This is a genomic window from Promicromonospora sp. NPDC050262, from assembly GCF_040655935.1.
Classification (GTDB): Bacteria; Actinomycetota; Actinomycetes; order Actinomycetales; family Cellulomonadaceae; genus Promicromonospora.
The window spans coordinates 229416-286499 of the sequence record NZ_JBFAKX010000007.1; the positions used below are offsets into that span (position 1 = coordinate 229416).

The 57084-nt window shown below is 73.4% G+C and carries 46 protein-coding genes (2 of these 46 running past the window's edge); 21 read left to right on the forward strand and 25 right to left on the reverse strand.

Going from position 1 to position 57084, the window contains the following annotated elements; all coding sequences use genetic code 11:
• The 3 genes from AB0I29_RS13495 to AB0I29_RS13505 form a co-directional block, all read right to left on the reverse strand.
• On the reverse strand, positions 1–66 hold the 5' end (the start) of the coding sequence (locus AB0I29_RS13495; RefSeq protein WP_357482096.1) for a ThuA domain-containing protein. Its footprint begins 603 nt before the window's first position; 66 of the gene's 669 nt are visible here — the first part of the coding sequence; it begins with the start codon at positions 64–66; its stop codon lies beyond the left edge, outside the window.
• A gap of 104 nt (positions 67–170) precedes the next feature.
• On the reverse strand, positions 171–1142 hold the full coding sequence (locus AB0I29_RS13500) for an NAD(P)-dependent alcohol dehydrogenase (RefSeq protein ID WP_357482098.1): 972 nt from the start codon (positions 1140–1142) through the stop codon (positions 171–173).
• Entirely contained in the window at positions 1139–1696 is a 558-nt protein-coding gene (locus tag AB0I29_RS13505) for a nitroreductase family deazaflavin-dependent oxidoreductase (RefSeq protein WP_357482100.1), read from the reverse strand. Before AB0I29_RS13505 ends, AB0I29_RS13500 begins: the two co-directional genes overlap by 4 nt.
• Before the next feature lie 104 nt (positions 1697–1800).
• Between AB0I29_RS13505 and AB0I29_RS13510 the strand changes: the two genes are divergently transcribed.
• Positions 1801–2553, forward strand: a complete 753-nt coding sequence (locus AB0I29_RS13510; RefSeq protein WP_357482102.1) for a TetR/AcrR family transcriptional regulator C-terminal domain-containing protein — start codon at positions 1801–1803, stop codon at positions 2551–2553.
• A gap of 16 nt (positions 2554–2569) precedes the next feature.
• On the opposite strand, the gene AB0I29_RS13515 is transcribed toward AB0I29_RS13510, so the two are convergent.
• Positions 2570–3808, reverse strand: coding sequence for an FAD-dependent oxidoreductase (locus tag AB0I29_RS13515; protein ID WP_357482104.1), 1239 nt, complete (start codon positions 3806–3808; stop codon positions 2570–2572).
• 202 nt (positions 3809–4010) lie between these two features.
• Positions 4011–5066, reverse strand: coding sequence for an aldo/keto reductase (locus tag AB0I29_RS13520; protein ID WP_357482106.1), 1056 nt, complete (start codon positions 5064–5066; stop codon positions 4011–4013).
• 63 nt (positions 5067–5129) lie between these two features.
• On the opposite strand from AB0I29_RS13520, the gene AB0I29_RS13525 reads away from it, so the two are divergent.
• Entirely contained in the window at positions 5130–7313 is a 2184-nt protein-coding gene (locus tag AB0I29_RS13525) for a hypothetical protein (protein WP_357482108.1), read from the forward strand.
• Positions 7314–7498: 185 nt separating this feature from the next.
• Here AB0I29_RS13525 and AB0I29_RS13530 read toward each other — a convergent pair whose 3' ends face one another.
• Positions 7499–8437 carry a glycoside hydrolase family 19 protein gene (locus AB0I29_RS13530; RefSeq protein ID WP_285100774.1) on the reverse strand — a complete coding sequence of 313 codons (939 nt, stop codon included), beginning with the start codon at positions 8435–8437 and terminating at the stop codon, positions 7499–7501.
• A 132-nt stretch (positions 8438–8569) separates the two neighbouring features.
• Complete coding sequence (locus AB0I29_RS13535; protein WP_357482111.1) at positions 8570–9616, reverse strand: LacI family DNA-binding transcriptional regulator; 1047 nt, start codon at positions 9614–9616, stop codon at positions 8570–8572.
• Positions 9617–9928: 312 nt separating this feature from the next.
• On the opposite strand from AB0I29_RS13535, the gene AB0I29_RS13540 reads away from it, so the two are divergent.
• The 3 genes from AB0I29_RS13540 to AB0I29_RS13550 are packed head-to-tail and all read left to right on the forward strand — an operon-like array spanning position 9929 to position 15895.
• Positions 9929–12175 (forward strand): discoidin domain-containing protein, encoded by a 2247-nt coding sequence (locus AB0I29_RS13540; RefSeq protein WP_357482113.1) that lies wholly within the window; start codon positions 9929–9931, stop codon positions 12173–12175.
• 49 nt (positions 12176–12224) lie between these two features.
• A complete protein-coding gene (locus AB0I29_RS13545) occupies positions 12225–13679 on the forward strand; it encodes a DUF1996 domain-containing protein (protein WP_285100771.1) in 1455 nt (484 codons plus the stop codon).
• Entirely contained in the window at positions 13676–15895 is a 2220-nt protein-coding gene (locus tag AB0I29_RS13550) for a discoidin domain-containing protein (RefSeq protein WP_357482115.1), read from the forward strand. Before AB0I29_RS13545 ends, AB0I29_RS13550 begins: the two co-directional genes overlap by 4 nt.
• Positions 15896–15963: 68 nt before the next feature.
• On the opposite strand, the gene AB0I29_RS13555 is transcribed toward AB0I29_RS13550, so the two are convergent.
• The 4 genes from AB0I29_RS13555 to AB0I29_RS13570 all read right to left on the reverse strand — a co-directional run bounded on the left by AB0I29_RS13555 (position 15964) and on the right by AB0I29_RS13570 (position 20943).
• Positions 15964–17562: an altronate dehydratase family protein gene (locus AB0I29_RS13555; protein WP_357482117.1), complete on the reverse strand. Its 1599-nt coding sequence runs from the start codon at positions 17560–17562 to the stop codon at positions 15964–15966.
• A 100-nt stretch (positions 17563–17662) separates the two neighbouring features.
• Positions 17663–19012: an extracellular solute-binding protein gene (locus AB0I29_RS13560; protein ID WP_357482119.1), complete on the reverse strand. Its 1350-nt coding sequence runs from the start codon at positions 19010–19012 to the stop codon at positions 17663–17665.
• Positions 19013–19061: 49 nt separating this feature from the next.
• Positions 19062–20027, reverse strand: a complete 966-nt coding sequence (locus tag AB0I29_RS13565; RefSeq protein WP_357482121.1) for a carbohydrate ABC transporter permease — start codon at positions 20025–20027, stop codon at positions 19062–19064.
• Entirely contained in the window at positions 20020–20943 is a 924-nt protein-coding gene (locus AB0I29_RS13570) for a sugar ABC transporter permease (protein WP_357482123.1), read from the reverse strand. Before AB0I29_RS13570 ends, AB0I29_RS13565 begins: the two co-directional genes overlap by 8 nt.
• A gap of 282 nt (positions 20944–21225) precedes the next feature.
• On the opposite strand from AB0I29_RS13570, the gene AB0I29_RS13575 reads away from it, so the two are divergent.
• From AB0I29_RS13575 to AB0I29_RS13585, 3 genes are read left to right on the forward strand one after another with little or no spacing between them, the layout of a single operon-like run.
• A complete protein-coding gene (locus AB0I29_RS13575; RefSeq protein WP_357482125.1) occupies positions 21226–23271 on the forward strand; it encodes a DUF6807 family protein in 2046 nt (681 codons plus the stop codon).
• Positions 23268–24500, forward strand: a complete 1233-nt coding sequence (locus tag AB0I29_RS13580) for a Gfo/Idh/MocA family oxidoreductase (RefSeq protein ID WP_357482127.1) — start codon at positions 23268–23270, stop codon at positions 24498–24500. Before AB0I29_RS13575 ends, AB0I29_RS13580 begins: the two co-directional genes overlap by 4 nt.
• Positions 24501–24527: 27 nt before the next feature.
• Entirely contained in the window at positions 24528–25571 is a 1044-nt protein-coding gene (locus tag AB0I29_RS13585) for an AEC family transporter (protein WP_357482129.1), read from the forward strand.
• Between the two features lie 143 nt (positions 25572–25714).
• On the opposite strand, the gene AB0I29_RS13590 is transcribed toward AB0I29_RS13585, so the two are convergent.
• The 4 genes from AB0I29_RS13590 to AB0I29_RS13605 form a co-directional block, all read right to left on the reverse strand.
• A complete protein-coding gene (locus AB0I29_RS13590) occupies positions 25715–27124 on the reverse strand; it encodes a Gfo/Idh/MocA family oxidoreductase (RefSeq protein WP_357482131.1) in 1410 nt (469 codons plus the stop codon).
• Between the two features lie 139 nt (positions 27125–27263).
• Positions 27264–28298 (reverse strand): 3-oxoacyl-[acyl-carrier-protein] synthase III C-terminal domain-containing protein, encoded by a 1035-nt coding sequence (locus tag AB0I29_RS13595; RefSeq protein ID WP_285107513.1) that lies wholly within the window; start codon positions 28296–28298, stop codon positions 27264–27266.
• Between the two features lie 4 nt (positions 28299–28302).
• Positions 28303–28917, reverse strand: a complete 615-nt coding sequence (locus tag AB0I29_RS13600) for a SprT-like domain-containing protein (protein ID WP_285107511.1) — start codon at positions 28915–28917, stop codon at positions 28303–28305.
• A gap of 124 nt (positions 28918–29041) precedes the next feature.
• Positions 29042–31351: an LLM class flavin-dependent oxidoreductase gene (locus AB0I29_RS13605; RefSeq protein ID WP_285107509.1), complete on the reverse strand. Its 2310-nt coding sequence runs from the start codon at positions 31349–31351 to the stop codon at positions 29042–29044.
• 119 nt (positions 31352–31470) lie between these two features.
• On the opposite strand from AB0I29_RS13605, the gene AB0I29_RS13610 reads away from it, so the two are divergent.
• Positions 31471–31986, forward strand: coding sequence for a MarR family winged helix-turn-helix transcriptional regulator (locus tag AB0I29_RS13610; RefSeq protein WP_357482134.1), 516 nt, complete (start codon positions 31471–31473; stop codon positions 31984–31986).
• A 49-nt stretch (positions 31987–32035) separates the two neighbouring features.
• Here the strand turns inward: AB0I29_RS13610 and AB0I29_RS13615 are convergent, their stop codons facing one another.
• Positions 32036–32734: an FCD domain-containing protein gene (locus AB0I29_RS13615; RefSeq protein ID WP_357482136.1), complete on the reverse strand. Its 699-nt coding sequence runs from the start codon at positions 32732–32734 to the stop codon at positions 32036–32038.
• Between the two features lie 71 nt (positions 32735–32805).
• Here AB0I29_RS13615 and AB0I29_RS13620 point away from each other — a divergent pair, with 71 nt between their 5' ends.
• From AB0I29_RS13620 to AB0I29_RS13630, 3 genes are read left to right on the forward strand one after another with little or no spacing between them, the layout of a single operon-like run.
• Positions 32806–33591, forward strand: coding sequence for a (Fe-S)-binding protein (locus AB0I29_RS13620; protein ID WP_357482138.1), 786 nt, complete (start codon positions 32806–32808; stop codon positions 33589–33591).
• Positions 33588–35105, forward strand: coding sequence for a LutB/LldF family L-lactate oxidation iron-sulfur protein (locus AB0I29_RS13625; protein ID WP_357482140.1), 1518 nt, complete (start codon positions 33588–33590; stop codon positions 35103–35105). Before AB0I29_RS13620 ends, AB0I29_RS13625 begins: the two co-directional genes overlap by 4 nt.
• The gene (locus AB0I29_RS13630; protein ID WP_357482142.1) at positions 35102–35761 is read left to right on the forward strand and encodes an LUD domain-containing protein; all 660 of its coding nucleotides are present in this window, start codon (positions 35102–35104) and stop codon (positions 35759–35761) included. The genes AB0I29_RS13625 and AB0I29_RS13630 overlap by 4 nt, the downstream gene beginning before the upstream one ends.
• 41 nt (positions 35762–35802) lie before the next feature.
• Here the strand turns inward: AB0I29_RS13630 and AB0I29_RS13635 are convergent, their stop codons facing one another.
• On the reverse strand, positions 35803–36216 hold the full coding sequence (locus tag AB0I29_RS13635) for a DUF2000 domain-containing protein (protein WP_357482144.1): 414 nt from the start codon (positions 36214–36216) through the stop codon (positions 35803–35805).
• A gap of 50 nt (positions 36217–36266) precedes the next feature.
• Here AB0I29_RS13635 and AB0I29_RS13640 point away from each other — a divergent pair, with 50 nt between their 5' ends.
• The 3 genes from AB0I29_RS13640 (at position 36267) to AB0I29_RS13650 (ending at position 39181) form a co-directional block, all read left to right on the forward strand.
• Positions 36267–37079 carry an AraC family transcriptional regulator gene (locus AB0I29_RS13640; protein WP_357482146.1) on the forward strand — a complete coding sequence of 271 codons (813 nt, stop codon included), beginning with the start codon at positions 36267–36269 and terminating at the stop codon, positions 37077–37079.
• A 169-nt stretch (positions 37080–37248) separates the two neighbouring features.
• The gene (locus AB0I29_RS13645) at positions 37249–37905 is read left to right on the forward strand and encodes an ATP-binding protein (RefSeq protein ID WP_285107496.1); all 657 of its coding nucleotides are present in this window, start codon (positions 37249–37251) and stop codon (positions 37903–37905) included.
• A gap of 70 nt (positions 37906–37975) precedes the next feature.
• The gene (locus AB0I29_RS13650) at positions 37976–39181 is read left to right on the forward strand and encodes a glycosyltransferase (protein ID WP_357482148.1); all 1206 of its coding nucleotides are present in this window, start codon (positions 37976–37978) and stop codon (positions 39179–39181) included.
• 109 nt (positions 39182–39290) lie between these two features.
• Here the strand turns inward: AB0I29_RS13650 and AB0I29_RS13655 are convergent, their stop codons facing one another.
• Positions 39291–40538: an amidohydrolase gene (locus AB0I29_RS13655; RefSeq protein WP_357482150.1), complete on the reverse strand. Its 1248-nt coding sequence runs from the start codon at positions 40536–40538 to the stop codon at positions 39291–39293.
• A gap of 146 nt (positions 40539–40684) precedes the next feature.
• Here AB0I29_RS13655 and AB0I29_RS13660 point away from each other — a divergent pair, with 146 nt between their 5' ends.
• The 4 genes from AB0I29_RS13660 to AB0I29_RS13675 all read left to right on the forward strand — a co-directional run bounded on the left by AB0I29_RS13660 (position 40685) and on the right by AB0I29_RS13675 (position 45458).
• Positions 40685–41902 carry a LacI family DNA-binding transcriptional regulator gene (locus tag AB0I29_RS13660; protein WP_357482152.1) on the forward strand — a complete coding sequence of 406 codons (1218 nt, stop codon included), beginning with the start codon at positions 40685–40687 and terminating at the stop codon, positions 41900–41902.
• Between the two features lie 342 nt (positions 41903–42244).
• Entirely contained in the window at positions 42245–43375 is a 1131-nt protein-coding gene (locus AB0I29_RS13665; protein WP_285107538.1) for a Gfo/Idh/MocA family oxidoreductase, read from the forward strand.
• Between the two features lie 44 nt (positions 43376–43419).
• Positions 43420–44601, forward strand: a complete 1182-nt coding sequence (locus AB0I29_RS13670) for a dihydrodipicolinate synthase family protein (RefSeq protein ID WP_357482176.1) — start codon at positions 43420–43422, stop codon at positions 44599–44601.
• The gene (locus AB0I29_RS13675; protein WP_357482154.1) at positions 44598–45458 is read left to right on the forward strand and encodes a sugar phosphate isomerase/epimerase family protein; all 861 of its coding nucleotides are present in this window, start codon (positions 44598–44600) and stop codon (positions 45456–45458) included. The genes AB0I29_RS13670 and AB0I29_RS13675 overlap by 4 nt, the downstream gene beginning before the upstream one ends.
• A gap of 91 nt (positions 45459–45549) precedes the next feature.
• Here AB0I29_RS13675 and AB0I29_RS13680 read toward each other — a convergent pair whose 3' ends face one another.
• From AB0I29_RS13680 to AB0I29_RS13705, 6 genes are all read right to left on the reverse strand, one after another.
• Entirely contained in the window at positions 45550–46308 is a 759-nt protein-coding gene (locus AB0I29_RS13680; RefSeq protein WP_357482156.1) for a ferredoxin-NADPH reductase, read from the reverse strand.
• Positions 46305–47144 carry a carbohydrate ABC transporter permease gene (locus AB0I29_RS13685; protein WP_285107486.1) on the reverse strand — a complete coding sequence of 280 codons (840 nt, stop codon included), beginning with the start codon at positions 47142–47144 and terminating at the stop codon, positions 46305–46307. Before AB0I29_RS13685 ends, AB0I29_RS13680 begins: the two co-directional genes overlap by 4 nt.
• A complete protein-coding gene (locus AB0I29_RS13690; RefSeq protein WP_285107484.1) occupies positions 47144–48094 on the reverse strand; it encodes a sugar ABC transporter permease in 951 nt (316 codons plus the stop codon). The genes AB0I29_RS13685 and AB0I29_RS13690 overlap by 1 nt, the downstream gene beginning before the upstream one ends.
• Entirely contained in the window at positions 48094–49389 is a 1296-nt protein-coding gene (locus tag AB0I29_RS13695; RefSeq protein ID WP_357482158.1) for a sugar ABC transporter substrate-binding protein, read from the reverse strand. Before AB0I29_RS13695 ends, AB0I29_RS13690 begins: the two co-directional genes overlap by 1 nt.
• 65 nt (positions 49390–49454) lie before the next feature.
• Complete coding sequence (locus tag AB0I29_RS13700) at positions 49455–51377, reverse strand: DUF2264 domain-containing protein (protein WP_357482160.1); 1923 nt, start codon at positions 51375–51377, stop codon at positions 49455–49457.
• On the reverse strand, positions 51374–52396 hold the full coding sequence (locus tag AB0I29_RS13705; RefSeq protein WP_357482162.1) for a hydroxyacid dehydrogenase: 1023 nt from the start codon (positions 52394–52396) through the stop codon (positions 51374–51376). The genes AB0I29_RS13700 and AB0I29_RS13705 overlap by 4 nt, the downstream gene beginning before the upstream one ends.
• 173 nt (positions 52397–52569) lie before the next feature.
• On the opposite strand from AB0I29_RS13705, the gene AB0I29_RS13710 reads away from it, so the two are divergent.
• The gene (locus AB0I29_RS13710) at positions 52570–54507 is read left to right on the forward strand and encodes a heparinase II/III family protein (RefSeq protein ID WP_357482164.1); all 1938 of its coding nucleotides are present in this window, start codon (positions 52570–52572) and stop codon (positions 54505–54507) included.
• A complete protein-coding gene (locus tag AB0I29_RS13715; RefSeq protein WP_357482166.1) occupies positions 54504–55598 on the forward strand; it encodes a substrate-binding domain-containing protein in 1095 nt (364 codons plus the stop codon). The genes AB0I29_RS13710 and AB0I29_RS13715 overlap by 4 nt, the downstream gene beginning before the upstream one ends.
• On the opposite strand, the gene AB0I29_RS13720 is transcribed toward AB0I29_RS13715, so the two are convergent.
• Positions 55587–57084, reverse strand: the 3' portion of a protein-coding gene (locus AB0I29_RS13720) for a rhamnulokinase family protein (protein ID WP_357482168.1). 74 nt of this gene lie beyond the right edge of the window; 1498 of the gene's 1572 nt are visible here — the last part of the coding sequence; the start codon falls outside the window, past its right edge; it ends in the stop codon at positions 55587–55589. The genes AB0I29_RS13715 and AB0I29_RS13720 overlap by 12 nt on opposite strands.

Below are 57084 nucleotides of genomic sequence, written 5' to 3' on the forward strand. Positions count from 1 at the left end.
ATGGTCGTGCCAGGGGTCCTCGTAACGTCCACGGCCGGAGAGGATGAGGATGCGGCGTTGCGTCATGCGCCCGATCCTGCCACCGTCCTGAGCCACGGACGCCGGACGTAGGCTCCGTCGGTCGAACAGGGCTCATGGAGCGATCAGCCCTACGTTCGACGGCGGCCCGCCTATGGGACCACCAGGACCTTGCCGCTCGCCTCACCCGACGCGAGCCGGCGGAGGGCCTCGACCGCGTCGTCGAGGCTGTAGCGGCGGTCGATCCTGGGCCGCACGGCGCCGGAGGCGAGCAGCCCTGCCAGCTCGGCCAGGTCGGCGCGGCGGTTCGGGTGCCAGGCGAAGGTGCCGATCCGCGTGCCGGTCAGCGCGCCGACCACCGGGCCGAGCAGCGCCTTCTCCGCGAAGGAGCCCATCCGCCGGGCGATCAGCACGTACCGGCCGCCCGGGGCCAGGCACCGGCGAACCGCCACGACGGACCGGGTGTCGGCGATGTCCAGCACCACGTCGAACCGCCGGCCGGAACGCGTGACGTCCTCGTGGCGATGGTCGATCACCTCGTCCGCGCCCAGCTCCCGGAGGAACGCCAGCTTGTCACCGTGGTCGACAGCGGTGACCTCCGCACCCCGAGCCTTCGCGATCTGCACCGCGAACGGTCCCACGCAGCCACCCGCGCCGTTGACCAGCACGCGCTCGCCCGGCCGGACCGGCCCGGCGGCGCGCAGGCCCTGGAGCGCGAGCGAACCCGAGTGCGGCGCGGTGGCGGCGTCCTCGAACGAGATGTGCTCCGGGAGCGGCGAGAGGGCCGACGCCGGGACGCACACCCGGTCGGCCAGCGCGCCGTGCCCGCTGTCGAAGAGGTCGGCCCAGACGCGGTCGCCCGCCCGCACGCTCGTCACATCGGGCCCGACCCGCTCGACCGTCCCGGCGACATCGAGGCCGACACGCCGGTTCGTCGGCCGCACCAGGCCCGTGGCCACGCGGGCGACCCGCGGGCGGCCGAGCAGGTGGTCGAGGTCCGCCGTGTTCAGCGAGGCGGCCGCGATCCGGACGACCGCCTCGCCCGGGCCCGGCTCGGGCTGCTCGACGGCGGCGAGCCGCAGGGCGTCCACCGGACCGTACCGGTCGCGGACCACGGCCCTCACGGCGTGCCGCCCGCTCCGTCGCGAGCGGCGGCCGATCCGTCCTGGTCCGCGGCGGCAGCCCTGGACGCCGCGTCGCCCGGCCCCACCCGTCGCAGCGCGAGGAAGTCGGTGACCCCGAACAGCCGCGCGACCCGCCGGTCCGCCCCCGACAGGTAGGGCAGCGCCCGGCCCGGCTCGACGAGCTGCGGCGTCACCGTGTGCTCGTGCCCGTCGACCCGCAGCTCCGCCGTGCCCGCGGCCTGGATGTTGCGCAGCCAGTCCACGGCCCGGCCGTACGGGAGGTACACGAGAAAGTCGCCGTCCATCGGGTACACCCCGATCGGCGTCGAGTACGACGCCCCGGACCGGCGGCCGACGTGCCGGACGAGCGCGGCCGACGCACCGGGCTCCCCCGCGTCCCGCAGCGCGCCACGGTTGGTGACCCGCCGGTTGAACCGCCGGACGACACCGAGCCCGCGCCGGTTCTTGCTCCGCATGACCAGCACCAACGCCGCGAACGCGGCGAGCCCCAGCACGAGGAGAGTCCCCACCACCCACAGGATCCAGGTCCACATGACGCTCCGCCTTCCGGACGAGACTTACGGCGTAAGCCTTACGACGTAAGGTAGGACCGTCACGAGGCCCCGTCAAGGGTCGGCGGACGTAGGATCGCGAGACCATGACTTCCCCGCAGACGACCGGCACGCCACCACGCACCACCCTGACCCGTGCCCGGGTCCTGGAGTCGGCGGTGGCCCTGGCCGACCGGGACGGCCTCGGGGCCCTCACCATGCGCAGCCTGGCCCGCGAGCTCGGCATCGAGGCGATGTCGCTCTACCACCACGTCGCCAACAAGGAGGACCTGCTCGACGGCGTGGTGGACGTCGTGGCGGCGGAGATCCAGGACGCGGTGGCCCTGCTCGACCCCCTGCCGGACGACGCGCCGCCGTCCGCCTGGAAGCCCGCGATGCGCCGGCAGATCCTCACGGCGCGCGCGGTGCTGCTGCGCCACCCCTGGGCGTCGACCGTCCTGGAGACGCGGACGTCGTTCAGCCTGCACATCGTCCGGTACTGCGACTCGCTCCTGGGGCTGATGCGCCACGGCGGCTTCTCGTGGGACCTGGTGCACCACGCGATGCACGCCCTGGGCAGCCGGGCGTTCGGGTTCTCCCAGGAGCTCTTCGAGCCCGACGGGGCGACCGCGGGCTCGGCCGCCGGCGGTGGTGCGCGGGAGGGTGCGGACGACGAGGCCACCGCGCTGCTCCAGCAGATGGCCGACCAGGTGCCGCACATGGTCGAGATGCTCGCCGAGGTCGCCCACGACGAGCCGGGCGCCACGCTGGGCTGGTGCGACGATCAGACCGAGTTCGAGTTCGGTCTCGACCTGATCCTCGACGGGCTCGACCGGCTGGCCGGACGCGCGGGTCACTGACCCGCGCGCCCCGGGGTCAGCGCAGCGGGTCGAACGGCCGGATCTCCTCCGGCGTGGCACCCGTCGTGATCAGCGTCGCCAGCGCCCGGCCGGTCGCGGGGCCCAGCACCATGCCCCACATGCCGTGGCCGCCGGCCGCGAAGACGCCGGGGGCCGCCGTCCGGCCCACGAGCGGCAGGCCGTCCGGCGTCACCGGCCGGGAACCCACCCACTCGTCCTCGCGGGAGTCGAGGTCGACGCCCTCGAAGAGGCCGCGGACCGAGTTCACGATGGCCTCGATGCGCCGGGGCTGGAAGGGCTCGTCGGGCCCGCGGAACTCCATGGTCCCCGCGATCCGCAGCCGCCCCTGGTACGGGGTGCAGGCCACGCGGCGCGCCGGGAAGTAGACCGGGTGGTCGATCGGCGGGCCGGTCACGGGCGCACTGAACGAGTAACCCCGCCCCGCCTGCACCCGGGTGCGCACGCCGAGCTGCCGGGTCAGGTCCGAGAGCCACGCGCCCGTGGCGACCACGACGGCGTCCGCCCGGAGTGCGTCGCGGCCGGCCACCTCGACCTCGGCGCCGCCGCCCGGCACCGGCCGGACGGCCGTGACCCGGGCGTCCGTGAGCACCTTCGCGCCCCGCGCGCTGACCGACGTCGCCAGCGCCTCCACGTACGGTCCCGGCTCGATGTACCGCTGACCCTCCAGGGTCCAGAGCGACTGGAGGGCACTGGTGAGGTGCGGCACGCGGACGCCGTCGGGCACCCGGGACAGCGCGATCTTCTGGCCCGCCTTCGCCACGGCCCGCAGCTCGTGCACGAACGGCCGCGACTCCCGCTCCCGCTCGAACCCGACCACCCAGGGGCTGGCGTGCGAGGTGGCGTGCACGCCCCCGGCCTCCAGCTCGTCGTAGGCCTCGAGCGCCATGCGATCGATCGGGGTGAGGGCCGCCATCGTGCGCTGCCACGCGCCGGGCGTCGCGTGGGCCATGAACCGGGCGAGGAAGCCCCAGAGCGCCCGGTCGAACCGGAAGGGGACGCTGAGGGCGGCGTCGGGGTCGAGCATCGCCTTCGGGCCGTAGGCCCAGAGCGACGGGTCGGCCAGCGGCATCGCCATGCCCGGGGTGAGCCAGCCGGCGTTGCCCCAGGAGGAGCCGGAGGCGACGCCGTGCCGGTCGAGGACCGTCACCTCCACGCCGCGTTCCTGCAGGTGCCAGGCGGTGGACAGGCCGACCATGCCGGCCCCGACGACGATCGCGGACTTGGTTTCGGTCACGCTGGTGCTCCTTCTCGCGAGTGCAGTACCCCCAGTACCCCTCCCCGTCGAGCGGCGGACTCCCCCATCGTCCGCCGCGCCGGTCGATTCGGCGCGACGGCCCCGTGAAGTGCGGCGGAACACGGAGTGTGGAGCTGCCGACGCCGCCCGCCCCGGGCGTGGTGCCCGGGGCGGGCGGGTTCGAGCGACCGCGCCGGGCCGGTCAGCCCAGCGGGCGCGCCAGGGGCTCGATCGCCGCGACCTCGTCCGCCGTGAGGGGCCCCGCCGCGAGCGCCGCGACGTTGTCCTCGAGCTGCGCCACGGACGACGCGCCGATGAGGGCCGACGTCACGCGCTCGTCCCGCAGCACCCAGGCGAGCGCGAGCTGCGCGAGCGTCTGCCCGCGGCCCGCGGCGATCTCGTTGAGCGCCTTGGCGCGGCCCAGGTAGTCCTCGGTGAGGGCCCGGTCCGAGAGGAACGGCGAGTCGGAGCGGGCCGCACGGGACCCGGCCGGGACCTCGCCGGCGAGGTACTTGCTGGTCAGCAGGCCCTGCTGCAGCGGGGAGAACACGATGGTCCCGACGCCCAGCTCGCCCACGACGTCGAGCAGCGACTCGCTCTGCGTGCCGTCGTACCCGTCCTCGTGGGCGGGGTTCTCGATGTGCCGGTTGAACATCGAGTAGGACGGCTGGTGGATGAGGAGCGGGACGCCCAGCTCACCGAGGATCCGCGCGGCGTCACGCGTGCGCGCCGGCGAGTAGTTGGAGACGCCCACGTACAGGGCCTTGCCCTGCTGGACCGCGGACGCGAGCGCGCCCATGGTCTCCTCGAGCGGCGTCGAGGGGTCGGGCCGGTGGTGGTAGAAGACGTCGACGTAGTCCACGCCCATGCGGGTCAGCGACTGGTCGAGGCTGGCCAGCAGGTACTTGCGCGAGCCGTGGTCGCCGTAGGGGCCGGGCCACATGTCGTAGCCGGCCTTCGTGGAGAGGATCAGCTCGTCGCGGTAGGGCCTGAGATCGGCGGCGAGGTGCCGGCCGAAGTTCGCCTCGGCCGCGCCGTAGGACGGGCCGTAGTTGTTCGCCAGGTCGAAGTGCGTGACGCCCAGGTCGAGCGCGCGGCGCAGGATGGCGCGCTGTGTGCCGAACGGGCTGGTGTCGCCGAAGTTGTGCCAGAGCCCCAGGGACAGCGCGGGCAGGTCCAGACCCGAGCGGCCGGTGCGGCGGTACTGCATGGTGTCGTAACGGTCCTCTGCTGCGAGGTACCGGGATGCGAGAGGCATACGGCCATCGTGGCACGGGAAACCTGTCCGCCCCGACCACGGTTCCGTGCCACGATGCGCGTCATGTCTGCGCAGATCTTCGACCTGGTCGTCCGCCGGACGTGGCGCGTCCCCCTCACCGCGGTCTCGACCGGGGACGGCGCCTCGGTCGCCCGGCGGTTCGACGCCGTGCTCCTGACCTCGGGCTACAAGGCGTCGGGTCGGCTGCTGAGCTACCTGGGCACCCTGTCGCCTCAGGACGCGCGGCTGGTGGCGGTGCAGACCCTCGCCGTCGTGCACGAGGCTCTCGGCGCCCACGTGCAGCACAACACGTACTTCCAGGACTTCCCGCACAACGTGCCCGACACGCTGAAATTCTGGGTCTCCTGCCTCCGGGACGCCCTGCAGGAGGTCCCGGACGCCGACGCGCTCTTCGCGCGTCAGGGGAAGGTCGACCTGCTCGCACTCCCCCGCTACGGCCGGTACCAGCACACCTACGAGGAGATGGTCGCGGCGCACGACGCGTTCGTGCCCGCCCTCGGCGACCGGCGCACGGTGCTCGACGTCGGCGGCACGCTCGACGAGGAGGCCCACCGCCTCTACCTCCGCCTCGCGGGGAGCACCACCCCGCTGTCCGACGCCGACCTCACCGCGCTCGCGCTGCTGGCCCAGCACTGCGGTGGCATGGAACAGCCCGCGACGGTGCCGGTGCGGTCGGCGCGCGCGATCGTGAACGCCACGCACGTGCTGTACGGGCGCGAGCCCCAGGCCGACACGGTCACCGACGTCCTGCGGCTGGCCTGCGCGCTGTCCGGCGGGGACGTGACGCTGGAGACCGCCACCCGGTTCCGGTCGCTGCCGCGCCCCGTCCGGCGCGTGCTGCTCGGAGCGCTCGACGCGGTCGTGGAGGCGTCGCCCGCGAAGCTCGGCGACGTCGCGGCGCACCGGGAGGCGTGGAAGCGGCTCGGCGAGCGGCTGCACCCGCACGAGCACCGGGGCCTGTCGTCGGCCGCCCGGGTGTTCGCCGTCGCCCGTGGCGACGAGGACGCACCGTCCCTGGCCGCCCGGGTCGAGCAGTCGCTCGCCTCAGGTGCCCGGGCGGAGGCGCTGCGACTGCTCGCCGCGGCGCCCGGCATGCTCGTGCGGCGTGCGGACCACCTGCTGCGTTCGGCGGCGGACGACGTCGAGGCGACCGCCGTGGCCGACGCTCTCGGGCGGGCGCTGCCCGGGGTGTCCGGCCGGGTCGTCCTCGGGCTGCGCGAGCACCTGGAGAACCGGCGACGCGCCGACGGGCGGCCGGGCACGGCGCGGCCGGGCACCGGCCGACGGGTCTTCGTGAACCGCCACGGCGGCGCGTGGGCCATGCCCGACGACCGCGCGGACCTGCCCACGGACGCCCTGACGGCGCTGGCCCTGGCCTGCGACGCCGAGGTGCTCCGCCGGTTCCCCCGGCCCGGCGAGCTGGTGGTCGACCCGGACCTCCTCGACGTGGCGCTGCCGCTGTCCGCACGCTCCCGGCCGGACGGTGCCGGGGTGTTGCCCCGCGGCTCCCGGACCCGGGTGACCGGCGAGCTGCTGCGGTTCTTCGTGCACTGGCGGCAGCGGGCCACGGACACCGACCTCGACCTGTCCTGCCTGCTGCTGAACGGCGAGTTCACGGACCCCGAGCACGTGTCGTGGACCCGGCTGCGCGCCGAGGGCTTCGTGCACTCCGGCGACCTCACCGAGGCCCCGGACGGCGCCACCGAGCTCGTCGACGCCAACCTGTCCCGGGTCCGGCGGCCCGTCGTCGTACCCCAGGTGCACGTGTACTCCGGCGAGCGGTTCGACCAGGTCGCGGAGGGATTCTTCGGATTCATGTCGCGCGACGCGGCGCAGGCCGGGCTGCCGTTCGAGCCGGCGACGGTGCGCCTGAAGTCGGACCTCACGGGCCAGGGGCAGGTGTCGGTCCCGGCGGCGTTCCTGCGCAGCGAGGGCGGCTGGGAGGCGCTCTGGCTGCACCTGAACCTGCGCGGCCGGCCGAGCTTCAACACCGTCGAGGAGCACCGCGTCACCACGACGACCCTGGTGCGCGACATCGCGGCGCGCCGGTACCTCACGGTGCGCTACCTGGTGGACCTGCTGCGGGACGACGGCGTGAAGGTGCACCACGAGGTGCCGGCGTCGTCGGGCCCGGTGACGTATCTCGGGTTCGGCGCCCCGGAGGCGCTGCCGGAGGGCTCCCGGGTCATCACGCCGCAGAACCTGCTCGACCTCGTCCCGGCCTGACGTCTAGGGTGTGCCCCGGGCGAGGCCATGCGGCGGCTTCCTTCTCCCTCTCTGGATAACCTAGTCGCCGCGCTCTCCTCGCCCGCTCTCTTCGTTGACCACAGCGGTTGCTGCCAGGACGGACGTGCTCCTGGCAGCAACCGCTGTGGTCAACGCCCGAGCCCGGAGGGGCCGGGGTCCAGGGGTCAGCAGTAGAGGTTGCCGCCCGGGTCCACGCCCAGGGCGCTCGTGAACCGCAGATAGGTGTCCACGCGGCTCTGGACCTGGGCGGGGTTGCCGCCGTTGCACTCGATGGAGCCGTTGATGCTCCGGATGGTCTCGCCGAACCCGGCGCCGTTCACGATGGCGTTGTGCGGCGTCATGGTGCCCGGGCCGTTCTGGGTGTTCCAGTACCAGAGGCCGGTCTTCCAGGCGATCGCCGAGTTGGTCGAGACCAGGCTGGGGTTGTTCAGCAGGTCGATGCCGAGCGCGTCGCCCGCGGCCTTGTAGTTGAAGTTCCAGCTGAGCTGGACCGGTCCGCGGCCGTAGTACTGGTCGGTGCCGGCCGGGCAGCCGTAGGGCTGGTTCCTGTCGCAGTAGTGCGGGTAGTTCGCCGTGTTCTGCTCGACGATGTGGACCAGGCCGCCGGTCTCGTGCGACACGTTGGCGAGGAACGCCGCAGCCTCACGCTTCTGGACGGTCTCGCTGCCGCTATTGGCGAACCCGGGGTAGGCGCTGAGCGCGTCGACGAGGCCCGCGTAGGTGTAGAACGAGTTCCGGTTGGGGAAGAACGAGTTGAACTGGGCCTGGCTGACCGGGAAGTCGTCGGTGCCGGGCGGGTCGACGGGCGGCTCGCCGCCGTCGCAGGTACCGACGCGCTCCCAGACGCCCCACTCACCGGTGGTGCCGGGCGTCTCGCCCTGGGTCCACCACTTGGCACGCCACGAGGCGCCGGCGTGCGTGACGAGGTTGCCGCCGACGTAGACGGCGCTGCTGCTCCAGGCGGGCGCGCTGCAGTCGGCGACCGCGGCAGGCGCTGCCGAGCCGGCGGCAGGGGCCGCAGAGCCGGGGACTGCGACGACCCCTGTCGTCAGGAGTGCGGCGACAAGACTTGCGACAAAGAGCGGTACGCGACGAGATCTCACGGGGAACCACCTCGCTTCGGGTCCTGGGCCGTCGTCGACACCGACGGCCGATTTGTTCAGGAACCTAGCAAGGTACGTCCAGGCGGGGCGTGAGGGATTCCCACACGGGCGACCCGTACGTGACGGGTCAGGTCACGCCGAGTCGCGGACCACCAGGATCGGCTCGAAGATCGCCGAGCGGACGGCCGGCTCGTCGGCGTCGATCTGCTCCAGCAGCATCCGCGCCATCTCCTCCGCCATCTTCTCCACGGGCTGCCGCACCGTCGTCAGCCGGGGGCGGGTCTGCACGGCCACGGGACTGTCGTCGAAGCCGACGATCGCGACGTCGTCGGGGACGCGGCGGCCCTGCGTCTGGAGCACGTGGATGGCGCCCTGCGCCATGAGGTCGTTCGAGACGAAGACCCCGTCGAGGTCCGGCGCGGCGGCGAGCAGCTCGGCCATGGCCGACTCCCCGCTCTCGAACGTGAACGATCCCGCCACGCTGGGGACGAAGGCGTGCCCGCGCCGGGCCGCCGCGTCCCGGAAGCCGTCGAGCCGGTCGCGCGCGGACGGGACGTCGAGCGGCCCGGAGATCACGCCGAGCGTGCTGCAGCCCCGGTCGAGCAGGTGGTTCGCGGCCATACGGGCGCCGTCGGCGTTGGCCAGGTCCACATAGCTCGCCGGGATCGCGTGGCCCGGCCGCGCGAACAGCACGATGGGGCGGCCGGTGCCGATGAGCTCCTCGGGGAGCGGGTCGTCCGCGTAGGTGGAGACCAGCAGGGCACCGTCCGCGTTGCCGAACCGCAGGTACGAGGTGACCTGGCCCCGGGTCTGCGCGTCGTCGGCGAACATCAGCACCGGGTGCACGTCGTGCGGCCGGAGGGTCCGCACGAGCGAGCCCACCACCCGGCCGAAGAACGGGTCCGAGAAGACGCCGGACAGGTCGAGCTCGCCCTCGGGGTCGGCGTCCGCACCCGAGATGACGACGGCCACCGTGCCCGTGCGGCGGGTGACCAAGGACCGCGCGGCCCGGTTGGGCACGTAGCCGGTCTCCGCGACCGCCTCCAGCACGACCTCCTGGACCGCGGGCGCCACCTTGCGCTTGCCGTTGATCACCCGGGAAACGGTCGCGCGAGAGACACCGGCGACCTTCGCCACGTCCTCCAGGGTCGGCGCCGCACGCCGCAGATCCTTGCTCACAGGCCGACGGTAACAGAGTAAGAGCGCTCTCCGAGGGAGCCCGTGCGGATGAGATGCGACAGATCTCGCGCCATCCGGCGTTCGGATCAAAGCCAGCCCTGACGGTATAAAACGCAGGAAAGAGCAGAAAACAGCAGGTGAAGTGTTCCGGGCCAGCCCTTGACGCTCCGCCAAGAACGGGTCAAGGATGGGCGGCGTAAGAGCGCTCTCCCAACTCGCGGCGCACCGGAGCGTCGCGAGCGCAGGCTCAACGACGAACCGCGCCACGGCCGCCGCACCTGGCCGCCGACGAGCGGACGGAGAGGAACACCCATGACCACCACCGGATCACCCGGCACACGCGCGACCAGGCTCAGGCGCCGCACGCGCGCCGGGGCCGCCGCCCTGGCGACCGGCCTGCTGGCCGCGGCGGCACTCGTCGTGCCCGCCGCCTCGGCACAGGCGGAGCCAGTCCTGCTGTCGCAGGGCCGGCCCGCCACCGCCTCCTCCGTGGAGAACCCCGACTACACGCCCGCGAGCGCCGCCGTCGACGGCGACCTCGGCACGCGCTGGGCCAGCGAGTTCAGCGACCCGCAGTGGATCCGGGTGGACCTCGGCCGCTCCGCGACGCTGGACCACGTGGAGCTGGTCTGGGAGTCGGCGTACTCGACGAGCTACCAGTTCCAGGTCTCGGCCGACGGGTCGTCCTGGTCCACCGTGTACTCGACCACCTCGGGCGACGGCGGCACCGACACCTTCGACGTCGACGGCACCGCCCGCTACGTGCGGCTGCTGTCCACCGCCCGCTCGGGCGGGTACGGCAACTCGCTGTGGGAGCTGCGGGTCTTCGGCGAGGCGGGCGGCAGCACCGATCCGGGCGACCCCGGCGACCCGAGCTACGTGAACCCGGGCCACCCGAACGTCCCCGTGCGGGACTCGGGGGCCAGCACCGTCGAGGTCGTGGGCGGCAACGGCGACTGGGACCTGGAGGTGGACGGGCAGCCGTACACGGTCCGCGGCTTCACGTGGGGCCCGGCGTTCAGCACGGCCGACCACTACATGCCGACCCTCACCGCCATGGGCGCGAACACGATCCGCACCTGGGGCACCGGCGCGGACACCCGCCAGCTCCTCGACTCGGCCGCGGCGCACGACGTCCGCGTGGTGATGGGCTTCTGGCTCCTGCCCGGCGGCGGGCCGGGATCGGGCGGCTGCATCGACTACCGCACGGACACGAGCTACAAGACGACCACGAAGGCCGACATCCTCAACCAGGTCGCGGCCTACAAGGACCACCCGGGCGTGCTCATGTGGAACATCGGCAACGAGTCGCTCCTGGGCCTGCAGAACTGCTACTCGGGAACCGAGCTGGAGGCGATCCGCAACGCGTACGCGGCCTTCGTCGACGAGGTCAGCGTGGCCGTGCACCAGGCCGACCCCAAGCACCCGACCACCAGCACCGACGCGTGGGTCGGCGCCTGGCCGTACCTCGAGCGCAACGCCCCGGACCTGGACCTGCTCTCGGTCAACGCGTACGGCGACCTGTGCAACGTGCCCGCGGCCTGGGAGGCCGGCGGCTACGACCGGCCGTACATCATCACCGAGGGCGGCGCGGCCGGTGAGTGGGAGGTGCCGGACGACGCGAACGGCGTACCCGACGAGCCCACCGACCTGGAGAAGGAGCAGGCGTACGTGGACTCCTGGCGCTGCCTGCGGGAGCACGACGGCGTCGCGCTGGGCGCCACGTTCTTCCACTACGGCATCGAGGGCGACTTCGGCGGCGTGTGGTTCAACGTCCTCCCGGGCGACAACAAGCGCCTCGGCTACTACTCGATCGCGCGGGCCTGGGGCGTGGACACGTCCGGGATGAACACCCCGCCGCGCATCACCGCCATGTCCGTCCCCGGGGCGACAGCGGTCGCCGCGGGCGAGCAGTTCACGCTCAACGTGGACGTCACCGACCCGGACGGCGATCCGATCGACGCCAACGTGATGCTGAACAGCAAGTACGTCAACAATGCCGGCGGCATCGCGCAGGCGCAGTTCACGCAGACAGCTCCCGGCACGTTCCGGGTCACGGCGCCCGAGATGCTCGGCGTCTGGAAGGTCTACGTGTTCGCCGAGGACGGCCACGGCAACGTGGGCGTGGAGACCCGGTCGTTCCGCGTCGTCGCGCCCCCGGTGGACGGGACGAACATCGCGCGGGGCAAGACCGCCACGGCGTCGAGCTTCGACCCGTGGAACGGCGACTGGACGCCCGGCCGCGCCGTCGACGGCGACGCCACCACACGCTGGGCCAGCGAGTGGGGCCCGACCGCCTGGTACCAGGTGGACCTCGGCTCGGTGCAGTCGTTCGACCACGTGCAGCTCGTCTGGGAGACGGCCTACGGCAAGTCCTACCAGGTGCAGACGTCGAACGACGGCAACACCTGGACCACGGTCCGCACGGTGACGGGCGGCAACGGCGGCGTCGACAGCCTGGACGTGGCCGGGACGGGCCGGTACGTGCGGCTCAACCTCACCGAGCGCGGCACGGAGTGGGGCTACTCCCTGTACGAGGTCGGCGTCTACCAGCAGTGAGCACGGCAGTGACGGGTCAGCAACGCACGCCACCATCAAAGGAGGAACCATGCGCACAGCACTCAGCACGCCACACCGCTCCACATCCCGCGGCCGCACACCCGGCGGCCTCAGACCTCGCCTACTGGGCGGCCTGGCCGCCACCGCACTGCTCGCCTCGACCCTGAGCGCGGCGGGCGCCATCGGCGCCACCACCGCCGTCGCCGAGCCGAACACGCTCCTCTCGCAGGGCGCGCTCACGGCCGCGTCCAGCTCGGAGTCCGGCGGCCTCGGGCCGCGGTTCGCGGTCGACGGCGACCGCACCACCCGCTGGGCCAGCGCCCCCACGGACGACCAGTGGATCCGGATCGACCTGGGCCGGTCGTACGCGCTGGACCACGTCGCCCTGGAGTGGGAGGCCGCCTACGGCGCGGCGTTCACGCTCCAGGTCTCCGCCGATGCCCAGACCTGGACCACGGTCGTGACCGAGGGCGCCGGGACCGGCGGCACCGAGGTCTACGACATCACCGCGACCGGCCGCTACGTGCAGCTCGTCGGCACGGCCCGCGGCACCGGCTACGGCTACTCGCTCCTGGAGTTCCAGGTGTTCGGCGACGGCGAGGCCGGCGGGCCGGAGGACCCGCCGCCGTTCCCCGGTGACGAGGTGACGCACCACGAGTTCCAGGCGAACTGCGAGTTCTCGCACTTCCTGCCCGACGACTCGATCGTGTACCCGAACCAGCCGGGCCGGTCGCACCTGCACACGTTCATCGGCAACCGGTCGACGGACGCGTTCACCACGCCGACGAGCCTGAACGCGATGCCGGAGAGCACCTGCACGGTGCCGCAGGACCACTCGGCCTACTGGTTCCCCGCCATCACCAAGGGCGGAGTGCCGGTCGAGCCGAACATCCCGATGACCGTCTACTACAAGTCGGGCATCGACGACTACCAGGACGTGGTGCCGTTCCCGGAGGGACTCCAGTTCGTGACCGGCGACATGATGGCCACGGTCGAGGAGTTCCGCACCGCGCCGGGCGCCGTCGAGGGCTGGGAGTGCGGCGACATCTCCAAGAGCTGGGAGATCCCGGCGTACTGCCCCGAGGGCACCCAGCTCAACATCCGGTACCAGGCGCCGAGCTGCTGGGACGGGATGCACCTGACCCCGGAGGAGTCCGCCCACATGGGCCACGGCTCGCACATGGCGTACCCCGAGGCCGGGCAGTGCCCCATGAGCCACCCCGTCGCGGTCCCGATGCTGGAGTTCAAGATCGCCTGGCCCGTCAGCGGTGACATGTCCGACGTCGCGCTGGTGAGCGGGTCCGACCAGTCGTGGCACTACGACTTCGTGAACGCCTGGGACCCCGAGGTGCTCCGCCGGCTCGTGGAGCACTGCATCAACGGCGGCCTGCAGTGCAACCCGCGCGGCTACGACCTCTACAAGCCGCACCGCGGCACCGTGCTCGACGAGAACTACGAGCTCGTGCCCGAGACCACGGCCGCACGCGAGGAGGTGGCTTCATGAGGGCGGGCCGGGTCTGGCTGGCGGCCGCCGCGGTCGCTGCCTGCGTCGCGGCCCCGCTGACGGCGGCGGCCGCGCCGGTGCCGGTGCCGGTCCCGGCGCGGCCCGCGCCGGGCCTCGCGTCCGGCCCGGACCGCGCGGCGGCCGCCGCCTGCGGCACGACCAACGCGGCCCTCGGGCGACCGGCGACGGCATCGTCGACCGAGGGGCCGTTCGGCGCGGCGTCAGCCGTGGACGGCGACCCCGGCACCCGCTGGGCCAGCGAGTTCAGCGACCCGCAGTGGATCCGGGTCGACCTCGGCTCGGTCCAGGACCTGTGCCGCGTCGAGCTCGCCTGGGAGGCGGCGTACGGTCGCGACTTCCGGATCGAGGCGTCCGACGACGGCACCACGTGGCGCACGCTGAAGACCGTCACGGACGGGACCGGCGGCAACCAGTCCCTCGACGTGGCGGGGTCGGGCCGGTACGTGCGGCTCACCGGCACGGAGCGCGGCACCGGGTACGGCTACTCGCTCTGGGAGCTGAAGGTGTTCACCGGTGACGGCGGCACCATGCCCGGCGACCCGATCCCCGGCGGCGGTGACCTCGGGCCGAACGTGCACGTCTTCGGCCCGGACACGCCGGCCGCACAGGTCCAGGCGGCCGTGGACGCCGTCTACGACCAGCAGGAGGCGGACCAGTTCGGCGACGGGCGGCACCAGTTCCTCTTCGAGCCGGGCACCTACCCGGTGCACGTCAACGCCGGTTTCCACACCTCGATCTCCGGCCTGGGGACGAGGCCGGACGACGTGAACATCACCGGCGGCGTCTGGGCCGACGCGGAGTGGTTCGAGGGCAACGCCACGCAGAACTTCTGGCGGTCCGTCGAGAACCTGGCGGTCACGCCGTCAGGCGGTGACATGCGGTGGGCGGTCTCCCAGGCCGCGCCCATGCGCCGCGTGCACGTCAAGGGCAACCTCATGCTGCACTCGTCGCGGTACGGCTGGGCCTCGGGCGGCTACATCGCCGACTCCGTGGTCGACGGCCAGGTCCGCGCCTGGACCCAGCAGCAGTGGTACACCCGCGACTCGACGCTGACGGGCGGCTGGGCCGGGACGCTGTGGAACATGGTGTTCTCCGGCGTCGAGAACGCCCCGCCGACGTCGTTCCCCGAACCCGCGGTGACCACCCTGGACACCACGGGCGTCATCCGCGAGAAGCCGTACCTGTACCTCGACGGGGACGACTACGCGGTGTTCGTGCCGTCGGCCCGGTCGGGCACACGCGGCGCGACGTGGGACGGCGGGACGACGTCGGGCACCTCGATCCCGCTGGGCGACTTCTACGTGGCGCGCCCCGGCGACTCCGCCGCGCGGATCAACCAGGCCCTGGACCAGGGCCTGCACCTGCTGCTCACGCCCGGCATCTACGAGACGACGGGGACGATCGAGGTGGACCGCGCCGACACCGTCGTGCTCGGGCTCGGGTACGCCACGATCGTGCCGACGGCCGGGCAGACGGCGATGCGCGTGGGCGACGTGGACGGCGTCCACGTGGCAGGCGTGCTGTTCGACGCCGGGGCCGCCGAGTCGCCGTCCATGCTCACCGTCGGCACGGAGGGGTCGACGGCGGACCACGCGGACGACCCGATCTCGCTGCACGACGTGTTCGTCCGTGTGGGCGGCGCGCACGCCGGGCGCGTGGACCAGGCGATCGTGGTCAACGCGGACGACACGATCGTCGACCACATCTGGTCGTGGCGCGGCGACCACGGCGACGGCATCGGCTGGGACGTGAACACCGCGCGCAACGGCCTGGTGGTCAACGGCGACGACGTGGACGGGTACGGGCTCTTCGTGGAGCACTACCAGGAGTACAACACCCTGTGGAACGGGGAGCGCGGCCGCACGATCTTCTACCAGAACGAGCTGCCGTACGACCCGCCGAACCAGGCGGCGTGGAACCACGACGGCGTCCGGGGCTGGGCGGCGTACAAGGTCGCGGACGGCGTGACGCAGCACGAGGCCTGGGGTCTGGGCTCGTACTGCGTGTTCACGTCGGACGCGTCGATCACCTCGGACAACGGCTTCGAGGTGCCGGTCACGCCGGGCGTGCGGATGCACTCGCTGCTCACCGTGTCGCTCGGCGGGGTGGGCACGTACGAGCACGTCATCAACGGCGTCGGCCCGCGCGCGGCAGGCACGGAGACGATCCCGGCGAAGGTGGTGAGCTACCCGTAAACCCACCCCGCACGTGTCAGACGCTCAGGTCACCCGGGTGACCTGAGCGTCTGACACGTCTGGGAAGGTCAGGTGACGGCGCCCATGTGCCAGGGGATGAACTCCTCGGCGCCGATCTCCAGCTCCTCGCTGACCGTCTGCTCCCCCGAGGCCACCGCGAGGATCCGGTCGAAGATCTGGCGGCCCACCTCGGCCACGGTCGCGGTGCCGTCCACGATCACGCCCGCGTTGACGTCCATGTCCTCGGACATCACCGAGTACATCGGCGTGTTGGTCGCCACCTTGATCGACGGCGTGGGGCGGCACCCGAAGACCGAACCGCGGCCCGTGGTGAAGACGACGACGTTGGCGCCGCCCGCGACCAGGCCGGTCACGGAGACCGGGTCGTAGCCGGGAGTGTCCATGAAGCCGAACCCGCGCTCCGTGATCGGCTCGGCGTACTCGTAGACGGCGCCCAGGTCGGCCTGGCCGCCCTTGGCGACCGCCCCGAGGGACTTCTCCAGGATCGTGGTGAGCCCGCCCGCCTTGTTGCCCGGCGACGGGTTGTTGTCGAGCGTGCCGCCGCCGGCCCTGACGTAGTCGCGCCACCAGTCGATGCGGTCCAGCAGCTTCTTGGCGACCGCCGGCTCGGTCGCCCGCGCGGTGAGCAGGTGCTCCGCCCCGTAGACCTCGGGCGTCTCGGCCAGCACCGACGTGGCGCCGTACGCGACCAGGCGGTCGGAGGCCCAGCCGAGGGCCGGGTTGGCCGTGATGCCGGAGTAGCCGTCCGACCCGCCGCAGTTCAGCGCGAGCACCAGCTCGGACACGTCGCACTCGACGCGCTCGCGCGCGTTGACCAGCGGCAGCATCTCGCGGACAGCGGCGACGCCGGCCCGCACCGAGGCCCGCACACCGCCGGCCTCCTGGATGGTCAGGCTCCGCACCACGGTGTCGTCGGCGATGGCGGCCAGCAGCCCGGACCGGGTCTCGTCGGGGGCGCCGATGCCGGGCATGCCGAGGTCGGCGACCTGGCCCGAGCGGGCCGACAGCGCCGCGCCCGGCACCATCTCGCAGCCCAGCCCGAGCACCAGCAGGCCCGCGACGTTCGGGTGCGCGGCGTAGCCCCGCAGGGTGCGCAGCAGGATCTGCCCGCCCTCGGAGTCCGGGACCAGCCCGCAGCCCGAGGTGTGCGTCAGGGCGATGACGCCGTCCACGTTCTCGAACTCGTCCAGCGCGGCGCCGCGGAACTGGTCGGCGATCATCTTGGCCGTCGAGGCCGAGCAGTTCACGCTGGTCAGGATGGCGACGAAGTTGCGGGTGCCGACCCTGCCGTCGGCCCGGCGGAAACCGCGGAAGGTGGGCCGGGGCTCGTCGTCGGGCACCGGGAGCTCGTGGTGCGTGCCGCCCAGGGGCGTGTCCCGTTCGCCCTCCTCGAACCCGAGGTTGTGGGAGTGCACGTGGTCGCCGGGGACGATGTCCGTGGTGGCGACCCCGATGACCTGCCCGTACTTGCGCACCTGGCCGCCTGCCGACACGGGGCGGAGGGCGATCTTGTGCCCGCGCGGCACCGGCTGCCGGACGGCGAGCGGGCCGCTCCCGGGAACCGCGGCGGCGTCGCCCGGGCCCAGGTCCCGCGTGGCGACGGCGACGTCGTCGCCCTTCCGCAGCACGAGCAGATCTTGTGACACCTGTGGCACCTCTCCTCTGAACCGTTTCATCCTACCCAGCCCCAGAACGTGTCAGACGTACAGGTCACCCGGGTGACCTGTACGTCTGACACGTCGTGGGTCAGTTGGCGATCGCCGCGTTGATCTCATCGATGAGCTGGGTGGCGGCCTCTTCCGGGGTGATGCGCTCGAAGAGGACCTCCGTGTTGATGCGCTCCATGATGTCGGCGAGCTCGGCGCTGCCGTGCGGCGGGACCGCCGGGTTGTCGACGATCTCGTCCTCGATGTCCGCCATGAAGTCGGCGACCTTCTGGTCGGTGGGCGACAGGTCGCCCAGGATCGCCTCGCGCACGTCGGTGTTCGCCGGGAGGCCGCGGTCGGTCAGCATGATCTTGGCCGCCTCCTCGGAGTTCAGCAGGAAGTCCACGAACTTCGCGGACGACTCCGGGTACTTCGTGTCCGCGGAGACGGAGTAGAACATCGCCGGCTTGTAGTACATGCCGGTCCGCTCGCCCTCCGACTCGCCCGGGAGCCGCAGCAGCTCGAGCTCGTGGCCCGACGAGTCGGACAGCGCGCCGAGCTGGTTGGTCCACCAGACGCCCATGGCGCCCTTGTTGGTGCCGAGCAGACCGCCCTCGGGGCCGGCCGCCTGGTACTCGACGGTGCGGGCGGCGTCGGGCTGGCCGCCGCCCTCGACGAGGTCGAGGGAGACCTGGAAGAAGTCGGCGACGGTCTCCTCGGAGACGCCGAGCTCGCCGTCGGCCGTGAACAGGGTCTCGCCGCGCTGGCGGGCCATCACGTTGAGGCCGGCCTCGTTGAAGCCGTAGTCCTGCGTGCCCCAGACGCCGTCGCCGGCCCCCTTCGCGACGGCGTTCGCCGTGGTGACGTAGTCCTCCCACGTCCAGGTGGTGTCGTCCGGGACGTCGACGCCGGCGTCGGCGAAGAGCTCCGGGTCGGCGACGAGCGCGTAGGCGTTGATGCCGGTCGGGATGCCGTACTGGGTCCCCTCGATCTGGCCGCCGGCCAGCACGCCGTCGTCCACCTTGGACGTGTCGATGTCGAGCGTGCCCAGGTCGGCGAGCACGTTCTTGGTCGAGTAGTCGGAGATGTAGCGCTCCTCCTGGGTGATGACGTCCGGGGTGTCGCCCGCGGCCACCGAGGTGGCGAGCTTGTCCCAGTAGCCGTCCCAGTCGGTGAAGTCGGGGACCACGGTGATGTCCGGGTTCTCCGCCTCGAACGCCTCGATGATCTGCTGCGTCGACTCGTGGCGGCTGTCCGAGCCCCACCACGAGAAGCGGATCTCGCAGGGGCACTCCTCTGCGGCGGCGGGGGCGTCGTCGCCGCCCCCGCCGATGCCCGAGTCGCCGCCGCCGCAGGCCGCGAGGGTCAGGGCCACGGCCGCGATGCCCGCGGCCGAGCCGGCGAGCCGCTTGCCGCGCCTCGTGGGACGTGGGTTGCCGGTGGTGCTCATGTATTTCTCCTTCGGTGACGTTGACGTCGTTGTCGCATCGCGGGTGGAGCTACTTGATCCCGGTGGTCGCAATGCCCTTGACCAGGTACTTCTGTCCGAACAGGAAGGCGATGAAGACGGGGATCAGGGAGACGATCGACATCGCGAACAGCGAGCCCCACGAGCTCTCGCCCGTGGAGTCGACAAAGGTGCGCAACGCGATCGGCACGGTGTACATCTCCGGCCGCGTCAGGAAGATCAGCTGGCTGAAGAAGTCGTTCCACGTCCAGATGAACGTGAAGATCGCGGTGGTGGCGAGGGCCGGCATGGACAGCGGCAGCATGATCTGCAGGTAGATCCGCAGGTGGTTACAGCCGTCGAGGGTCGCCGCCTCGTCCAGCTCACGGGGGATGCCCCGGAAGAACTGGACCATCAGGAAGATGAAGAACGCGTCCGTCGCGAGCAGCTTGGGCACGATCAGCGGCAGGAACGTGTTGATCCACTCGAGCTGGGAGAACAGCACGTACTGCGGCACGATCACCACGTGGATCGGCAGCATGATCGACATCAGCATGACCGCGAACCACAGCCGCTTGCCCCGGAACTCCAGCCGCGCGAACGCGTACGCCGCCAGGGAGCAGGACAGCAGGTTGCCGAGCAGCGACCCGAGCACCACCAGCGCCGAGTTGATCAGGTAGTGGCTGAACGGGTGCAGCAGGGCGTTCCACCCGTCCGTGTAGTTGGACAGGTCGATGTCGGTGGGGATGAGCCCCGGCTCGCGGAAGATCAGCGCGTTCGGCTTGAACGAGCTGGCCAGCATCCAGAGCAGCGGGTACAGCATCACGAACCCGAAGGCGATGAGACCCGCGTGCCTGAGCACGCTCCCCACCCGGGCCCGTACGCGCCGGCCGCGGGGACGGACGGCGGTCGGACGGCGGTCGCTCGGCCCGGCACGCCGGGTGCCGGAGGCGGTGTCGGACGGCGGGCGCACCGCCGTCGGCGTCGTGGTCTGTGCGGTCGTCGAGGCGTCAGTCATCGTAGAAGACCCAGTACTTGGAGCCGAGGAAGTTGACGACCGTCATGCCGCCGATGATCAGCAGCAGGAACCAGGCCATGGCCGAGGCGTAGCCCATGTCGAGCGAGCCGAACCCCTTGAGGTAGAGGTAGAGCGTGTAGAGCAGCGTGGAGTCGGACGGGCCGCCGTTGCCGCCGCTGACGACGAACGCCCGCGTGAACGACTGGAACGCCTCGATGAGCTGCAGCACGAGGTTGAAGAAGATGATCGGCGTGAGCAGCGGCACGGTGATGCTGCGGAACTGCCGCCACCGGGAGGCGCCGTCGATCGCGGCAGCCTCGTAGTACATCTGCGGGATCTGTCGCAGGCCGGCCAGGAAGATCACCATGGGCGCGCCGAACGTCCAGACGTTCAGCGCCATCAGGGTGCCGAGCGCGTAGTCCGGGTGCGAGACCCAGCCCTGGCCCTGGATCCCGAAGAGGGCCAGGACCTGGTTGACCAGCCCGTCCGCGCCGAAGATCTGGCGCCACAGGATCGCGATGGCCACCGACCCGCCGAGCAGGGAAGGCAGGTAGTACACCGAGCGGTACAGGGCGAGCCCGCGCATGCCCTTGTCGAGCAGCAGCGCCAGGCCGAGGGCCGCGGCGAGCTGCAGCGGCACCGAGACGAACACGTAGGTGAACGTGACGCCGAGGGACTGGAGGAACCGCGGGTCGTCGAACATCCGCGTGTAGTTCTCCAGGCCCACCCACTCGGGTGCGGAGAGCAGGTCGTAGTCCGTGAAGGACAGGTAGAGCGACGCCCCCATGGGTCCCGCCGTGATGAGCGCGAGGCCCACGAACCACGGCGCGAGGAACAGCAGCGCCCAGCGCCCGTCGCCCTTCTTGCGGACGGCGCCGGCCTGCTTGCCGCGCGATAGCTCCTGGATCACTGACATGGGTTCACCCCCGCGCGGTCGGGCCCCGTCAGGGCGGGCGGGGGCTCGGACCGCCAGGGTCCGGGCTCGCGGTTCGGGTGGCGCATCGCGTTGTCCTCCGGATCGTCGTCGATCCCCGGCTCGTCGGTGAGAAACCGGTCTCTGGTGGAGGAACGTACCACATGAGGAACCGGTTTCCCATGGTGTACGGTCACATCGGGAAACCGGTAACGCGGGGGGCCACGCCGACGAGGGCGCGCGCCACGCGCCATCCGGTCGGACAAGGTCACGGACGGAGAGCACATGGGCAGCGGCAGCGTTCGAGGCGCAGGTCAGCGCCGTGCGGTCGCCACGATCGGGGACGTCGCGGCGGCGGCAGGGGTCTCCCGGGCGACGGTGTCCCGCGTGATGAACGGGCGCAGCACGGTCGACGCCGCCATCGCCGAGCGCGTGCGCGGCGTCGCCGCGGAGCTCAGCTACCGGCCGAGCAACGCGGCGCGCAGCCTCGCACTCGGCCGCACGCAGACCGTGGCGCTGGTGGTGCCGGACCTCGGCAACCCCGTGTTCCAGCAGATCCTGCGCGGCGTCATGGACGGCGCCGCCGAGGACGGGTACCGCGTGCTCGTTGCGGACACGGTCGAGGACGACCAGCAGGAGGGCGCCATCGCGCTCGAGGCGCGCATGCGGTGCGACGCCCTGGTGCTCGTGTCGCCCCGCATCGGGGACGCCGAGCTCAGCGCGCTCATCGCGGACGTCGAGCCCGTGGTGCTGGTCAACCGGGAGACCGGCGGGACGGCACCGAGCCTGGTCGTGGACTACGAGGACGCCGCCGTCCAGGTGGTGGAGCACCTCGTGGCGCTCGGCCACCGCCGCCTGGTCTACCTGGGCGGACCCGTGCGCAGCGCGTCCGACGAGCTGCGGCGAGCCGGCCTGGCCCGCGCCCGGCAGCGGCACGCCGACCTCGAGATCCTCGACCTGCCCGCCGGACCGGACATCCAGGCGGGCCACGCCGCCGCGGCCGCCGTCCTCGCCACCCGCGCCACCGCGGCGGTGGCCTTCAACGACCTCGTCGCGTTCGGCCTGCTCGCAGGGCTGAACGAGGCCGGGGTGGCCGTGCCCGCCGACATCTCGGTGGCCGGTTTCGACGACATCGAACTGTCCCGCTACGCCACACCCGCGCTGACGACGGTCGCGGTGCCGCAGGCCGAGCTCGGCCGCCACGCCTGGAGGGAGCTGCACGCCGTGATCGACGACGACGCCCACCCCGCACGCTCTGCACGGTTCACACCCAGCCTGGAGGTGCGCGGGAGCACCGGACCCGTGCCCCAGGGCCCGGAACGGGTGCACATCACGGACGACGACCTCGCCGTCGGGCAGCCGGAGGAGGTGCCCACCGTGCCCCCGACCGCCACGCCGGTCTGGTCCGTACCCGCCGATCCTTCCGCCGACGCCGTCGTGCTGACCTGCGGTGACGGGCTGGAGCTGGTGCGCCGCGACGCGGGCGACCGGATGCCCAAGGTGCACGCCCGCCGGCCCTACCTGCACCCCGTGCACACGCTGGCGGGGGTGCCGCTCACCGACGTGAGCCCCGTGGACCACCGCCACCACTACGGCGTGGGCATCGCGGTGCCCGACGTGAACGGCACCAGCCACTGGGGCGGCCGCACCTTCATCGAGGACGTGGGCCCCACGCTCCTGAAGAACCACGGGCGGCAGACCTCGTCGGGGATCCACGTGGAGCCGGGTGTTCCCGGCGTTCTCGGCGCTGTCGGTACGGCCGGCGAGACCCTGGTCGAGGACGTGCTGTGGTCCGACGAGCACGGCGAGCCGCAGCTCCGCGAGGAGCGCCGCGTCTCGGCGCGCCTGCTCCCCCTGGCGCCCGGGTCCGACGCCGCCCCCGGCTGGGTGCTCGACTGGCGCTCCACGCTGCACGCCGACCACGGCCCGCTGGAGATCCGCTCGCCCGCCACGAACGGCCGGCCGGGCGCCGGGTACGGCGGCCTGTTCTGGCGCCTGCCGATCGCCGAGAGCACCACGGTCCTGTCGGCGGCGGGCGCGGGCGAGAACCGGGCGCACGGCAGCACGTCGCCCTGGGTGGCGTTCGTGCAGCAGCAGGGCGGCCGGTCCACGACCCTCCTGCTGGTGCAGCCGGGCCAGGTGCGGCCGTGGTTCCTGCGTTCCGCCGAGTACCCCGGCGCCTGCCCGGCCCTGGCCTGGGACGCGCCCCTGCTCGTGCCCGACGGCGGTTCCGTGCAGCTCGACCTCGTGGCCGTGCTGCTGGACACGGAGCTCACGGCCGCCGCGGCCGAGGCGCTGGCCGCCGACCTGACCGACGGCGGCCGGCGGTGAGCCTGCCCCAGGTGGCCGTGGTCGGCATCCACGGCCACGGCGGCTCGCACCTGCGGGCGGTCGCGGACCTGGAGGCGCGCGGCCTGGCGCGGCTGAGCGCCGTCGTCGACCCGCGGGAGCCGGACATCGCACCGGCCCCGTGGTTCTCGAGCCTGGGCGACCTGCTCTCGGCCGGCGCCGGCGCGCTGCCCGACGTCGTGGTGCTCTCGACGCCCATCCACACGCACCTGCCGCTCGCGCGCGCCGCGCTGGAGGCGGGGATCGACGTGCTGCTGGAGAAGCCGACCACCGCGTCGCTCGCGGAGCACGCCGAGCTCGTCGCCGTCGCCGAGCGGACCGGGCGGCTGTGCCAGGTCGGGTTCCAGACCTTCGGGTCGCACGCGCTGCCCGCCGTCGCCGACATGGTCGCGCGCGGCGAGGTGGGGCAGGTGACCGGCATCGGCGCCGTCGGCACCTGGGTGCGGACCGCGGCCTACTGGGCGCGCTCGCCGTGGGCGGGGCGGCGGCGCATGGGCGACCGCGCGGTGGTCGACGGCGTGGTGACCAACCCCCTGGCGCACGCCGTGGCGACCGCCCTGTGGGTGGGCGGCGCCCGGACCGCCGCGGACCTCGCGTACGTGAAGACGGACCTGTGGCGGGCCAACCCGATCGAGGCCGACGACACGTCGTCCCTGCGCGCCGTCGGCACCGACGGGACCCGCTACGGGTTCGGCCTCACGCTGTGCGCGGCGGAGCGCACCCCGGCGCGCGTGATCGTGGAGGGCACCGAGGGCGAGATCGAGCTCGGGTACGAGCACGACCTGGTGCGGCTGCGCACCGGGCGCGTGGTCGCCGAGAAGCGGTACGAACGCACCGGTCTGCTGGAGAACCTGCTGCGCGTGCGGGCGGGCGAGGGCGAGCGGCTCCTGTGCGACGTGCGGGACACCGGCGCGTTCATGCGGGTGCTCGAGGCCGTGCGCACCGCGCCGGACCCGGCGCCCGTGGACGACGCGTTCGTGGACTGGGTGGACGGCGTCACGCCGGTCGCGGGCGGGCCGGGCGCGCCGGGGCCGGGCGCGCCGGGGCCGGGCGTGCCGGGGCCGGGCGCGCCGGGCGGCGTCGGGCAGGGGAATCCCGAGGGCGACGCGCGGCACCCGGTGGTGCGCGACGTCGCCGCGTGGTGCGAGCGCGCCGCGCGCGAGCAGCGCACGTTCACGGAGCTCGGTGCCCCGTGGACGCTCGCGAGGTAGATCCGGAGAGCGTGACATGGTGCTCGGGTGCTGCCCGTCCTGACTGCCATCGGTTCCATGGCCTGCGTGGTCGTCCTCGGCTGGGTGATCCAGCGGACCGGCCTGCTGGCCGGCCGCGGACTCCCCCGCGGGATCGCCCACGGCGGGGCGGGTGACGGCGGGGCGGGCGCCCGGCAGACCCTGGCGACGCTGTCGTTCACGATCTGCGCGCCGGCGCTGATGTTCAGCACCCTCGCCTCGACGGACCTGGCGCACGTGCTCTCGCGCGGCGCCGCGGTCACCTGGGCGACGACGGCGGTGCTCGGCCTGGCCACGGCCGCGGCGGCGCGCTGGCTCCTGCGCCTGCCCGCGGGCCCCGCCGCCGTCACGACGCTCGCCGCCGTCTACGTGAACGGCGGCAACATCGGGATCCCTCTGGCGGTCTACCTCTTCGACGACGCCCTCGCCGTGGTGCCCACGCTGCTGTTCCAGCTCCTGGTGCTGGCGCCGCTGACGCTCTCCGTGCTCGACCGGGCGACGGCGTCCGCCGACGGCGGGACACCCGCCCGGTCGGGCTGGCGGTCGATGGGGCAGGTGTTCCTCGCGGCGTTCCGGAACCCGATCACGCTCGGCACGGTCGCGGGCCTGCTCGTCGCGGTGGTGGCCGAGCTGACCGGCGCACGGCTGCCCGACGTCGTGCTGCTCCCCTTCGACCTGATCGGCGCCGCGGCGCCGCCGCTGGGCCTGCTCACGTTCGGGATGACGCTCGCCGTGCCGATGCCGGCCGCGGACGCCGACCTCGGCGTGACCGCCGGGCGGGGCCGCCGGCTGGTGGGCTGGGTGATCACGATCGCGGTGCTGGTGCGCAACCTGCTGCACCCGCTGGCGGCGTGGGCCCTCGGGTCGGCGGTGGGGCTGGACGCGCCGGCCCTCGCCCTCGTGGTGACGATGGCCGCGCTGCCCACGGCCGTGAACGTCACGACCTACGCGACGCGGTACGGCGTGTTCGACGGCGTCGCGGCGCGCGCGACCGTCTGGACGACGGCGCTGTGCGTGCCGGTGCTCGTGGTGATCGGCGCGCTGCTGGTCTGACGGCCTCCCCGGCGGAGGGCCTCTCCTTCGAGACCTAAGTTTCTTCGCTTTGGGGCGGCCCAAAGCGAAGAAACTTAGGTCTCGAAGGGGAGGGCTACGGTCGCGGAGAGGTCACCCAGGTAGAACTGGACCCGGCCGTCGGGTCAGATGCCCAGGTTCAGGTCCTTGACCGGGACCGGGGCGCCCGTCTCCAGCGAGCGGTTGCCCGCGTAGCCGACCGACGACGCCCGGACGCCGTCGACGTAGCCGGCCGCGCGGGCCAGCGGGTCGGGCTCGGACGACGGCCTGAAGACGTCGGCCAGCAGCAGCGCGTCACCGCCGCCGTGCCCGCCGCCACCGCGCACGATCGGCCGCTCCTCGGCGCGCTCCCAGTGCCGCTGCACCACGAGCCGCTCGCCCATGGGCCGTACCAGGTCCTCCTCGAACACCTCGGTCGCGCTCGGGTCGAGGATCGCGGCCTTGTCGCCGAACTCCACCGACCCGCGCTCGGTGACCTCCAGCTCCGCCCGGCCGCGCGTGCCGTTGACCACCACGCGGTAGCCCTCCCAGGGCGCGTGCGCGGTGAGCGAGTAGGTCAGCAGCGCGCCGCCCTCGTACTCGACGACGAGACCGAGCGTGTCCTCGGTGGTGATGCCCGCGTCGAACACCGAGCGGTTGCGCACGTAACCGTCGACCGCCTGGGCCTCGGGCCCGTAGAGGGTGGACAGCCACTCGTTGTCCTCCACGGAGAGCTGCCACGGGTCGATGCCACGCTCGTTCAGGGCGCGCTCGCCGGCCGTGGGCTCGTAGCCGGACTCGTGCGCGCCGTCGTCGCCGTAGAAGCGCCGGCCGCCCGTGGCGAAGACACGCTGCGGCACGCCGTCGATCCACCAGTTGACCAGGTCGAAGTGGTGGCTCGACTTGTGCACCAGCAGGCCGCCGTTGTTCACCTTCTCGCGGTGCCAGCGGCGGAAGTAGTCGGCGCCGTGCACGGTGTCGAGAGCCCAGTCGAAGTGGACCGACAGCACGCGCCCGATCTCGCCGCTCGCGATCACCTCGCGCAATGCGCTGTTGCGGGGCGAGTAGCGGTAGTTGAACGTCGTGACCAGGTCGCGGCCCGTCTCGGCCACGGCGTCCACGATCTGCCGGGCCTGGTCGGGGTGCGCGGCGATGGGCTTCTCCACGACGACGTCGGCGCCGGCCCGCAGGGCGCGGGTGACGAGGTCGCCGTGCGTGCGGTCGATCGACGTGACGATCACGCGGTCGACGGACTGCTCCGCGATCGCCTTCTCCAGGTCGTCCGGCCCGTACACGGGGCGGACGCCGCCGAACGCGGCGGCGACGCGCGCCTCGTAGGCCGCTGCGCGCACGGGGTTGGGCTCGACCCAGGCGACGATCTCGCCGTCGGGCGCGTGGGTGCCGATCAGGGCGTCGACGTACATGGACGCACGGTGCCCCGTCCCCACCACCGCGTAGCGGCGGCGCCCCTCGGGCAGCGGGCCCGACGGCGGCACAGGCTCTTGGGTCGGACCGGTGATCGGCTCGGTGGTCGGCTCAGTGGTCGGCTCGGGCATCGGTGGAGAGCTCCTTCGGTCGTCGTCGACGTCGGGTGGATGGGATTGAAACGATACGACGCCGGGAAAGCGCTGTCCATGCCCTCCGCCGGGTCACCCGGCCGGCACCGCTCCGGCAGGCGAGCGACCGCGACCGGGGTCACCGCTCCGGCGTGATCACCACCTGGCCCGCCCAGGCGAACCCGCCGCCGAACCCGAACAGCAGCGCGGGCGCGCCCGCGGGGATCTTGCCCGCGTGCCACCACTTGGACAGCCCCAGGGGGATCGACGCCGCCGACGTGTTGCCCGACTCGGTGATGTCCGTGACGACCACCTTGCCCTCCATGCCGAGCGCCTTGGCCAGCGGCTCGATGATCCGCAGGTTCGCCTGGTGCGCCACGAGCACCTCGACGTCGTCGAGGCTCAGCCCGGACGCCGCCACGACGTCCCGCGCCCGGTCCGCGGCGCGCGTGATGGCCCACTTGAACACCGAGCGGCCGTCCTGCTGGAACTTCACCTCCGGCGCCTCGATGCGCACCGCCGGCGTGAGCTCCGGCTCGGTGCCCCACACCACGGGCCCGACGGCGGGTGCGTCCGCCGCCTGCAGCACCGCCGCCCCGGCGCCGTCCGCCGTGAGGATGCACGTCGAGCGGTCGGTCCAGTCGGTGTACGCGGTGAGCTTCTCCGCGCCGATCACCAGCGCCGTGCGCGCGGAACCCGTACGGATCGCCTGGTCGGCCACGCCGACCCCGTGTGCGAACCCAGAGCACGCCACGTTGAGGTCCAGTGCCGCCGGGCCCACCACGTTGCGCAGGTCCGGCGCCTCCTCGCCCTCCGGCGTGGAGGCGCCGGGCTGGACGCCCGTGTGCAGCGCGTAGGCCACCCGGCCGGCCGTGTTCGGCGACCGGTCGTCGTTGGTGGCCGTCGCGACGATCACCAGGTCCACGGCGTCCGCGGTCAGGCCGGCGTCGGCCAGCGCGTGCTCCGCCGCGGCGGTCGCCATCTCGGCGACGGTGACGTCGTCGGCCGCCACGTGACGCGTGACGATGCCGGTGCGCGACCGGATCCACTCGTCGTTGGTCTCGACCCGCTGGGCGATGTCGTCGTTCGTCAGCGTCTGCGGTGGCTGGTGGTGCCCCAGGCCGACGATGCGGGAGCCGGCGGCGCCGGACGGGAGCGTGAGAGCGGTAGCCATGAGGTCAACGTAGCGCGCCGAGGTCGAACGGCTCCATGACGGTCCCGGCAGTGAGCTCCCGCGCCGCCCGCGCCACGCGCTCCTCGGCGCCCGGTCCGGTGGCCGGCACCTCGCCCACCTCGCGGAAGGCCCCGCGCAGCTGGGAGTCGTACCGCTCCCCCATGGCCGCGTTGCGGCCCTTGTAGGTCCACGCGATGAGGTTGGCCAGGGCGAACCGGGGACCGCACGAGCGGCAGGACATGATGCCCGGCGGCCGCCGGAACCGGGTGCTCCGGTGGCCGGCCGGGCACGTGCCCACCCACGGCCCGTCGATCGACGGCGCCGACGGGTCCACGCAGCGCAGCCCCGAGCACCCGATCCGCACCGCCACCTCGCGCCACGCCGGGCCGTGCTTCGCCTTGGGACCCGCGAGCGCGTGCGCCACCTCGTGCAGGATCGTGTCCCGCACCTCCCGCTCGTCGTGGATGCGCGTGAGCGGCGCGGACAGGCTGATGCGCCGTTTGCCGTAGCTGCACATCCCGGCGCGCCGGACGGCGTCGTCGAACTCGAACGTCCAGGTCTTCAGCCCGTGCTGGTCCATCAGGTCGCGCGCGAGGCGCGAGGCGGCGACAAGGTTCATGGGTACCCCTGCGGTGGTCGTGAGCGGTGGAACGCGTCCGGCCGTCCCGGACGCGTCGAACCTACGGGTTCTCACCCACACGCACGTGAAGTTATCCACAACCCAGCGTCACAAGGCGGACCTGTCAGGCATCGCTCCCCGAGGTGACCTCGGCCGGGTCGGCCGGCGGGATCGGGAAGTTCGTCCGGAAGACGTTCGAGGGATCGTAGACCGCCTTCACCTCCCGCAGCCGCGTGTACGTCGGCTCCGGGAACGCCTCCAGCAGCCGCTCGGGCCGGCTGTCGGTGTCGAACGACAGGTACGAGCCGTCCATCACGGACCCGATCTCGGTGTCCCACGCCTGGTTGAGCCGGTCCTGGTTCGAGCCCAGGGCCGAGAGCGCGAAGTTCTGGTGCCGGTGCGCGTAGGCGGTCGCGTCCGGGGCGACGTCGTTCCCCGCCCCGCCCGTGGCCCGGATCGACGTGAAGTACGACTCCCCGGTGCCCAGCAGGCGCTCGATCGCCCGGCTGGTGCCCTGGTCCAGGTGCGTCAGCAGGCCGGACCGCGCCGACGGGTCGCCGCCGCCGGAGTGGTGGGCGTCCTCCTTGCGCACCACGCCCGAGTACGGCAGGAGCTGGGCCTGGTGCCCGAGCAGCGGGCCGGCGTCGGCCAGGAGCTCGAGCTGGGCGATCGCCTCGTCCGGGTCGGCGTCGGCGCCCTCGGCCGCGAACACGGTCAGGAGCTGCGCCATCGGCGTCTGCCCGCGCCGTCCGCCGCCCAGGATCATGAACGACGTGAGCCCGCGCGGCGCCGCCTCGACGGTCGCGCCCCAGCGCTCCAGCAGGCCGGCCGTGTCGGAGGCGTCCAGCGTCATCTGGGAGAAGACCACGTCGCCGACTGCGCCGGCCTCGACCTCCAGCCAGGTGACCACGCCCATGTTGCCGCCGGCCCCGCGCAGCGCCCAGAACAGGTCCGGGTGCTCGTCGCGCGAGGCGTGCAGCACGCGCCCGTCGGCCGTGACGACCTCCGCGGCAACCACGTGGTCGATGGTCAGACCCTGGAGCCGGCCCAGGAAGCCGATGCCCCCGGTCGTGCCGAGCCCGCCGACGCCCACGCCGCCGTAGTCGCCCGACGTGATGGCCCAGCCGCGCGGGGCCAGGATCTCCGCGACCTCGCCCCAGGTGGCCCCGGCGCCGATCCGCACCCGGCGCGTGGCCTCGTCGACCACCTCGACCGAGCGCATCCGGCTCAGGCTGAGCACCACGCCGCCGTCGTTCGTGGAGCGGCCGGAGATGCCGTGCCCCGCGGAGCGGACGGCGAACTCGACGTCCTGCTTCTGCACCCACGCCAGCCCGGACGCGACCTCGTCGACGCCCTGCGGCCGCAGCACCAGGCCCGGGGCACCGGACCGGAGGTAGTTGTGCCGCACCGCGCCGTACTCCCGGTCGCCGGGCTCCACGGCGTGCGCCGCGAGCTCCGGCGGGAGCGAGTCGTAGTCGATGCCGGTGCGGCGCGCGGCCAGCGCCGTCGCGCCCCGGCGGGCCGCCGCCGGCGTCGTCCCGGCGGAGCGCCGCTCCGCCGCCACGGCCTCGCGGACGGCGGGCGCCACCTCCTGCGCGAACGCGCGGATCTGGTCGGGGTCGTCGCCCATGGCGATGAACCCGCTGACGCCGTCCTCCAGCGCCATGAGGGTGAGCTCCTCGACCCACTGGTCGGCCGGGCCCTGCAGCGGGCCGGTGGACCGGTCGGCAATGGAACCACCGAGGTTCAGCAGGCGGCGGATCTCGCTCGGCGAGCGCCCGGCCTCCTCGGCCGCCTCGTCGATGGTCGCGTTGCCGCGCGCCAGGTCGCCCTCCTTGAAGTAGGGCAGCGAGGGCAGCCAGCCGTCGGCCTTGGCACCGGTGAGCCGGAGCATCCGCTTCTTGTAGGCCCCGAGCCAGACGGGGATGTCGTGCGCGGGGGCCGGGCCGCGCTTGGCGCCGTCGACGTGGTGGAACTGCCCGGGCACGCGCAGCGGCGTGCGGTTCCCGGCGTCCCAGATGCCGCGCATGATCTCGATGCCCTCCTCGAGGGCGGTGACGCCCTCGCCGGGCGTCAGACGCGTGGCACCCATCGCGACCATGGCGTCCCAGAAGCCGCCTGTGCCCACGCCCATCTCGAAGCGCCCGCCGCTGAGCAGGTCGAGGCTCGCGGCGGCGCGCGCCAGGTGGGCGGGCGGGCGCATGCCCAGGTTGAGCACGTTCCCGGAGAGGTGGATGCGCTCGGTCTGCGCGGCCACCCACGACAGGAGCGTCCAGGTGTCCAGGAACGACGGCTGGTACGGGTGGTCCTGGAACGTGACCAGGTCCAGGCCCAGCTGCTCGGAGAGCTGGGCGAGCCGGACGGGAACCTGCGGGTCCGCGTTGGCCGGGGTGATGAAGGTGCCGAAGAGCAGGTCGTGCCCGTAGTCGGTCATGCGTGCGGTGTCCCTCGTGTCGCTCTGCGCCTGCCGCGCCTCGCGGCAGATCGTCTGTCTAGCAGACGATATTACTCACAACTCTTCTGGTTCGCTGCACATTCCCCTAGGATGGGGGCATGAGCACCGCGCCCACCGAGACCCGCACGGGCCAGCACTCCCTGTTCGGCTGGTCGCTCGCCGCGCTCCTGCGCGAGTGGAGCGCCCGGGTCGACGCCGCCGCCGACGACCTGCCCCAGGGCACGCGCGGCTACCAGCTGCTCACGGCCGTGGTGCACGGCGATCTGCCGAGCCAGGCCGCGCTCGCCGCCTCGCTCGGGATCGACCGCACGGTCATGACCTACCTGCTCGACGCCTTCGAGGGTTGCGGACTGGTCGAGCGGCAGCAGGACCCGGCCGACCGTCGCGCGCGCCGCATCGTCGCGACGGACCACGGGCTGGAGGTGCTCGCCGCGATGGACGCGCGCGTGGCCGCGGCGGAGGAGGAGCTGCTCTCCGGGCTCGAGCCCGCGCAGCGCGCGGTGCTCCGCCAGCTGCTGGAGCAGGCCGCCACGGGCACCGGCCCGGACCACGACCCGTGCCGCACGGTGGTCCAGGCGACCCGGCCGGGCGCGGCTGTGCCGGACGCCCGGTGACGTGTCAGGCGCTCAGGTCACCCTGGTGACCTGAGCGTCTGACACGACGTCACGCCTGGCCCAGGCCCGTCTCGCGGTAGAAGCCCTCGATGTGCTCGCGCATGAGGCGTTCCGCCTCGGCGGCGTCGTGCCGCACGACGGCGTCGACGATGCCCTCGTGCTCCGTGCACAGGCGCGCCGCGGTGCGCGGCCAGTCCGCGACCGCCTCGGCGCCGGCCGCCACGTAGGAGGCGACGGCGGCCCGCATGCCGCTCAGGATCGCCTCGACGAGCTGGTTGCCGCCCAGCCGGGCGATCCCGAGGTGCAGGTCCTGGTCGCGCTCCAGGAACTCGGCCACGCCGAGCCCGGGTTCGGCCATCGCGGCGAGGTGCCCGCGCAGGGGCTCCAGGGCGTCGTCGTCCCACCGCCCCTCGGCGGCGTCGCGCACCGCTCCGGTCTCCAGCAGCACGCGCGTGCGGACGACGTCGGACACGGGCAGGGTGCCGGAGGCGACGTGCAGCCGCACCGCCGCACCCAGGCCGGCCGCGGGCCGGTCGATCACCGTGGCACCCGCGGTGGGACCGGAGCCGACGGCGGTGCGCACGATGCCCATCGCCTCCAGGATCCGGATGGCCTCACGCACGGAAGGGCGGGACACACCCAGCTCCTCCGCGAGCGCCCGCTCCGCCGGGAGCCGCTCGCCGATGGACCACTTGCCCGCGGTGAGACCCGCCTCGATCTGGGCCAGGACGCGCTCGTGGGTTCGCACGGTCGCCATGCTACTTCAGTGGTCTGTCCACAGTGGGCTAAGGTGAGGACAGACCTCGAAGGAGAGTGCCCATGCGTATCGCCCTGGCCGCCACCTGTATCGCCGACGCGATGTTCCCGCAGGCCCCGAAGGCCGTCGTCACGCTCCTGGCGCGGCTGGGCCACGAGGTCGTGTTCCCGGCCGCGCAGGCGTGCTGCGGCCAGATGCACGTGAACACCGGCTACCTCGCCGAGGCCGTGCCGGTGGTGCGGAACCACGTGCGGACCTTCGCCCCGGTGGCGGACGGCGAGTGGGACGCCGTCGTGGTGCCCTCCGGCTCGTGCACCGGCTCGATCCGGCACCAGCAGAAGATGGTCCTGGAACGCGCGGGGCTGCGGTCCGAGGCGCGCACCGCGACGGCAGTCTCCGAGCGCACCTACGAGCTCTCGGAGCTGCTGGTCGACGTGCTCGGCGTGACCGACGTCGGCGCCTGGTTCCCGCACCGCGTCACCTACCACCCCACGTGCCACTCGCTGCGGATGCTCGGCGTCGGTGACAAGCCCGAACGGCTGCTGCGGGCGGTCGAGGGTCTGGAGCTCCTGCCGCTGGAGCAGGCCGAGGGCTGCTGCGGGTTCGGCGGCACGTTCTCGCTGAAGAACGCCGACACGTCGGCGGCGATGCTCGACGACAAGGTGGCGGACGTGGTCGGCACGGGCGCCGAGGTGCTCACCGCCGGCGACTGGTCGTGCCTGATGCACATCGGCGGCGGCCTCTCGCGTGGCGGCACGGGCGTGCGGCCCATGCACCTCGCCGAGATCCTCGCCTCGACCCGCGAGGCACCGGTGCACCCCGGCGACCGCCAGGAGGTGGCCCGATGAGCACCTTCCTCGGCATGCCCGCCACGCGCGCCGGCCGCGGTCCCAGCCCGGACGCCGCGCCCGGCACGCTCGGGGGCGTGGGCCGCCCGGAGGACCCGTTGCACTGGGGGGCGACGTTCCCGCACGCCGCGAAGGCCGCGCTGGCGAACGAGCAGCTGCGCCGCAACCTGGGCAACGCCACCTCCACCATCCGGTCCAAGCGGGCGCGCGTGGTCGGGGAGGTGCCGGACTGGGAGGCCCTGCGCGACGCCGGCTCGGCGATCAAGACCGACGTCATGGCGCGCCTGCCCGAGCTCCTGGAGGCCTTGGAGCGCAACGTGACCGCGCGCGGCGGCGTCGTGCACTGGGCGCGGGACGCCGCCGAGGCCAACCGGATCGTCGCCGGGATCGTGCGGGAGAAGCAGGCCGACGAGGTGGTCAAGGTCAAGTCCATGGCCACCCAGGAGATCGGGCTGAACGAGGCGCTGGCCGAGGAGGGCATCGCGGCGGTCGAGACCGACCTGGCGGAGCTGATCGTGCAGCTCGCCGACGACATGCCGTCACACATCCTGGTGCCCGCGATCCACCGCAACCGCACCGAGATCCGCGACATCTTCCTGGAGCGCATGGCCGACGCCCCGCCGGACCTGACGGACGTGCCGCGCGAGCTCGCGATGGCGGCCCGGGCGCACCTGCGGCGCAAGTTCCTCTCGGCGAAGGTCGCGATCAGCGGCGCCAACTTCGCCGTCGCGGACAGCGGCACGCTCGCCGTGGTGGAGTCCGAGGGCAACGGGCGCATGTGCCTCACGCTGCCCGAGACGCTGATCACCGTGATGGGCATCGAGAAGCTGGTGCCGACCTATCGCGACCTGGAGGTGTTCCTCCAGCTCCTGCCGCGCTCCTCGACGGGCGAGCGGATGAACCCGTACACCTCCCTGTGGACGGGCGTGACGCCGGGCGACGGCCCCCAGGAGTTCCACCTGGTGCTGCTCGACAACGGCCGCACCAAGGTGCTCGCGGACGAGGCCGGGCGCTCGGCCCTGCACTGCATCCGCTGCTCGGCGTGCCTCAACGTCTGCCCCGTCTACGAGCGGGTGGGCGGGCACGCCTACGGCTCGGTCTACCCCGGCCCGATCGGCGCGATCCTCACCCCGCAGCTCACGGGCGAGAAGTCGGACCTGCCGTACGCCTCCACGCTGTGCGGGGCGTGCTACCAGGTCTGCCCGGTCAAGATCGACATCCCGTCGATCCTGGTGGAGCTCCGGGCACGCGAGGTCGAGCTCGCCGGCTCCTCGCCGGACGCCGCGGACCGCGTCTGGAAGGCGGCCATGAAGGCGGCGTCGTACGCGATGGCCGACGGCGCGCGCTTCCGCCGGGCCGCCCGGCTGCCACGGGCACTGCGGGCCATCTCCCGGCACGGCGTGATCCGGCGGCTGCCGTTCCCCGGCTCGCTCTGGACCCGGTCGCGGGACCTGATGGAGCCGCCGCGGCAGACGTTCCGCGACTGGTGGGCCGAGCGAGAGGACGACCGATGAGCGACGCCAGGACCGAGATCCTGTCCCGCATCCGCACGGCGCTGGGCAGCTCCACGCCGGAGCCCGGGACTGTCTCGACGGCGGTCCCGCGGGAGTACCGGTCCCTGGGTGACCACGCCCCCGGGGCGGCGGAGGTGCTGGACCTGCTGGTCGACCGGCTGGAGGACTACAAGGCCCGCGTGCACCGGGTCACGGCGGCGGAACTGCCGGCCCTGCTCGCGAGGCTGCTGGCCGAGGTGCCCGCGAGCTCCGTCGTCGTGCCGGCCGGGGTCGAGGGCGCGTGGCTCGGGGCGTTGGCCGACGTCGAGGTGCGGACCGACTCGCGGGAGGCGCCGCTCTCCGCGACCGAGCTCGACGGGATCGACGCCGTGGTGACGGCCGCACGCGTGGCCGTGGCCGAGACCGGCACCATCGTGCTGGACGGCGAGCCCGACCAGGGCCGGCGCGCGGTCTCCCTGGTCCCCGACGTGCACGTGTGCGTGGTGCGGACCGACCAGGTGGTGCAGACCGTGCCGGAGGCCGTGCGGCTGCTCGACGCCGATCCCGGCCGGCCCCAGACCTGGATCAGCGGGCCGAGCGCGACGAGCGACATCGAGCTCGACCGGGTCGAGGGCGTGCACGGGCCCCGCACGCTGCACGTGGCGCTCGTGTCCTGACGGCGTCGGGCGGCACCGGGCGGCGTGCGGGCCCTGGCCGCTCAGGGGTGCAGCCGCGCGCCCTTGACCACCTTGTCCACGACGCGCCGCTCGCCGGCCACCGCGATCCCGACCAGGTCGAGCTTCTCGGTGGCGACACCCGCGACGGCGGCCCGGTTGTCGACGTCGTTCCCCGTGGCGAACAGGTCGGCCGTGTAGACGCCGATGCGCAGCCCCCGGGTCGCGGCGCGCTCCCGGAAGGTGGCCAGCCGGGCGCCGTCGGCCACCATGACCATGACCGGGGTGCCGAGCATCGCGAGGTACTCCTGGCCGTCGGCGTCCCGGTAGGTCTCGCCGACCAGCTCCGGGTAGGCGGCGGTCACCGCGCTCGACAGGAAGGCGGTGACGTTGTTCTCCTGCCAGGCGAGCAGGTCGTCCCGCAGGACGATCACGATCTTGGGCTGTTCGAAGGTCATGGCCCCCAGCGTGCGGGCGGGCCGCGGCCCCGATCTTGTACGTTCTTGATGTGCCCCCGCTCGATCGCTCCGCCCGTCCGGCCCCGGACGTGGTGCGCGCCTGGCGGCCCGAGGTCCCGGGCGTCGCCGAGGTGCTGCACGCCGCCTGGCACGAGCACGCCTACCCGGCGCACACCCACGACACCTGGACCGTGCTGATCGTCGAGAGCGGCCTCATCGGCTACGGGCTGGACGGTCACGAGCACGCCGCGCGGCGCACGGGGGTGACCGTGCTGCCGCCCGGCGTGGTGCACGACGGGCGGTCGGTGACCGCGGCGGGCTTCAGCAAGCGCGTGGTCTACCTGGAGCCGACGGTGCTCGACGGCGCCCTGGTCGGCCGGGCGGTCGACGCCCCGCTGGTCCCGGACGACAGGCTCCGCACACGGTTCGCCGGCCTCGACAGGGCGCTGACCGTCCGCGAGGACGTCGCGGCCGAGAGCCTGCTCGCGCTGGTCACCGAGGGTCTGGCCTGGCACCTCTCCGGCCGTCCGACGCCGCCGCGCGAGCCGCCCGCCGCCTCCACCGCCCGGCGCGCCCGCGACCTGCTCGACGCCGACCCCACCCGGCCCGTCCGGCTCGCCGAGGTGGCCGCCGCGCTGGACGTCACCGTGCCGCACCTGGTGCGCGCGTTCACCCGGGAGCTGGGCCTGCCGCCCCACCGGTACCTGGTAGGACGCCGTCTGGACCTGGCCCGACGGCGACTGCTGGCCGGCGAGCCGGCGGCGTCCGTCGCGGCCGCGACGGGGTTCCACGACCAGGCACACCTGACCCGCCACTTCCGCCGTCTGCTGCGCACGACGCCGGGCCGCTACCAGCGCGGCTGACCGGGCCGGGCCCAGCAGGGGCGGCCCTCCTCCTCTTCGAGGCCCGACTTTCTCCGCTTTCGACCGCCTCAAAGCGAAGAAAGTCGGGCCTCGAAAGGGAGGAGCGTCACGCCTGGCACGCCCCGCGCGCCGCAGCGGCAGGGCACCCGATACGGGAGAATGGCCTCTCGTGACCGACCCCGTGCCCGAGCCCACCCTCTTCGAACTGCCCCCGGGTGCCCGGCGCCCCCGCGCGCGGGTGGTGCTGCTGACCGGTCCGTCCGGTTCGGGCAAGACCTCGCTCACCCAGCGGCTCGGCCTGCCGGTGGTCCAGCTCGACGACTTCTACCTCGACATCGACCACCCCGGCCTGCCGCAGCGGTACGGCAGCGTGGACTGGGACAGCCCGGCGAGCTGGGACGGCAAGGGCGCCCTGGCCGCGCTGCAGGAGCTGGCCACGGAGGGCCGCGCCGAGGTGCCGGTCTACGACATCCCGACGTCGCGCCGCACGGGCATGCGCCGCCTCGACATCGGCGACTCGCCGCTGATCCTCGCCGAGGGGATCTTCGCGGCGCAGCTCGTCGAGGAGTGCCGCGCGGAGGGGCTGCTCGCGGACGCGATCTGCCTGTCGCGGCCGCGCCTGGTCACCTTCTGGTTCCGGTTCCTGCGCGACGTCGCGGAGGCGCGCAAGCCGCTCGGCACCCTGGTGCGCCGCGGCACCTCGCTGTTCCGGGCGGAGCCGGCCATGATCGAGCGCTGGGTGGCGCTGGGCTGCCGCGAAACATCACCCGCTCAGGCCGAGAAGGACATCCGAAACCTCCTTGTGCAGAAGTCCTCGGATACGTAATCCTCGTGTAACCGAATTGCCATGTAATGCACATCCGTGAGGCTCACCCTGGGCGCAGGAGGTGGTGTCTGTGATCCAGCGCAACGGCTTGCGTGTGCTCTCGCTCTACGAGGGCTTCTTCAGCGGCGGGGCTCGTGTCCTGCACTCGACGGTGGTCGCCGGTCTGCATCAGGGCGGTCGTCAGCAGCATTCCGTGCTGAGCCTGCACCACGAGGTCCGGCGCGAGGCCACCCTCCAGCGGATGGAGGACGACCCCCGCTACCGCGCGCTGCGCGCCGCGGGCGTCCGGATCGGCTCCCTGGGCCGGAGCACCGACGCGAACCACGACCCGCGCGTGTTCAGCGAGGCCGAGCTCCGGGCCGCGGCCCACCAGGCCGAGGGCTCGCACGTCATCCTGTCGCTCAAGGAGCAGCCGCTCCGGCTCGTGAACCAGGACGCGTTCCCGCAGCGCCCCGTCATCGCCTGCCTGCACCGGTCCGACCCGGAGCACCAGGGGGATGCCCTCGGCGACCTGCTGACCGCGGCGGAGCACGGCCGGCTGGCCGCCGTCGTCTGCTGCGCGGAGTCCACGCGCGACGCGTACCGGGAGGCGGGCGTGCCCGCCGAGCTGCTGCGCGTGGTGCCCAACGGCATCAACCTCGCCCGGTTCCGCCCGGTCCAGGGCGCGCGCCGGCTCGCCCTGCGGGGCGCGGCCGGGATCCCGGCCGACGCGACCGTGGTGGTCTACGCCGCGCGGTACGACGAGATGAAGAACCCCGAGCTGTTCCTCCGGTCGGCCCGGCTGTTCCTCGCGATGGAGCCCCACGGGCGGGTGCTGATGTGCGGCGCCGGCATGAGCTCGGCCAACCCCGACCTGGCGGCCGACCTGGAGCGGATCTTCGGCGACCGCCCGGACCTGCTCGAGCGCCTGGACCTGCTGGGCGTGCGGCACGACATGGAGCTGGTCTACGCGACGGCCGACGTCGTGGCGCTCACGTCGACGTTCGGCGAGGCCGCGCCGCTGTGCCTCATCGAGGGCTCGATGTGCGGCGCCGTGCCGGTCACGACGCCGGTGGGCGACGCGCCGTCGATCGTCGAGCGGATCGGGTTCGTGACGTCGTTCGACCCCGACGAGATCGCCTCGACCTGGATCGAGGCGGCCGCCCGCCGGGAGGAGCTGGAGTCGGCGCGCACCGCCGTGCGGCCTCGGTTCAGCCACGTCCGGATGATCGCCGGGTACTCGAGCATCATCGAGCGCACCCACCGCGACGCGGGCTTACGCATGGCGCGGGTCTAGCCGGGTCCGGGCGTCGCCCAGGTCCGGGCGCCGCCCTTGTGATCGGTAGGACGTCAGGTGATCGGCACCCCGGGGTGCCGATCACCTGACGTCCCGCCGATCACGCGCACTACGCCGCGGCCGGCAGCCAGGTGCGGGCGGCCGTGACCAGGGCCGTCACGCCGGTCTCCAGGGTCGGGTGCGGCACCGGCGCATAGTGCGGCGAGTGGTTGGACGGCACGGTCAGGAGCGCCGGGTCGCTCATGTCGCCGGTCGTGAACAGGCCCGGGTCGGTGCCGCCGAGCAGCCAGTACGAGAGGGGCGCGCCTGCGCTCGTCGCCAGGATGCCCACGTCCTCGCTCCCCGCCCCCGCGCCGGGATCGAGCAGGTTCTCGGGGCCGAGCCACGAGGCGAAGGCGGCGAACGTCCGGGCGAGCGCGGCGTCGTCGTTGACGACCACGGGGAACCGCTCGATCGGGGTGATCGCGGGCTCCTCGGTCGCGCCGGCGGTGATCGCCTCACCCCGAACGATGCGCTCGACGGCGTCGAGGATCCGCTGCCGCACCGCCTCGTCGTAGCTACGGATGTTGAGCTGCAGCTCGGCCTCGCCGGGGATGACGTTGGCGGCGTCGCCGGCGTGGATCGAGCCCACGGTGAGCACGGCGGTGGCCGTGCTCGGGATCTCGCGGGACACGACCGTCTGCAGGCGCAGCACGGTCTCCGCCGCCATCACGATCGGGTCGACCGACGCCTGGGGCATCGAGCCGTGCGCGCCGCGCCCGGCGAGCCGGACCCGGAGCGAGTCGGAGCCCGCGTACGACGCGCCGGGATGTCCCGCGATCTTGCCCGCGGGCAGCGGCGCCACGTGCTGGCCGAGCACGACGTCGGGGGTCGGGAAGCGGTCGTAGAGGCCGTCGTCGACCAGCGCCTGGGCGCCCTGGCCCAGCTCCTCCGCGGGCTGGAACACCACGAGCAGAGTGCCGGCCCAGCTCTCGCGTGCGTGCGCCAGCACGTCGGCGGCGCCCAGGAGGCACGTGGTGTGCAGGTCGTGCCCGCAGGCGTGGTCCACCGGGACCGTCTTCCCGGCCTCGTCCGTCGCGGTCGCGGTGCTGGCATAGTCCAGGCCGGTCTCCTCCTGGACCGGCAGGGCGTCCATGTCGGCGCGGAGCAGCGCCGTCGGGCCGGACCCGTTCCGCAGGACGCCGACCACGCCGGTCTTGCCGACGCCCGTCGTCACCTCGAACCCGGAGGCGGTGAGCCGGTCCGCGACGATCCGCGCGGTGCGATGCTCCTGGAAGCCGAGCTCGGGATGTCGGTGCAGGTCCTGGTACAGGTCCGTGAGCGTCGGGTCGAACGGGACGTCCTGATGTGGGGTCATGGCAGCCCTCCGTCGTCCGTCCCCACGCTAGGCGCGGCCCGGGTGTCGCGCACGACGGGGTTCGTCCTACCGATCAACGGACTCTCGCCGCGCCCACTCCGTCCGCTCGGCGACCACGAGAGCGCCGGACACGGCAGGATGACCTCATGTCCGACGCCCCCGTCACCCTGAGCCAGGTCGCCCGCGAGGCCGGCGTCTCGCTCGCCACGGCGTCGCGCGCGATCAACGGCAGCGCCACGCGCAGCGTCCGCGAGGACCTGCGCGAGCGCGTCCTGGAGGCCGCGCGCCGCCTCGCCTACTCGCCCGACCCCAGCGCACAGGCCATGGCCCGCGGCCGCACCACGGCGCTCGGGCTCGTGGTGCACGACATCGCCGACCCGTACTTCTCCACGATCGCCGCCGGTGTGGCGCGCGCGGCGGAACAGGCCGGACTGATCGTCACGCTCGCGTCCACGGAGCACAGCTCCGAGCGCGAGCTCGCCTTCGTCGAGCTCGCGCGGCGCCAGCGGTCGCGCGCGATCATCCTGGCGGGCGGCAGGCTGGAGCCGGCGGAGGGTCCGACGGCGGAGGGCGGCGCGGTGGCGGACGGCGGCGCGACGGTGGACCGTGGCGCGACGGTGGACGGCGGCGCGACGGTGCCGAGCGGCAGCGGCGTACCGGCGTCCGACGGCCGTGTGCCGGAGCCGAGCAGCGATGCGCCGGCACACGGCGGTGCCGGACCCGCCCCGGGCGCGCTGGAGGCCGCTCTGAACGCGTTCCAGGAGGCGGGCGGCGGTGTCGCGCTGATCGGCCAGGCGATCGGCGGGCTGCCCGTGGTCGAGATCGCGAACGCGGACGGCGCGGCCGACCTCGCCCGCGCCCTGCACGACCACGGCTACCGCCGGTTCGCCGTGCTCGCGGGCCCCGCGGGTCACCGCACGGCGGCGGACCGGACGAGCGGCTTCACCGGCGCGCTGGCCGAGCTGGGCAGCCCCGTCGCGCCCGACGACGTCCTGGCCTGCCCGTTCACGCGCGACGGCGGGTACTCCGCGATGCGCGGCCTGATCGAGCGCGCCGGCGGGCTGCCCGAGCTCGTCTTCGCCGTCAACGACGTCATGGCGGTCGGCGCGATGGCCGCCGTCCGCGATGCGGGCCTGAGTGTCCCAGAGGACGTCGCCGTGGCCGGGTTCGACGACATCCACACCCTGCGCGACGTCTCCCCGGGGCTGACGACGGTGCGGATCCCGCTCGCGGAGGTCGGCGAGCTGGCGACCGACCTGGCGCTCGGCAGGTCGGAGGGAACGCGCACCGCGGTCCGCGGCGAGGTGGTCCTGCGCGACTCGACGCCGCGCAGGCCCGCTGGGACACCGACGCCGGACGCCTGAGCTCGGCAGTTCACCCACACCAGGGCAAGAGGTCGGCAGTTGGCATCGAGATCGGCACAGGCCTGTGCCGATCTCGATGCCGACTGCCGAGTCCGCACGGCAAACTGCCGACCCGGCAGGCGGACTGCCGAGTCCGCAGGGCAAACTGCCGACGCCGGCGGCCGCCACGTGCCGCCCCACGCACCACACCGCCACCCCCGCCGCGTTCCCCCGGCGCAGGCTCCCGCACCGCCGCTCACCACGGACGGCCCATGTACTCCCCCGGAAACGTGCGCTATTCTCGGCTGGAAAGCGCATTCCCACGACGATGGAGTCTCGCCCGTGACCACACTTCGCATCGCCATGAACGGCGTCACCGGCCGCATGGGCTACCGCCAGCACCTCGTGCGCTCGATCCTGCCGATCCGCGACCAGGGCGGCGTCACGCTCCCCGACGGTTCGCGCGTCCAGGTCGAGCCCGTGCTGGTGGGCCGCAACGCGGACAAGCTCAAGGAGCTCGCGGCCCTGCACGACGTCGAGCACTGGTCCACCGACGTCGACGCCGCCATCGCGGACGCCGACATCGTGTTCGACGCCGCCATGACCAACCTGCGCCCCGCGACGCTGTCCAAGGCGATGAAGCAGGGCAAGCACGTCTTCACCGAGAAGCCGACGGCGGAGACGCTCGCCGAGGCCATCGAGCTCGCCCGGCTGCAGGCCACCACGGGCGTGACCGTCGGCGTGGTGCACGACAAGCTGTACCTGCCGGGCCTGGTGAAGCTGCGCCGCCTGGTGGACGAGGGCTTCTTCGGTCGCATCCTGTCGCTGCGCGGCGAGTTCGGCTACTGGGTGTTCGAGGGCGACTCGCAGCCCGCCCAGCGCCCGTCGTGGAACTACCGCACCGAGGACGGCGGCGGCATCACCACCGACATGTTCTGCCACTGGAACTACGTGCTGGAGGGCATCCTCGGGCAGGTCAGGACGGTGACCGCGAAGACCGCCACGCACATCCCGACCCGCTGGGACGAGCAGGGCCGCGAGTACGCCGCGACCGCCGACGACGCCGCGTACGGCATCTTCGACGTCACCACGCCGGGCGGCGACGACGTCGTGGCGCAGATCAACTCGTCCTGGGCCGTGCGGGTGTTCCGCGACGAGCTGGTCGAGTTCCAGGTGGACGGCACGCACGGCTCCGCCGTCGCAGGTCTGCGCGAGTGCCGCGCCCAGCACCGCGCGCACACCCCGAAGCCCGTGTGGAACCCGGACCTGCCGGTCACCGAGCCGTTCCGCGACCAGTGGCTCGACGTCCCCGCCAACGCCGACCTCGACAACGGCTTCAAGCTGCAGTGGGAGGAGTTCCTGCGCGACGTCGTGGCCGGGCGCCCGCACCGCTACGACCTGCTGTCGGCGGCGCGCGGCGTGCAGCTCGCGGAGCTGGGCCTGAGGTCGTCGGCGGAGGGCCGCCGCATCGACATCCCGGAGATCACCCTGTGAGCGGGGCCGCCGTCGTCCTCCCCCTGTTCGACGCCGAGGGCCGGGTGACCGGTTCCGACGCCGTCGAGCTGAACGCCCCCGGCCCGTGGACGACGCCGTCGGGCCCGATCACGTCCCGCATCGCCTTCGCGGCCGCCCACGTGGTGCCGCGGGTCGGGGCGGAGAACGTGCCGGGCGCACCCGCCGTCGTCGACTGGGACGCGACGCTCGCCTACCGGCACCGCATCTGGGAGCACGGGCTCGGGGTGGCCGACGCCATGGACACCGCCCAGCGCGGCATGGGCCTCGACTGGGCGGCGACCCAGGAGCTCATCCGCCGCTCGGCGGCGGAGGCCGCCTCCGTGGGCGCGCGCGTCGCGTGCGGCGCGGGCACGGACCAGCTCGACCCCGCCGTCGTCGCGGCGCTCGAACCGGGTGAGGCCGGCCTCGCCGTCGTCACCGAGGCCTACCGCGAGCAGGTGGGCGTGGTGCAGGACGCCGGGGCGCAGGTGATCGTCATGGCCTCCCGCGCGCTGGCCCAGGTCGCCCGCGGACCCGAGGACTACGCCCGCGTCTACGACGCCGTGCTCGCCGAGGCCGACCGGCCCGTGGTGCTGCACTGGCTGGGCACCATGTTCGACCCGGCGCTGGCGGGCTACTGGGGCTCCGACTCGGTGGACGACGCCACGAAGACGTTCCTCGACCTGATCCGCGCGCACCAGCCCCGGATCGACGGCGTCAAGGTCTCGCTGCTCGACGCCGCCCACGAGGTGGGTCTGCGCCGTGCGCTGGCGGCCCTCCCGGCGTCGGACGACGGCGTGCGGCCCCGCCTGTACACCGGCGACGACTTCAACTACCCCGAGCTCATCGCGGGCGACGAGCAGGGGCACTCGGACGCGCTGCTCGGCATCTTCGCGGCGATCTACCCGGCCGCCTCCACGGCGCTCCAGGCGTTCGACGCCGGGGACGCCGACCGCGGGCACAAGATCCTGGCCTCGACCGAGGCGCTGGGGCGGCACATCTTCGCCGCGCCCACGTACTACTACAAGACCGGGATCGCGTTCCTGTCCTGGCTCAACGGTTTCCAGCCCGGGTTCTCGCTGGTGGGCGGCCTGCACTCCGGCCGGTCGCTGCGGCACCTGGTCGAGCTGGCCCGCCTGGCCGACGGCTGCGGCATGCTGCTCGACCCGCCCCTGGCCGCCGCACGCCTGCGCGCCTTCCTGACCACGAACGGGGTGACCGCATGAGCAGGGCCTCCCTGAACACGGCCACCGTCAAGCACGCCTCGCTGGCCGAGGCGTGCGAGGCGGCGGCGGACGCCGGCTTCGGCGCCGTCGGCCCGTGGCGCGACGTGGTCCAGGCCGTCGGCGCGCCGCAGGCGGCGCGCATCATCGCCGACGCCGGGCTCCGCGCGTCGTCCCTGTGCCGCGGCGGTTTCCTCACCGCGGTGGACGACGCCGGCATCCGCGCCGCGCTCGACGACAACAGGCGGGCGATCGAGGAGGCCGCGACGATCGGCACCGCGGAGCTGGTCTTCGTGGTCGGCGGGCTGGTGGGCTCGACGCCGGGCGGTGCCCCGACGTCGGACGTGGACCGCGACCTGGTGGCCACGCGCGGCCGGGTGGCCGACCGGATCGCCGACCTGGTGCCGTTCGCCGCCGAGCACGGCGTGCGGATCGTGCTGGAGCCGCTGCACCCGATCTTCGCCGCCGACCGGGCCGTGATCTCCACGCTCGCGCAGGCCCTGGACCTGGCGGCGCCGTTCGCGGCGTCCGAGGTGGGCGTGGTCGTGGACACCTATCACGTGTGGTGGGACCCGGCGCTGCGCACGTCGATCGCGCGGGCCGGGCGGGAGGACCGCATCGCGTCGTACCAGGTGTGCGACTGGGCCCTGCCGCTCGCGGCCGAGCCGCTGAACTCGCGCGGGCACGTGGGCGACGGGTACGTCGACTTCGCGACGATCACCGGTTGGGTGCGCGACGCGGGGTACGTGGGCGACGTCGAGACCGAGATCTTCAACGAGCAGATCTGGGCCGAGCCCACGGCGAAGACGGCGGAGACGGTCCTGGCCCGCTACGAGCAGCACGTGGCCCCGCACCTCTGACCCGCTGACGGCGTTGACCACAGCGGTTGCTGCCAGACCGAGGGTTCGGCTGGCAGCAACCGCTGTGGTCGATCGCCCCGGGTGGAGCCGGTCAGCGGGGCGGCGTCGACGCCGACAGCGCCGCGGCACGCAGGACGAAGCGGCAGACGCCCCAGGTCGCGAAGAGGAGCGGGGCCGCAGCGAAGCCCAGGCCCACGGCCGGGCGGGTCGCCACGACGCCCACCAGCAGGCCCAGGACGACCAGTGCCCCGGCCGAGAGGTACCAGCGCCGCACCCCGAGCACGAGGGCCGCGAGCAGCACGTCGCGCAGGCGCGCGCCCGGCATCTCGGGCACGGCGGCCAGCGCGAGGATCGCGGTCAGCACGGCGACGGCGGCCAGCGTGACCAGCACGGGGATGGCGGCCGCCCCCGCCGTCCGGCCCCAGAAGAAGGCCACGTCGACGGCGGCCACCACGACGGCGCCGGTCGCGAGCGACCCGATCGCCAGGCCGCGGCGCAGGTGCCGGCGCCAGGCCCGGGCGAAGGTGCGGACCACCGCTGTCGACCCGTCGGCGCTGAAGGCGCCGAACACCGCGAAGGCCGCGACCAGGGCCGGGCCCAGCAGCGGCGCCGCCAGGGCGGCGAGCGGCCAGGTCGCGGCGAGGTCGGTCGCCGCGACCAGCACCAGCGGGGGCAGGCACGCGACCGCCAGGAGCAGGTTGGTCATCAGGCCCGTGTAGACGGTGCCGAACACCAGCTCGTAGGTCTCGGGCCCGAGCAGGGTCCGCCGACGGCGCGGCGCGCCGGCGCCGGCCGTCCCGGCCGCCGCCCCGGCAGCGCCCGCCGGACCCGCGATCCCCGCGGCACTCACCCCTTCACGCCCGTCGTCGCGATGCCCTGCACGAAGTACCGCTGGCCGAGCAGGAAGATCAGCGCGATCGGCAGGACCGACAGCACGGAGCCCGTCATGATCAGCGCGTGCTCGGCGTTGTACTCGCCGATGAACGACTGGAGGCCGATCTGGATGGTCCACAGCTCGCGGTCGCGCAGGTAGATGAGCGGCCCGAGATAGTCGTTCCACGTCGAGACGAACGTGATGATCGTCAGCGACGCCAGGGCCGGCACCGACAGCGGCATGATGATGCGCCACCAGATCCCGTACTCGGAGAGCCCGTCGATGCGCGCCGCCTCCGACAGCGAGTCGGGGATCGACTCGTAGTACTGCTTCATGAGGAACACGCCGAAGGCGCCGAACGCCTGCAGCAGCATGATCGCCCACAGGGTGTTGTTCAGGCCCCAGCTCGAGAGCATCTGGAACTGCGGGATCATGTACGACTGCCAGGGCACCGCGATGGTCCCGATGTACAGCAGGAACAGCGCGTCGCGGCCGGGGAAGCGCATCTTGGCGAAGCCGTACGCGGCGAAGCTGCCGGTCAGCACCTGCAGCAGCGTCACGGCGACGGACAGGACGAGGGTGTTGCGCACCCACGTGACCATGTCGGCCTTGACCCAGATGTCGAGGTAGTTGCGCCACTGCACGGGATCGGGGATCCACTCGACCGGCGCGGTGAACACCTGGTTGTTCTGCTTCAGGGACGAGATCACCATCCAGGCGAACGGGAGCATGATGCCCGCCGCGGCGAGGATCATCACCGCGTAGAGCAGCACCCGGCCGGACCTCCGGAGCGCGGACGGACGGGCGGCCATCACGCCTCCTTCCGCTTGTTGTACAGGAACTGCACCACGGTCACGAGGATGCAGATGAAGAACAGGACGACGGCGACGGCCGAGGCGTAGCCGAACTCGAACTGCTGGAAGCCCTTCTGGTAGATGTACTGGCTGAGCACCAGCGTGGCCTGGCCTGGACCGCCGTCGGTCATGACGAGGATCAGGTCGAAGACCTTGAAGCTCTGGATCGTGACCATGACCGTCACGAAGAACATCGTGGGCCGCAGGCACGGCAGCGTGACGTTCCAGAACCGCTGCCACGCGTTGGCGCCGTCGATCCGCGCCGCCTCGTGCAGCTCACCGGGCACGGTCTGCAGGCCGGCCAGGAACAGGAGCATGTAATAGCCCATGTCCTTCCACGTGCCCACGATGATCACCGCGGGCATCGCCCAGTCCTTGGAGACCGTCCAGCCGGGCATCTCGCCGTCGACGAACAGGCTCAGGAACTGGTTGATCGGCCCGTACTCGGGGCTGAACAGCATGTTCCACACCACGGCGACCGCGACGATCGACGTGATGTACGGGAAGAAGGCCACCGTGCGGAAGAAGGCGGCGCCGCGCAGCTTCTGGTTCAGCAGCAGCGCCAGGCTCAGCGACACGACGATGGTGATCGGGATGTGCAGCGCGGCGTAGTAGAAGGTGTTGCCCAGCGCGGTGTGGAAGCTCTTGTCCCCCACCAGGCGCGTGAAGTTGTCGAGGCCCACCCACTGCGCGGCACCGAAGATGTTCCAGCTCGTCAGGGAGATGTAGAACAGCGTGACCACGGGGACGAGGGTGAGCACCGCGAAGCCGGCGAAGTTCGGCAGGATGAACGTCCAGCCGACCAGCGCGTTGCGGACCTTGAGCGACGTGCGGGGTGCCCGGACGGGCGGGCGCCCGGGCTGCACGAGCCCGAGCGTCCGCCGGTCGTCGGCGACGGGTGTCGCCATCAGCCGACCTCGTTGGCGACGCGCTCCTCGGCCTCGGTGATCGCCTCGTCCACCGGGGTGGACTCCGACATGATCGCCGAGTGCATCTCGCCGAGGATGGTCTGGATGGCCGCGGTCTTCTGGCCCACCGGGTTCTCCGGCAGCGTGTCGTGCGTGGTGTAGGCGAAGCGGGACAGGTCGTCCTGCGGCACGCCGTCGAGCGCGAAGATCGCGTCGGCCACGGCGTCGTCGATCAGGGCCGGCGTGATGCCGATCTCGGCGAGCGCGGCGGCGCCCTCGGGACCGGCGGCGAACCGCAGGAAGTCCTTGGCCGTCTCGATCTTGGACTCGTCGATGTTCGAGCTGATGCCCATCGTGGTCGGGTCACCGAACGTGGCCGGGGTGTTCTCCGTGCCGGTCGTCGACTCGTCGAGCTGCGGGATCGGCGCGATGCCCCACTCGAACGTGTCCGCCGCCCCCGACGCCTGCTCGGCGACCAGCGTGCCGATGTACCAGGAACCCATCGGGAGCATCGCTGCCTTCTGGGTGCCGAACTGCGACTGGTAGGCCAGCTCGTTCGTGGTGACCGTCGCGAACGACGGCTGCGAGCCGTTGTCCTGCAGCGCGAGCTGCCGCTCGTAGTACGGCGCCAGGTACGAGAAGTCGCCGCCGTCGAGCGAGGCGCCCTCGGTCTGCGCGAGCGCGAAGCCCTGCACGGTGGACTGCCAGCTGTGCAGGTAGGTGCCCGTGACCTCCTTCTCGCCGATGCCCTTGGTCAGCTGCTCGGCGGCCTCGGCGTAGTCGTCCCAGGTCCAGGAGCCGTCGGGCAGGTCCACGCCGGCCTTCTCGAACAGCTCCTTGTTGTAGTAGAGCAGCCACGAGTCCTGGCGGTAGGGCACCGCATAGGTCTTGCCGTCGACGGCCATCGGCTCCAGGCCGCCCGTCGCCGGGTCGAGCTCGCCCGCCACGTCGGAGATGTCGAGGAGCGTGCCGCCCTCCTGAAACGTGATGTAGTTCTTCAGGTTCTTCACGATGAAGATGTCGGGCGCGGCGCCCGCGGACAGGTCGGCCGTCAGTGCCGTGTCGTAGTCGTCGCCGGCCGGGTACTCCTTGAGCTCCACGGTGACGTCCGGGTTCGCCTCGTGATAGGCGTCCGCGAGCGTCTGGAACTCCGGCGTGGACGCGAAGTCCCAGCCGGCCAGGCTGATGGTGACCGGGCCGTCGGCGGCCGCGGGCTCGTCCTGTCCGCCGCACCCCGTCAGGGCCAGCGACGCGGCGGCGGCGATGCCGAACGCGCTCATGATCTTGCGGTTCATTCCTACTCTCCTTCGAGTGAGTCGTACTGCGACGCCCCGGTGACGAACCACCGGGTGCGTGTGGTTCAGGGCAGAGCTGCCGTGGTCCGTTCCCCGTCCGGCCAGGTCACGAGGGCCTGTCCGGCGGTGAGGTCGAGCTGCGGTGCGGCGGCCGGGGCCGTCGGTGCGCCCTGGTCGTCGGCGGAGGCCCGCCCGAGGTGGACGGCGACTCCGGTCCAGCCCTCCGGCACCGGGGCGTACCGCAGCCACGGGGTGGTCGTCGGGCCGGCGAGCGGCGTCGCGTCCGCGGCCGTGGCCGTGCCGCTGACCGGCGCGATGTCGCCCAGCAGCGGTACGAGCGTCGAGCCGAGGCCGGGCCCGGCGGCCCAGCCCCCGATCCGGAGGGCCGCCGCCCGGGCGTCGACGTCGTCCGCGACCCGGACCAGCCGGACCTCCCAGGCGCCGCGGACGATCGAGACGGTGGTGACCCGACCGGCCGGCGTCGCAACCCCGGGCCGCCCGGACCCGTGGTCGGGCGCGGCCGGATCGGCCTCGACCCAGTGCGCGGAGGCCACGGAGGCCAGGGCCACGGCCGGTCCCGTCGTCGTGATCGGGACCGGTTCGAAGCCCGTGCGGTGGGTCGCCTCGTCCGCCGCGTCCAGGAGCACCACCGACTGGTCCAGCGGGGAGCGCCAGGCGTCCGCGTCCAGCAGCGGGGACGTCGCGGTCGAGTAGCCGAGCCGCGCGTACAGGGGCGAGTCGCCCCCGTCGGCCCGGGGCAGGGCGTGGTCGGTGCCGTGGTTGATCACGCGGACGATGCCGTCGTCGCGCGTGGCGCTGATCGCCCAGCCGGGAGCGGCCGCCACGGTGAGCACGTCGCCGACGTCGACCGGGAGCGGCTCGGGAGCCGCCGTCCACACCTCGTGCGCGGAGGGCAGCGCCAGGCCCAGGAGGCCCTTGCTCGCCCAGTACGGCGAACCGGTGCCGCTGTACCGCTGCGCGAGGGGGCGCCACGGGTGGTGCCAGCCGAGGGTCAGCAGGCCGTCGTCGCCCGGCACGTCGTGGTCGGCGAAGTGCCGCACGATGCGCGTCGCCGCCTCCCGGAGCTGGCCGGGCCGGCCCACGCCCGACACGGCGCCGGCCCAGAACGGCGCGGCGGCCGCGAAGCGGTAGGTGAGGCTGCGGCCCTGCAGCAGCGGGGAGCCGTCGGCGCCCACGAGTGCCAGGGCGTCGTCCAGGTAGCGGGCCAGGTGCTCGCGGTCGGACGCCGAGCGGACGGCCAGGTCGTCCCCCGCCGCCGCCGCGACCTCCGCCGCGCCGGACATCCGCGCCCACAGCGCGGGGTACAGGTGCAGGGCCCAGCCGGCGTAGTGGTCGAAGCTCCGCTCCGGGCCGTCGGCGAACCAGCCGCCGGGCCGGCGGAACCGGTCGTGCGCGGCGAGGTCGCGGGCCACGTCGTCCGCGGAGAACGGGCCGCCGACCGAGCGCAGGAAGGTCTCCACGACGATCCGGAACCAGACCCAGTTGTTGTCCGGGTAGTCCTCGTCGCCCACGACGGTCCCGAGGTAGTCGACCACGTGCTCCTGGGCCGACGGCGCCATGCGGTCCCAGATCCAGGGCCGTGTCAGGTCGAGGATCAGGGCGAGCGACGCCGCCTCGACCTTGGCCTGGCCGTGCTCGTCGGGCCGGGTCCAGCGCTCGGGGTGCGCGGGGTCGGTGCCCGCGGCCAGGCCGGCCGCGTACCGCTCGGCGAGGCCGGTCGGGTCCGCGCCGTCCTCTCCCGCGAGCCGGAAGCCCGCGAGCAGGAACGTGCGGGCGAAGCCCTCCAGCCCGTCGACGGCGGTGCCGTACCCGCCCGGCGTGCCGGGCAGCGTGATGAGCGAGCCGCTCGGCGACGCGTACGGCTCGACGGCGGCCAGGAGCCGGTCGGCGTAGGCCGCGAGCCAGACGCGGGCCTCGGGGCCGGACGCGCCCGCGCCGGCCGGGACGGACGAGATGTGGTGGGTCATGCGACGAACTCCATGTCCTCGCGCGTCACGGCGCTGCGGGACGCCTCGCCCCGCGCGTACCGCTCCAGCTCGTCGAGCGCGGCCGCGGTCATGCGGCGCGCCTCCGTGCCGAGCGACCCCGCGATGTGCGGCGTGATCATGACGTTCGGCAGGTCGTACAGCACCGACGACGCCGGCAGCGGCTCGGGCTCGGTGACGTCGAGCATCGCGTAGATGCGTCCGGTCTCGCACGCGCGCTCCAGCGCCGCGGTGTCGACGACGGCGCCGCGGGCGGTGTTGATCAGCGTGGCGCCGTCGGGCAGCAGCGCGAGCTCGCGCGCGCCGATCAGGTTGCGCGTCGAGGGCAGGTCGGGGGCGTGCAGCGAGACGATGTCGGAGGCCGCCAGCAGCTCGTCGAGGGGCACCAGCCGCGCGCCGGCGTCGGCCACGGCGGCCCGGTCCGCGAGCGGGTCCGCCACGAGGATCTCGCGGGTCTCGGGGCCGGAGCCTGGCACGGTCAGCCGCGCCACCACCTGGCGCCCGGTCCGGGAGAAGCCGACGATGCCGACGACCCGGCCGCGGTTGGACAGCTCGCCGTGCTCGCCCAGGTAGGACCAGTCGTCGCGGCGCTTGCGCGCGATGTTCGCGAGGAAGGGCGCCTTCTTGCCGGCCATCAGGATCGCGGCGACCGTGAACTCCGCGACCGGCAGCGCGTTCTCGGCCACGGCGTTGGTCACGAGCAGCCCGCGGTCCCAGACGGCGTCGGACACGAGCGACCGGACCGAGCCCGCGCAGTGCAGCACGGCGCGCAGGTTCGGCGCGAGGTCGAGCACGTCGGCGGTGATGCGCGGAGCGCCCCAGGAGGTGAGGAGCACCTCGACGTCGGCCAGCCGGGCCTTGGCCTCGGGGGTGTCGTACGCGGTCACACGGGCGGGCTCGCCGAGCCTCGCGATCGCGCGCAGCCGGGAGTCCTCGTCCGGGCCGAACTGCATACGCAGTGCCCGATCGTCCATGACGAGCAGGGCCTCAGGTCGCCGCACCACCGCGCTCCTCTCCATCGAGTCCGCGTTCGCCTGACCGTTCAGACGAACAATTCCGATCACCTACGATCGAACGATGGCCCATTGAAGCCCACACGACTGGCCATTGGCAAGCCCCTGGCGTTCGGGAAAGAGTTCCACTACGATCATTTTCGATCATTGGAGATACGCACATGACAGCACCGTCGCTGCCTGCGCCCGACGTCACGGCCCGGAGCCTCTGGGCCGGCCCGAGCGTGGCGGGCGCGCTCGCCCCCGCGCTCGCCGCTGCCGACGCCGAGCGCGGTACCCCCTGGCCGCAGCCCCTGGCCTCGCAGTACGCCCGGTTCTTCCGCGACGGCGTCCGCACGGTCTACGAGGCGCAGGTCGCGGCCCGGCAGGCGCGGCTGACCCGCGCCACGCTCGCTGCCCTCGTCGACCCGAGCGACGAGCGTGTCGACGAGGTGGTCGACGGCGTGCTGCTGCTGTGCGAGCAGTCCTCGTGGTGCTGGGCCGCGCACGACGACACGTTCGACCGGTTCGGCCGGATCACGCCCACGGTCACCGAGCCGTACCTGGATCTCGGCGCGGGCGAGGTGGCCGCGCAGCTCGGGTGGGTCGACCACCTGCTCGGCCCGGCCCTCGACGAGCGCGCGCCCGGCGTGCGCTGGCGCGTCCGGCAGGAGGCGCAGGCCAGGGTCCTGCGGCCGTTCACCGAGCGGCGTGACTGGTGGTGGCTCGGCGTCGACCACCCGATCATGAACTGGAGCCCCTGGATCCAGGGCAACGTGCTCGCCGCCAACCTCGTGCTGGAGGAGGACCCGGACCGGCGCCGGGCCACCTCGGCCCTCGTCGCGGAGGGCATCGCCGCGTACTGGGCGTCCCTGCCGGACGACGGCGGCGTCGACGAGGGCTACCACTACTGGTGGCAGGGCGCCGCCCGGGCCCTGGAGGCGCAGGACCTGCTCGCGTTCGCGGGGATCGAGCCGGCTCCCGAGGCCCTGGCACGGATCCGCGCGACCGTGGCGTTCCCGCACGCGATGCACCTGGGCGGCGACTGGTACGTCAACGTGGCCGACGGCGCCGCGCGGCCGCTCGCCACCTGGCCGTGGAACGTCGTGCACGCGTGGGCGCTGCGCGTGGGCGACGAGGCGGCGGCACGTCATACGGCGTCGTACCGCGGGCGGCCCGGCGGGCTGTTCGACGAGCGCGCCTCCCTGCCCCGAGCCGTGGGCCTGCTGACCGGCTCCTGGGCGGACGCTCCCGCCGCCGCGCCGCCGCTGGTGGGGCGTTCGGTGTTCCCGTCGACGGGCGTCGCGGTCGCGCGCTCCGCGCCCGGGTCGGCACGTGGCGTCGCGGTGTCGGTCAAGGGCGGGCACAACGACGAGAACCACAACCACGTGGACGTCGGATCGGTGATCGTGGCGCTCGACGGCGTGCCCGTCGTCGTGGACGCGGGCAAGCCCACCTACCGCGCGGGCACCTTCGGGCCCGACCGGTACGACCTGTGGGTGGTCCGGGGCGACTGGCACAACGTCCCCCGGGTCCGCGGGGTGGAGCAGGCGCCGGGCCCGGAGTTCGCCGCCCGCGCCTTCGAGGTGTCGGACGACGGCGCCGACGGCGCTGACGAGACCGACGGGGCCGACCGGACCGGCGGGACCGACGCCGGTCCGGCGGCGGGCTGGCGGGCGCGGGTGGACCTGGCCGGCGCCTACCCGGTCGGCGGGCTGGAGCACTGGTGGCGGGACGTGCGGCTGGACCCCGGCGCCGAGACCGTGACCGTCGAGGACTCCTGGGAGTTCGCGCCCGCGGCGTCGGGCGATCCGGCCGGTCCGACGGCGTGGCACTGGCTGCTCGCCGGCGACGTGACGCTCACCCCCGGCCGGGCGGTCGTCGGGTTCGCGCCGGACGGTACCCCGGACGGGTCGACCCCCCGTACGCTCGCCCTCACCTGGGACGTCGCGGACGTCGACGCCGAGCTCGACGTGCGCGCGCTGGACGACCCCGAGCTGTCCGCCGTATGGGGTGAACACCTGACCCGGTTGCGACTCACGGCGCGCGCAGAGGCGCAGTCGGGCGCGTTCCGGGTCACCATGAGACCCACCGGGTCGGGATCGCAGGAGGTTGCATGACGCAGGAAGCGCCGCTCCCGAGCGAGCGTCGGGCGCGCCTGATCGCGCGGGTGCGGGAGACGGGTTCGGCACGCGTGAGCGACCTGTCGCGCGTGCTCGGTGTCACGCCGGTGACGGTGCGGCGCGATCTCGCCGTGCTCGTCATGGACGGCGCGCTGGAGAAGGTGCACGGCGGGGCCCGCATCCCGGCCCGCACGGCCGGGAAGCAGGACGTCGAGGACACGGCCGACGCCGGGCAGCCGACCATCGGCGTGGTCGTGCCGTCGCTCGACTACTACTGGCCCGAGGTGATCCGCGGCGCGCGCGGAGCCGCCGACGGCACGGCGCGGCTGATCCTGCGGGGCGGGTCCTACGACGTGGACCAGATCCGGCACCAGCTCGCGGCGCTCGTCGGGGAGGACGGCGGTCCGGGTGTCGACGGCCTGCTCGTCGCGCCGCCCGCCTCCGGGCCCGACGCCACCGAGCTGGGCGACTGGCTCGCCGGCCTGGACCTGCCCGTGGTGCTGATGGAACGGCGCCTGGTGGGGGGCCCGTACCGCGAGCCCCTGGAGTCGGTCGCCACCGACCACGCGCTCGGCTCGGGCACGGCGGCGCGCCACCTCGCGGAGCGTGGCCACCGGCAGGTGGGCCTGGTGACGTCGCGGACCAGCCCGCACTCCGGGGCCGTCCGCCGCGGGTTCCTCGCGGCGGCGGAGGATCTGGCGTTCGACGTGGTGCTCGACCTGGAGACCGCGCCGCTGGCCGACCCCGACTGGGCCGCCGACGCCGCGTCCGTGCTGGACCGGTGCGCCGAGACAGGCGTGACCGCGGTGCTGGTGCACTCCGACCGGGAGGCGATCTCGCTGGTGGAGCTGGCGCGCGAACGCGGCGTGCGGGTGCCCGCGGACCTCGCGGTGGTCGCCTACGACGACGAGGTGGCCGCCCTGGCCGACCCGCCGCTCACCGCGGTGAGCCCGCCCAAGGCCGCGATCGGCGCGGGTGCGGTGGAGCTGCTGACGCGCCGGCTCGCGGACGCCGACCGCCCGGTGCACCGGATCGAGCTGAGCCCCCGGCTGATCGTCCGCGGGTCGAGCGCCGGCTCAGGGGTGTAGCGGCTCAGGTCGTCGAGGCTCAGGGGCGTACCGCCGCAGCGTGACGCTCGCGCGCACGACGTCGCGCAGCGCCGTCAGGTCGCCCGACAGCACCCCGACGGCGCGGGCCTGCACCAGCACGTTGCCGAGCGCCGTCGCCTCGACCGGGCCGGCGACCACGGGCAGCCCGGTCGCCTCGGCGGTGAGCCGGCACAGCAGCTCGTTCCGCGAGCCGCCGCCCACCACGTGCACGGTGTCCACGACCACGCCCGCCAGCGCCGACGCGTTCGAGACCGCCCGCGCAGAGGCGGCCGCGAGGCTGTCGAGGACCACCCGGACCAGGGCGGGCCGCGCGGCGGGGCCGTCCGAGGGGAGGTCGACGCCGAGGCGCGCGACGGCGTCCGACACCCGGCGCGGCATGTCGCCCGGGGCGAGGAACTCGTCGCCGTCCACGTCGACCAGGCAGCGGCCGCCCGGCTCGGCGGCGGCCGCCGCCAGGAGGCCGGGCAGGTCCACGGGCGCGCCGTCGTCCTGCGCCCACGCCCGGACGCACTCGTCCAGCACCCACAGGCCCATGACGTTGCGCAGGTAGCGCACGGTCCCGTCGAGGCCGAGCTCGTTGGTGAAGTTCGCCGCGCGGCTCGCCGCGGAGAGCACGGGCTCGGGCAGCTCCAGCCCGACCAGCGACCACGTGCCCGACGAGACGTACGCCCCGGCGGCCCCCAGCGGCGTGGCCGCCACGGCGGACGCGGTGTCGTGCGAGGCGACGGCGAGCACCGGCACGGCGCCGAGGCCGGTCGCCTCCCGCACCTCGGGCACGAGGTGCCCGACGACGGCGCCGGGCTCGACGAGCTCCGGCAGCCGGTCCCGCAGCCCCGCGAGCCCGGCGTACTCCGCCCCGAGCCTGTCCAGGAGCTCGCCCGACCAGGTGCGGGAGCGGGCGTCGAGCAGCCCCGTGGTGGACGCGTTGGTCACCTCCGCGACCCGGCGGCCGGTGAGCCGGTACGTGATCAGGTCGGGCACCAGCAGCAGGTGCCGGGCCCGCGCCCACTCCTCGCCGCCGACGCCGGTCGAGACCCCCGCGACGAGCTGGAACTCGGTGGTGAACTGCAGGTGCTGCAGCCCGTTGATCGCGTAGTGGTCGGCGAACGGCACGTGCTCGTACACCTCGTCGGCCACGTGGTCCGTGCGGGCGTCGCGGTAGCAGAACGGGTCCGCCACCAGGTCCCCGGCGGCGTCGAGGAACGCGTGGTCCACGGCCCACGCGTCCACGCCGATCCCCCGGACCTCGACGCCGCGCTCCCGCGCGAGATCTCCCGCGGCCCGCAGCCCGTCGAGGATCCCGCGCCACAGCGCGCGCACGTTCCACCGCAGGGCGCCGTGCTCGTCCGCCCGGGGCCCGTTCGGGAACCGGCCGCACTCGACGAGCTCGACCCTCGGTTCACCGTGCACCACCCCGAGCATCACCCGGCCGCTGGTCGCGCCCAGGTCGATCGCGACGAACCCG

What these genes read in the sequence shown, in the direction of transcription:
- AB0I29_RS13505 (WP_357482100.1), bottom strand. Translation starts at nt 1,696, where the DNA reads ATGTGGACCTGGATCCTGTGGGTGGTGGGGACTCTCCTCGTGCTGGGG.
- AB0I29_RS13510 (WP_357482102.1), top strand. Translation starts at nt 1,801, where the DNA reads ATGACTTCCCCGCAGACGACCGGCACGCCACCACGCACCACCCTGACC.
- AB0I29_RS13520 (WP_357482106.1), bottom strand. Translation starts at nt 5,066, where the DNA reads ATGCCTCTCGCATCCCGGTACCTCGCAGCAGAGGACCGTTACGACACC.
- AB0I29_RS13525 (WP_357482108.1), top strand. Translation starts at nt 5,130, where the DNA reads ATGTCTGCGCAGATCTTCGACCTGGTCGTCCGCCGGACGTGGCGCGTC.
- AB0I29_RS13540 (WP_357482113.1), top strand. Translation starts at nt 9,929, where the DNA reads ATGACCACCACCGGATCACCCGGCACACGCGCGACCAGGCTCAGGCGC.
- AB0I29_RS13545 (WP_285100771.1), top strand. Translation starts at nt 12,225, where the DNA reads ATGCGCACAGCACTCAGCACGCCACACCGCTCCACATCCCGCGGCCGC.
- AB0I29_RS13550 (WP_357482115.1), top strand. Translation starts at nt 13,676, where the DNA reads ATGAGGGCGGGCCGGGTCTGGCTGGCGGCCGCCGCGGTCGCTGCCTGC.
- AB0I29_RS13560 (WP_357482119.1), bottom strand. Translation starts at nt 19,012, where the DNA reads ATGAGCACCACCGGCAACCCACGTCCCACGAGGCGCGGCAAGCGGCTC.
- AB0I29_RS13565 (WP_357482121.1), bottom strand. Translation starts at nt 20,027, where the DNA reads ATGACTGACGCCTCGACGACCGCACAGACCACGACGCCGACGGCGGTG.
- AB0I29_RS13570 (WP_357482123.1), bottom strand. Translation starts at nt 20,943, where the DNA reads ATGTCAGTGATCCAGGAGCTATCGCGCGGCAAGCAGGCCGGCGCCGTC.
- AB0I29_RS13575 (WP_357482125.1), top strand. Translation starts at nt 21,226, where the DNA reads ATGGGCAGCGGCAGCGTTCGAGGCGCAGGTCAGCGCCGTGCGGTCGCC.
- AB0I29_RS13590 (WP_357482131.1), bottom strand. Translation starts at nt 27,124, where the DNA reads ATGCCCGAGCCGACCACTGAGCCGACCACCGAGCCGATCACCGGTCCG.
- AB0I29_RS13595 (WP_285107513.1), bottom strand. Translation starts at nt 28,298, where the DNA reads ATGGCTACCGCTCTCACGCTCCCGTCCGGCGCCGCCGGCTCCCGCATC.
- AB0I29_RS13600 (WP_285107511.1), bottom strand. Translation starts at nt 28,917, where the DNA reads ATGAACCTTGTCGCCGCCTCGCGCCTCGCGCGCGACCTGATGGACCAG.
- AB0I29_RS13605 (WP_285107509.1), bottom strand. Translation starts at nt 31,351, where the DNA reads ATGACCGACTACGGGCACGACCTGCTCTTCGGCACCTTCATCACCCCG.
- AB0I29_RS13610 (WP_357482134.1), top strand. Translation starts at nt 31,471, where the DNA reads ATGAGCACCGCGCCCACCGAGACCCGCACGGGCCAGCACTCCCTGTTC.
- AB0I29_RS13620 (WP_357482138.1), top strand. Translation starts at nt 32,806, where the DNA reads ATGCGTATCGCCCTGGCCGCCACCTGTATCGCCGACGCGATGTTCCCG.
- AB0I29_RS13625 (WP_357482140.1), top strand. Translation starts at nt 33,588, where the DNA reads ATGAGCACCTTCCTCGGCATGCCCGCCACGCGCGCCGGCCGCGGTCCC.
- AB0I29_RS13630 (WP_357482142.1), top strand. Translation starts at nt 35,102, where the DNA reads ATGAGCGACGCCAGGACCGAGATCCTGTCCCGCATCCGCACGGCGCTG.
- AB0I29_RS13635 (WP_357482144.1), bottom strand. Translation starts at nt 36,216, where the DNA reads ATGACCTTCGAACAGCCCAAGATCGTGATCGTCCTGCGGGACGACCTG.
- AB0I29_RS13655 (WP_357482150.1), bottom strand. Translation starts at nt 40,538, where the DNA reads ATGACCCCACATCAGGACGTCCCGTTCGACCCGACGCTCACGGACCTG.
- AB0I29_RS13660 (WP_357482152.1), top strand. Translation starts at nt 40,685, where the DNA reads ATGTCCGACGCCCCCGTCACCCTGAGCCAGGTCGCCCGCGAGGCCGGC.
- AB0I29_RS13665 (WP_285107538.1), top strand. Translation starts at nt 42,245, where the DNA reads ATGAACGGCGTCACCGGCCGCATGGGCTACCGCCAGCACCTCGTGCGC.
- AB0I29_RS13675 (WP_357482154.1), top strand. Translation starts at nt 44,598, where the DNA reads ATGAGCAGGGCCTCCCTGAACACGGCCACCGTCAAGCACGCCTCGCTG.
- AB0I29_RS13685 (WP_285107486.1), bottom strand. Translation starts at nt 47,144, where the DNA reads ATGGCCGCCCGTCCGTCCGCGCTCCGGAGGTCCGGCCGGGTGCTGCTC.
- AB0I29_RS13690 (WP_285107484.1), bottom strand. Translation starts at nt 48,094, where the DNA reads ATGGCGACACCCGTCGCCGACGACCGGCGGACGCTCGGGCTCGTGCAG.
- AB0I29_RS13695 (WP_357482158.1), bottom strand. Translation starts at nt 49,389, where the DNA reads ATGAACCGCAAGATCATGAGCGCGTTCGGCATCGCCGCCGCCGCGTCG.
- AB0I29_RS13700 (WP_357482160.1), bottom strand. Translation starts at nt 51,377, where the DNA reads ATGACCCACCACATCTCGTCCGTCCCGGCCGGCGCGGGCGCGTCCGGC.
- AB0I29_RS13710 (WP_357482164.1), top strand. Translation starts at nt 52,570, where the DNA reads ATGACAGCACCGTCGCTGCCTGCGCCCGACGTCACGGCCCGGAGCCTC.
- AB0I29_RS13715 (WP_357482166.1), top strand. Translation starts at nt 54,504, where the DNA reads ATGACGCAGGAAGCGCCGCTCCCGAGCGAGCGTCGGGCGCGCCTGATC.